We start from the raw sequence: 43,550 nt of genomic DNA, 5'->3' as shown, positions 1-43,550 counted from the left end.
CCGCTGCCAGCCCCATCGACATCAGCGCCGTCAGGTCACAACCGAGAGCGTCCTGTAACGATGCCGCGCGGCAACGGAACTGGCGGGCATACTTGGTGTCCTCGACGGTCGTCAACGCAACTTCGACGCCGCGATCGCCGATCACTACCGCCGCAACGATCTGCAGATCATGGCCAGCCGGGAGTGGCGGGTGTTCACCGAGGAGGTCGTGCATCCGGACAGCTCGACGCACATCTACCGCTCGACGAAGTTCCCGTTGTTCGACGACGGCGGGGACGTCGTCGGCACCGGCGGGGTGTCGATGGACGTGACCGAGCTGGCCACGGCGCGTGCCGCGCACGCGGCGGCCGAGCAGCGGTGGCGGGCCCTGGTCGAGCAGTCACCCGCCGCGGTCGTCGTCATCGACGTCGACGGCAGGCTCTCCTACGTCAACGGGGAGGCGGTCACGTTGCTCGGCGCGGAGTCCGCCGAACAGATCACGTCACTACCCGGGCTGGACTTCGTGCCGGACCGCCTCCGCTCGGCCGCACAGGCCATGCTGGATGAGATCACCTCCGGCGGAAGCCTGGCGCGCGCCCAGCGCGGTGCACTGCTGCGCATGGACGGCACCGAACTCGCAGTGGAGTTCAACTGCACGGTGATCGATCATGCCGGCGAGTACAGCGTGCAACTGGAGCTGCGCGATGTGTCCGCGATCGCGGCGGCGCACGCCGCGCTCAAACACTCGGCCTCCACCGACCCGTTGACCGGCGCGCTCAACCGGCGTGCGTGGGACGCGCAGGTCGCGGCGAAGATCACCGTCATCGGCGACGCGCCGATGACGGTGGCGGTCATCGATCTGGACAACTTCAAGGCGTTCAACGACTCCCGCGGGCACACCGTCGGGGACGCGCTGCTGCAGCACTTCGCGACCGCGGCGACGGCGTCCATCCGCAGCGGTGACATCTTCGCGCGCTGGGGCGGTGAGGAATTCATCGTCGCGCTGCCCGACGCCACGCCCGAGGAGGCCGAGAAGATCCTGCACCGGCTGCGCCACTGTGTGCCCTTCGGTCAGACCTGCTCGATCGGTTACACCGTCCACACACCCCCGGACACGTTGAGCGACACCGTCGCCCGCGCCGACAAGGCGCTCTATGAAGCGAAAAGGCGTGGCAGGAACCAGCTCTGGCGCCTGTAGGGGCGCCTGAGTGTCGCCGGCCAGAAGGTTGTCGACGACGCGGGACGGGTTGAGCCGCTTTGTGGACTGAGCGCAACCGATCTATTTTCACAGAATGGTGAATCTGGATCGTCGCGTTGCGCGGCCGAACGCCGCAATCGCCTTCGCCGATTCGGACAGCGATGGCGTGCCGGTGGTTCTGACCCACGGTGCGGGCGTCGATCATTCGATGTTCGACGCGCAGGCTGCCGATCTTGTCCGCCAGGGCTTCCGTGTCATCGTGTGGGATCTCCGGGGGCACGGGCAGTCGTGGCTCGCGGACGGGGTGCGGTTCGCCGCGTCGGACGCGCTCGCGGACCTTGATGCGCTGCTCGTCGAGTGCGATGCCACCGCGCCGGTGCTGGTGGGTCATTCGCTGGGCGGGAATCTCGTGCAGGCCTTCGCGCGAGAGCACCCGGACCGCGTCGGCGCCGTGGTCGTTCTCGACTCGACCTGGAACACCGGCCCGCTGTCGGCACTCGAACGATTCGCGCTCCGAATTGCCGCTCCCGCCCTGTCTCTGATCCCGGCGGGGCGGCTACCCCGCCTGATGGCGCGTGCCTCGGCGGTGACGCCGGACGCGGTCGCCCGGACGGAGGCTCTTTTTGCTCGGATGCCGAAGTCGAGGTTCCTGGACGTGTGGCGGGCGACAGTGTCGTTCGTCGATCCCGATCCACGTCATCGCTTCCCGGTGCCGCTCGCGCTCATACGCGGCGCCGAGGACCGCACCGGCAACATCGCCACCGCGATGCCCCGTTGGGCCGCTGCGGAAGGTGCCGCCGAGTACGTCATCCCGGGCGCAGGGCACATCGTCACCTGGGACGCTCCAGAGCTGACATCGCGCACCCTCATCGAGATCCTCGAGAACTGGAGGAACGCGCTGCGCACGCAGTCACCGTCGTGAGCCGCAGCAACATCCTGCCCTGGTAGGTCTACGTGGCGGTGCGCAGGTCCTTGCGGAGAATTTTGCCCGACGCGGATTTCGGTATCGCGGCGATGAACTCGACCTGCCGGACCTTCTTGTAGGGGGCGACCTGGCCGGCGACGAACTCGATGACCTCGTCGGCGCTGAGTTCCGCACCGGCCTGCTTGACCACGAACGCCTTGGGCACCTCTTCGCCCTCGTCGTCGTGTACCCCGATCACCGCGGCGTCGGCGATGCCGGGGTGGGTCAGCAGCACCGCTTCCAGCTCGGCGGGCGGCACCTGGTAGCCCTTGTACTTGATCAGCTCCTTGAGCCGGTCGACGATGTACACCAGGCCGCGGGAATCGACCTGGGCCAGGTCACCGGTGTGCAGCCAGCCGTCGTCGTCGATGGTCGAGCGGGTCGCCTCCTCGTTGTTGAGGTAACCGGCCATCACGTTCGGGCCCTTGAACCAGAGTTCCCCGGTCCTGCTGCGACCTTCTGCCGGGACCTCGATCTCGTCACCGGTCTCGGGGTCGACGAGCTTGGAGGCCCCGTTGGAGACCGTCCATCCCACCGAACTCAGCGGCGCGTCCTCGTGCATGTCGACCAGGCCGCCGTCGAACGGGGTGATGTGGCTGACCGGGCTGAGCTCGCTCATGCCGTACCCCTGGACCACCTTGCAGCCCAGGCGTTCCGCGACGGCGTGACCGAGGTCGGCATCCAGCGGCGCGGCCCCCGACATCACCACCTTCAGCGAGGACAGGTCGTGCTCGTCGACCAGCGGGTGCTTGGCCAGCGCCACCGCCACCGGGGGCGCGATGAACGCGATCGTGCACCTGTGTTCGGCGATGTTGCCGAGGAACTCGCCCAGGTCGAAGCTCGGCATGATGACCAGCCGGGCGCGGGCGTGCAGAGCGGCGTTGAGCAGCACCGTCATCCCGTAGATGTGGAAGAACGGCAGCACCGCCAGCACCACGTCGTCGGGCACCATGCCGTGCAGCGGACGGATCTGCGCGACGTTGGCGACCAGATTGCGGTGCGTCAGCATCACACCTTTGGGATTGCCCGTCGTCCCGGAGCTGTACGGCAGCACCGCCAGATGTGACGACGGCGCGAAATTCACCTGCGGCGCAGGCGTTCCCGAAGCCAGCAGGTCGGCCGCGTTGGGGTGGCCGGAGCTGTCCCGGCCGGCGCCGTCGAGCACCACGAGGTCCTCGTCGGACAGGCCGGCCGCCGCGGCGCCGTCCTCGGCCTGCGAAAGCAGCGGCGTCACGGTGATGAGCATCCTGGCCTTGGAGTCGGTCAACTGCTTGGCGATGTCCTTGGCGGTGAACAACGCGTTGACCGTCGTCGCCGTCGCGCCGGCGCGCAGGATGCCGTGGAAGGCCACGGCGAACGCCGAACTGTTGGGCGCGAGCAGGCCGACGACGTCGCCGACGCCGATTCCGCGTGCGGACAGCGCGCCGGCGAACGAGTCGATCCGGGCGATCATCTCGCGGTAGCTGGTCTGTCTGCCGGTCTTCGCGTCGATCAGTGCGACGCGGTCGAGGTGCGGGTCGTCCGGTCCGGAGAACCCGGAGAACAGGTAGTCGTAGACGCTGGCGGTCGGGATGTCGACTTCGGGGAAGGGGCTGGAGAACGTCATGGTGACTCCGATCGAACCATGCCGTGGACGCCTCCGGGCCGCCGTTGGTCCAGACGCGCGATCGATTTCCTGGACGCCGTCATCCGGAAGGACGCGTCGAGGAGCTCGGTGACCTCCACCCAGTCCACCTTCGCGGCGGTCAGGTCCAGCCCCAGCCAGCCGAACGGGCCGAGGTAGGCGGGGAAGAAGAACCGGCGGTCCTGCTCGAGCGCCCGGCGATCGCTGTCGTCGACCTTCACCAACACCGAATGCGGGTACTGCGTGTACTCGCCCTTCACCGCGCCCTTGACGCTTCCCCCGTAGATCGCGAACATCTTCGGCGCGCAGAACGTCGGCCGGCCCCACGAGACCTTCTCGAACGCTTCCGGGAAGCCGAGCGCGATGTCGCGGACCTCGGTCAGACCCATGTCGTCGTCGCCGAACATCACCGGATGTGGCATGCCTGCAGCCTAGTGGCGCGGTCGTGTCGGCGGGCTTCGATAGCCTGCCAGGGTGAGTCCCGAGGCGACCCCGGATCCTGAGGCAGTGCTGGCCGAGCAGGCCGACGACGCGCCCGCCGCCGACCTGCGCCGCGCATGGCAGGAGCTCGCCGACGAGGTCCGCGAGCACCAGTTCCGCTACTACGTGCGCGACGCCCCGGTCATCACCGACGCCGAGTTCGACGCGATGCTGCGCAGGCTGCAGGCCCTCGAAGACGCCCACCCCGAGCTGCGCACCCCGGACTCGCCGACCCAGTTGGTGGGCGGGGCCGGGTTCGCCACCGACTTCACCCCCGCCGAGCACCTGGAGCGCATGCTCAGCCTGGACAACGTGTTCACACCCGACGAACTCGCTGCGTGGGCCGCCCGGATCAAGACCGAGATCGGAGCCGACGCACAGTACCTGTGCGAGTTGAAGATCGACGGGGTCGCGCTGGCCCTGGTCTACCGCGACGGCCGGCTGGAGCGCGCGGCCACCCGCGGTGACGGACGCACCGGCGAGGACGTCACCCTCAACGCCCGCACCATCGCCGATGTCCCGGAAAAGCTCACCGGCACAGATGAATTCCCGCTGCCCAGGGTGCTGGAAGTGCGCGGCGAGGTGTTCTTCCGGGTGGCTGACTTCGAGGAACTCAACGCCGGTCTGGTCGCCGAGGGCAAGCCGCCGTTCGCCAACCCGCGCAACAGCGCGGCCGGCTCGCTGCGCCAGAAGAACCCGGCCGTCACCGCCCGGCGCCGGTTGCGGATGATCTGCCACGGCCTGGGCCACATCGAAGGCACCGCCGGTTTTCCGTTCAAGTCCCTGCACGAGGCCTACCGCGCGCTCAAGGCGTGGGGGCTGCCGGTGTCGTCGCACACCGCTCAGGTCAAAGGCCTCGACGCGGTCACCGAGCGCATCGCCTACTGGGGTGAGCACCGCCATGATGTCGAGCACGAGATCGACGGCCTGGTGGTCAAGGTCGACGACGTGGCGCTGCAGCGGCGGTTGGGGGCGACCTCCCGCGCGCCGCGCTGGGCGGTGGCCTACAAGTACCCGCCCGAGGAGGCGCAGACCAAGCTGCTCGACATCCGGGTCAACGTCGGCCGCACCGGCCGCGTGACCCCGTTCGCCTACATGGAACCGGTCAAGGTCGCCGGCTCCACGGTCGGGCTGGCCACGCTGCACAACGGCTCTGAGGTCAAACGCAAGGGCGTGCTGATCGGTGACACCGTGGTGATCCGCAAGGCCGGCGACGTGATCCCCGAGGTGCTCGGACCGGTCGTCGACCTGCGCGACGGCACCGAACGCGAATTCCAGATGCCCACCCACTGCCCGGAGTGCGGTACCGCCCTGGCCCCGGCCAAGGAGGGCGACGCCGACATCCGCTGCCCGAACTCGCGGACCTGCCCGGCGCAGCTGCGGGAGCGGGTGTTCCACGTCGCCGGCCGGGGCGCCTTCGACATCGAGGGCCTCGGTTACGAGGCGGCGATCGCGCTGCTGCAGGCGGGCGTGATCACCGACGAAGGCGACCTGTTCGACCTGACCGCCGAGGACCTGTTGCGCACCGAGCTGTTCACCACCAAGGCCGGTGAGGTCTCGGCCAACGGCAAGCGGCTGCTGGCGAATCTGGGCAAGGCCAGGTCCCAGCCGCTGTGGCGCGTGCTCGTCGCGCTCTCGATCCGCCACGTCGGGCCGACGGCGGCCCGGGCGTTGGCCACCGAGTTCGGCAGCCTGGACGCGATCGTCGCCGCGTCCGAGGAGCAGTTGGCCGCCACCGAGGGCGTGGGCCCGACGATCGCGGCGGCGGTCACCGAATGGTTCACCGTCGACTGGCACCGCGCGATCGTCGACAAGTGGCGCGCCGCCGGGGTCCGGATGGCCGACGAACGCGACGCCAGCATCGCGCGCACGCTGGAGGGGTTGTCGATCGTGGTCACCGGCTCCCTCGCGAACTACAGCCGTGACGAGGCCAAGGAGGCGATCATCGCCCGCGGCGGCAAGGCGGCCGGCTCGGTGTCGAAGAAGACCGCCTATGTGGTGGCCGGCGACTCACCGGGGTCCAAGTACGACAAGGCCGTCGAGCTCGGCGTCCCGGTGCTCGACGAGGACGGCTTCCGCCGGCTGCTGGAGCACGGGCCCGACGCTCCCGTCGGATGACGATCAAGCGGCGAGGGACGAGCCGCGTTGAGGAGTCCGACAGTCGGGACGCCGTCAGCTGATGATCGTCGTGACGATCCCGGCCAGATAGCCCAGCCGGGCCACCTCGCTCGGGCGGAACGCGGGACCGCCGGGGCGGCCGAGCATGATCGCGGTCCGCGGGTCGGCCAGCGGCGCGGCGGCCAGCGTGGTGTCCATGTCCCGCCACACCTCGGGCACCCACTCGGCGGTGGCGTCCAGCGCCACGGCCCGCTCCAGCGGCAACCACGGCGTCTCCGCGGCCTGGGTCTCGGGTGCCCCGGGGCTGCCGACCACGCGCTCGGAACCCGACTCGGTCAGCTGCACGACCGTGCACCAGCCGACCCGCAACACCCGCGGCGCCTCGTCGACGAGCACCTGCAGCCTCTTGAGCCTGCCGTCGGCGGCGGCCACGTGGTCGATCAGCTCCAGCTCGCGATGCGCTTCCAGCAGGCCGGTGTGCGGACGGATGGTGTCCACGTACACGCCGTTGAGGTTCTCGGCGGCGGTGATGAGCATGTCGGGCATCGCTCCGGCGGGCAGTTCGACCACGAGGTCGTCGATCGCGTATCCCGCGGCGCGTTCCACCACGTCGAGGGACAGGATGTCGGCGCCCACCGACCCGAGGGCCACGGCCAGGGAACCGAGGCTGCCCGGCCGGTCCTCCAGCTGGACCCGCAGCAGATACGAAGGCACGGCCAACACTGTGTCACGGACGGGCCGGGCCGGGCGACTCGGGCGACTGACGCTCGTCGGCTCGGCCGGCGCCGGGCGCCGGGTCGGTTGAACTAGGCTTCGTGGTCGTGTCACAGATCTCCCGAGACGAGGTTGCGCACCTGGCGCGTCTCGCGCGACTCGCCCTGACCGACAGTGAGCTCGACGGCTTCGCCGGTCAGCTCGACGCCATCCTCGGCCACGTCAGTCAGATCCAGGCCGTCGACGTCACAGGTGTCGAAGCCACCGACAATCCGCTGAAGGATGTGAACGTGTTCCGGCCCGACGACCCGCAACCGAGCCTGTCCCAGGACGACGCGCTGGCCGCCGCGCCCACCGCCGTCGACGGCCGGTTCGCCGTGCCGCGGATTCTGGGAGAGCCCGAATGACCGAGCTGATCAAGCTCGACGCCGCCACCCTCGGCGAGAAGATCGCCGCCAGGGAGGTGTCCTCCACCGAGGTGACCCAGGCCTGCCTGGACCAGATCGCGGCCACCGACGACCGGTACCACGCGTTCCTGCACGTCGCCGGCGACCGGGCGCTGGAGGCCGCGGCGGTTGTCGACAAGGCGGTCGCGGCCGGCGACGACCTCGCGTCGCCGCTGGCCGGTGTGCCACTGGCGCTCAAGGACGTCTTCACCACCACGGACATGCCGACCACCTGCGGCTCGAAGATCCTCGAGGGCTGGACCTCGCCGTACGACGCGACGGTCACCGCGAAGCTGCGGGCGGCCGGTATCCCGATCCTCGGCAAGACCAACATGGACGAGTTCGCGATGGGGTCGTCGACCGAGAACTCGGCGTACGGCCCCACCCGCAACCCGTGGGACGTCGACCGCGTCCCCGGCGGATCGGGCGGTGGCAGTGCCGCGGCGCTGGCCGCGTTCCAGGCCCCGCTGGCGATCGGCACCGACACCGGCGGCTCGATCCGCCAGCCCGCCGCGCTGACCGCGACCGTCGGCGTCAAACCGACCTACGGCACGGTGTCCCGGTACGGGCTGGTGGCGTGCGCGTCGTCGCTGGACCAGGGCGGGCCGTGCGGGCGCACCGTGCTCGACACCGCGCTGCTGCACCAGGTCATCGCCGGCCACGACCCACGGGACTCGACGTCGGTGGACGCCGCCGTCCCCGACGTCGTCGCCGCGGCGCGGGCCGGCGCCGCGGGCGACCTCACCGGGGTGCGCATCGGTGTGGTCAACCAGCTGCGCAGCGGCGAGGGCTACCAGCCCGGCGTGCTCGCGTCGTTCAACGCGGCCGTCGAGCAGCTGACCGCGCTCGGCGCCGAGGTCAGCGAGGTGGACTGCCCCCACTTCGACTACTCGTTGCCCGCCTATTACCTGATCCTGCCCTCAGAGGTGTCGTCGAACCTGGCGAAGTTCGACGGCATGCGGTACGGCCTGCGGGCCGGCGACGACGGCACCCACAGTGCCGAAGAGGTCATGGCGCTGACCCGCGCGGCCGGCTTCGGCCCGGAGGTCAAGCGCCGCATCATGATCGGCACGTACGCGTTGTCGGCCGGCTACTACGACGCCTACTACAACCAGGCGCAGAAGGTGCGCACGCTGATCGCCCGCGACCTCGACGAGGCGTACAAGAAGGTCGACGTGCTGGTGTCGCCCGCGACGCCCACCACGGCGTTCCCGCTCGGCGAGAAGGTCGACGATCCGTTGTCGATGTACCTGTTCGACCTGTGCACGCTGCCGCTGAACCTGGCCGGTCACTGCGGGATGTCGGTGCCGTCGGGGCTCTCGGCCGACGACAATCTGCCCGTCGGTCTGCAGATCATGGCGCCGGCACTGGCCGATGACCGGCTCTATCGGGTGGGTGCGGCCTACGAAACCGCGAGAGGACCGCTGCCGACCGCGCTGTAAGCGGGTTAGATGGAGTCATGCGTATCGGAGTGCTGACCGGCGGTGGTGACTGTCCCGGGCTCAACGCCGTGATCAGGGCGGTGGTGCGCACGGCGGATGTGCGGTACGGCTCGTCGGTGGTCGGCTTCCAGGACGGCTGGCGCGGCCTGCTGGAGGACCGGCGGATCCAGCTGCGCAACGACGACCGTAACGACCGGTTGCTCGCCAAGGGCGGCACCATGCTCGGCACCGCGCGGGTGAACCCCGACAAGTTGCGCGCCGGTCTGGACCAGATCAAGCAGACGCTGGAAGACAACGGAATCGATGTGCTGATCCCGATCGGGGGAGAGGGCACGCTGACCGCCGCGCACTGGCTGTCCGAGGAGAACGTCCCCGTCGTCGGGGTGCCGAAGACGATCGACAACGACATCGACTGCACGGACGTCACGTTCGGCCACGACACCGCGCTGACCGTCGCGACGGAGGCCATCGACCGGTTGCACAGCACCGCCGAGTCGCATCAGCGGGTGATGCTGGTCGAGGTGATGGGCCGCCACGCCGGCTGGATCGCGCTCAACGCCGGGCTGGCCTCGGGCGCGCACATGACGCTGATCCCCGAGCAGCCGTTCGACGTCGAAGAGGTGTGCCGGCTGGTCAAGCAGCGCTTCGTGCGCGGCGACTCGCACTTCATCTGCGTGGTCGCCGAGGGTGCGAAGCCGGCCGAGGGCTCGATGCAGCTGCGCCAGGGCGGTATCGACGAGTTCGGCCACGAGAAGTTCACCGGCGTCGCACAACAGCTCGCGATCGAGGTGGAGAAGCGGATCAACAAGGACGTTCGCGTCACGGTGCTCGGGCACGTGCAGCGCGGCGGCACGCCCACCCCGTATGACCGCGTGCTCGCCACCCGGTTCGGCGTCAACGCCGCCGACGCCGCGCACGCCGGCGAGTACGGGATGATGGTGTCGCTGCGCGGCCAGGAGATCGGGCGGGTGCCGCTGGCCGACGCGGTCCGTCAGCTCAAGCTGGTGCCGCAGAGCCGCTACGACGACGCCGCGGAGTTCTTCGGCTGAGTTCGTCCGGCGAGCAGACATAAACCTGCACAAAACCCGGCCGAACGGTGCAGGTTTGTGTCTGCTCGCGGTGAAAAGGTGACCCACTAGGATCGGGGGCATGACTTCCGTGACCTCGGCCACCGCACCGCTGCTCGACTACGACGAGGTCATCGCCAAGTACGAGCCCGTGCTCGGCCTGGAGGTCCACGTCGAGCTGTCGACCGCGACGAAGATGTTCTGCGGATGCGCCAACAAGTTCGGCGCCGAACCCAACACCCAGGTGTGCCCGGTCTGCCTCGGACTGCCCGGCTCCCTGCCGGTGCTCAACCAGGCCGCCGTGGAGTCGGCAATCCGGATCGGTCTCGCGCTCAACTGCGACATCGCGCCGTGGGGCCGGTTCGCCCGGAAGAACTACTTCTACCCGGACCAGCCGAAGAACTACCAGATCTCGCAGTACGACGAACCGATCGCGGTCGACGGCCACCTCGACGTGCCGCTCGACGACGGCACCACGTGGCGTGTCGAGATCGAACGCGCCCACATGGAAGAGGACACCGGCAAGCTGACCCACCTGGGCAGCGACACCGGCCGCATCGCGGGGGCGACGACCTCGCTGGCCGACTACAACCGGTCCGGTGTCCCGCTGATCGAGATCGTCACCAAACCGCTCGAAGGCGCCGGTGAACGCGCCCCGGAGATCGCCCGGGCCTACGTCACCGCGCTGCGAGACCTGTTGCGCGCGTTGGGTGTCTCCGACGTGCGGATGGACCAGGGATCGATGCGCTGCGATTCCAACGTGTCGCTGAAGCCGATCGGGCGGTCCGAGTTCGGCACCCGCACCGAGACCAAGAACGTGAACTCGCTCAAGAGCGTCGAGGTCGCGGTCCGCTACGAGATGCGCCGACAGGCCGCGGTGCTGGAGAGCGGCGGCACCGTCGTGCAGGAGACCCGGCACTTCCACGAGGACGGCTACACCTCGCCCGGGCGCAGCAAGGAGACCGCGCAGGATTACCGCTACTTCCCCGAGCCCGACCTGGAGCCGGTGGCGCCCAGCGCCGAGCTGGTGGAGCGGTTGCGCGGCACGCTTCCCGAGCTTCCGTGGTTGGCGCGCAAGCGAATTCAGCAGGAATGGGGCATCTCCGACGAGGTGATGCGCGACCTGGTGAACATCGGTGCGCTGGACCTGATCGCCGCCACCGTCGACCACGGCGTCTCCAGCGACGCCGCCCGCGCGTGGTGGGGCAACTTCCTGGTGCAGAAAGCCAACGAACGGGGCGTCGAACTCGACGCGCTGCCCATCACGCCGGCCCAGGTCGCGGCGGTGGTCAGGCTCGTCGACGACGGCAAGTTGTCCAACAAGCTGGCCCGCCAGGTCGTCGAGGGTGTGCTGGCCGGGGAGGGCGAACCCGAACAGGTGATGAACGACCGCGGGCTGGCCGTGGTGCGCGACGACTCACTGATCCAGGCCGCGGTGGACGAGGCGCTGGCCGCCAACCCCGACATCGTCGAGAAGATCCGCGGCGGGAAGGTGCAGGCAGCCGGTGCGATCGTCGGTGCGGTGATGAAGGCGACCAAGGGGCAGGCCGACGCGGCGCGGGTGCGCGAACTCGTCATGGCCGCCTGCGGCTAGATGACACGCGTCCAGGACCTGGTCTTCCGCGTCCTGCAGCATCCGCTCCGGCTGCTGTCGCTGCGGTCGATCGTCATCCTGTCCCAGCTCGGTGTGATCATCCTGGTGCTCACGTTGGGCGTGTGGGTCTGGGTGGGTGTCACCAACGACCAGTACGACCAGCTGGACCGGCGTTTGGATTCGCTGTCCAGCCTCGGCGACGTCACCACCCTGTTGCGCAGCGCGCAGGACGGCGTCGGCCCGGAACCGACCGAGGGCGGCCTGGTGCGCACCGCGCGCACCGGTGGCACCACGGTGTCGATCCCGGCCGACATCGTGCTGCCCGAACTGCCCAGCGGGTACGCCGACGCGACGATCGACGGCGTCGAGTACCGGGTCCGCACCATCACCACCCCCGGCGCGTCGATCGCGCTCGGCGCGCCGCTGGCCGAAACGCAGGCCCGCATCGACTCGCTGCACTGGCGGGTGTTCTGGATCTGCTTCGGGGTGATCCTGAGCACGCTGGTGATCGGCTGGGTGATCGGGCTGATCATGGTCAACCCGTTCCGGTTGCTCGCCAAGCAGGCCCGCGCCATCAACGCGCAGTCCGCTCCCGACGAGGTGCAGGTGCGCGGCGTGTGGGAGGCGGTCGAGATCTCCGAGGCGGTGGAGGGCATGCTGGCCCGGATCGGCGACGAGCAGCAACGGACCCGGGCCGCGCTGGAGTCGGCGCGCGACTTCGCGTCGGTGGCCTCCCACGAACTGCGCACCCCGCTGACGGCGATGCGGACGAACCTCGAGGTGCTCTCGACGCTCGACCTCGGGGCCGAGCAGCGCGCCGAGGTCATCGGGGACGTGATCCGTACCCAGTCCCGGATCGAGGCCACCCTGACCGCGTTGGAGCGGCTCGCCCAGGGGGAGCTGACGACCGCGGACGACTTCGTCCCGGTCGACGTCGCCGAACTGCTCGACCGCGCCGCCCACGACGCGATGCGCAACTATCCCGGGCTCGAGGTGTCGCTGGCCTCGTCGACCACGGTGCTGATGCTCGGTGTGCCGGCCGGGCTTCGCCTGGTGATCGACAACGCCATCGCCAACGCCGTCAAACACGGTGGCGCCACCCAGATCCGGCTCAGTGTGGTCAGCTCGCAGTCGGGGGTGGAGATCGCCGTCGACGACAACGGGTCCGGGGTTCCGGAGGAGGAACGCGCCGCGGTGTTCGAGCGGTTCCACCGGGGCACCACCGCGTCCCGCTCGGGCTCCGGCCTCGGCCTGGCGCTCGTCGCGCAGCAGGCCGAGATCCACGGTGGCACAGCCTCATTGGAGGTCAGCCCGCAAGGCGGAACCCGGCTGATGCTGCGCTTGCCCGGTTAGGTGTTGTCGGCGTTGGTGCGCGGGAACCCGCCGCCCTGCGGGAAGAGCGGGAACACCACGTCGTCGAGCTGCATCGCATCGCCGGAGGTCTTGTTGACCGTGGCGCCCCACACGTTGCCGTCCGGGGACACCTGCAGCGCCCAGGCGTGACCGTGCTGGTCCTGGCGGACCACCTCGGGATCCCCGGTCACCGCCCCGGTTTCGGGCGCCATGCGCACCGCGACGGTCTGCTTGGTGTTGACGAGGTTGACCAGCACGGTGCCGTCGAGCGCGGCGCAGCCGGCCACACCGGGACGGTCCGGCCACGTCCACACCGTCGAGACCTTGGAGTCCTTGGTGATGCGCTGCAGCCGGTCGGCCGTCGGGGTCCGGTCGGTGACGTAGAGCGATTCGTCGGCGGGATCGATGCACACGCCTCCGCCCGGTCCCAGCCCGGACAGCGCGGTCGTGGTCGGGGCCTGGTCGACGGTGGTGGGCTGCTCGATGCGGAGCAGCTTGCCCGCCATCGAACCCGGATCAGCGGCCAGCGCCGGGTTCCCGGCGTCGCCGGTCTGCACCACCAGCGTGGTCGGGCTGGTGAAGATCAGCGAACCGGTGTTGCCGGTCGCGCCCTTGGGGATGCCGGTCAGGATCGGCTTGGGCGGGTCGCCCTCGACGATGCGCACCACCCGGTTGTCGGTGGGCGTGCTGATGTAGGCGTACATCAGCCGGTCCTGGGTGAACGTCGGCGACATCACGATGTCCATCAGGCCGCCGTCGCCGGCCGGGTCGACGGGGATCACCATCTTGGAGATCGGTTCGGCGCGGACGGACACCTGCTTGACCGCGCCGGTGGTGCGTTCGGCGACCAGCGCGGACTGGCTGTCGGGCAGCATGATCAGCCCGCTGGTGCTCTCCAGGCAGCCCTGCATGACGCCGGGGGCCGGACACTCCTTCGGGAACGGCTTGGCCGGCAGCGGAGGCGGTGGCGGCGGCGTCGACGTCGGACCGGGGGCCAGTTGCGGCTCGGTCGTGAACGGCTGGGACTGGGCGGAGTCGAACCGGGCGCAGCCGGCACCGGCAAGCAGCGCCGCGCTCAGCAGCACGACGAAAGGCCACGACGACCGACGCTCGCTCATGCAGGCCAGGTTACGGATCGCCGGGCCGGGTCCGCCACGCGCTCCGGCTGCGACCTGGGGCGGGCGAAAGAAACACGTGCTCAACGCGCCGCGCCAATCCCCGGTTGAGAGCCGGACAGCACTTACCCTGGCTGACGTGACGAGCCCCCATGACCCAGGCCCCTGGCAGCGGCCCGACGCTTCGGCTGGGCGGCCCGCCTCGGCGAGCCTGGTGGACCCTGAAGACGACCTCCCGTCGGCGAACTACGGCGGCGACTTCGAAACCACCGCCATTCCCCGCTACGACGCGGCCAAACCGGCTGGTCAGCAGCCGTTCGCGATGCTCAACGACCCGGAACCGCTGCCGTACGTGCAGCCGGCCGGCGGCCTGGCGCCCGGTGCCTACGGGGGGACGGCCGCGCCCACCGAGGTCGGTGTCGTCGACGCGGACCGGCGCGACGACCGCAGAGGCACCCAGGATCTCGGGTTGCTCCTGCTGCGCGTCGCGGTGGGTGTCCTGCTCATCGGACACGGGCTGCAGAAGGTGTTCGGCTGGTGGGGCGGGCCCGGCCTGGACGGCTTCCGCGACTCACTGAGCGACGCCGGGTTCCGGCACGCCGACATCCTCACCTATGTCGCCGCCGGCGGTCAGATCGCCGCGGGCGTGCTGCTGGTGATCGGGCTGTTCACCCCGATCGCCGCGGCCGGAGCGCTGGGCTACCTCGTCACCTCGGTCCTGGCCGAGGCGACGCTCGCGCACCAGGAGGCCCGGCTCTCGGCGTTCCTGACCGACGGCCACGAATACCAGCTCGTGCTGGTCTGCGCCGTCGCGGCGATCATCCTGGTCGGCCCCGGCCGCTACGGCCTGGACGCGGGCCGCGGCTGGGCGCGCCGTCCGTTCATCGGATCGTTCGCCGCGCTGCTGCTCGGTGTGGGTGCCGGCGTCGCGATCTGGGTGCTCCTCAACGGGACGAACCCGCTGGCCTGAGGGTCCTACTCGTACGGGTTGGGCACCCGTCCGCCGCTGGCCGCGGTCAACAGCGGCAGCGTCGAGAACGTCACGGCCGGCAGCGACAGCTCGGTGCCGTCGCGCTTGTGCGCCACCGCCCACGCGGTGCGTCCGAACCGCAGACCGTCGATCTCGTCCCAGCGGACGGTGTGGCTGCGCAGCATGGTGCGCGCGGTGACGGTGTCGCGGCCGGCGACCGTGCGGTAGCGCATCACCACGGTCGACAGGATCGCCGGGATCAGCAACAGCAGGATGAACCACGGCGGGCCGGCGAACACCACGGCGAGCATGGCCACGGTCAGGAAGCCGATCGCCACATGGGCCATCGGTGAGATTCTGATGACGACGGGGGCCGACTCCGAGGACGAAGGAGTGCGCATGCCGCCATCATCGCACCGTGCAGCGATTTGACCTTCGGCCGGTTCGGCGGCTACCGTCGTCTGCTATGCAGACCTTGCTCGTAGTAATTGGCTTGCGCGTTGATGCCGCGCTGGCCCTGATTCGGGCATAGCAAAACAGCATCGACGCGCAACCCTCGTGCAGCCGCTGGGCTGACGGGGGTTTTTTGTTGCCGCAGCACCGATTTGAGAAGATCAGCCGACCGAGAAGAACCAGAGGACACCGTGAGCGCACCGACAAAGCGACCGCCCGAGCAGTCGGCGACCCCGACGATCGGGTCTGCGGCTGCCGCGAAGCACAACTCCGCGACAGCCCCGGCATCGCCGAAAAAGATTGCCCCCCAACAGCTCACCGGAGCCCAAGCGGTCATCCGGTCGCTCGAGGAACTCGGAGTCGAGGTCATCTTCGGCATCCCGGGTGGTGCCGTGCTGCCGGTCTACGACCCGCTGTTCGACTCCCAGAAGCTGCGCCACGTCCTGGTGCGGCACGAGCAGGGCGGCGGGCACGCGGCCAGCGGCTACGCGCACGCCACCGGCCGGGTCGGGGTGTGCATGGCGACCTCCGGTCCCGGTGCGACCAACCTCGTGACGCCGCTGGCCGACGCGTACATGGACTCGATCCCGATGGTGGCGATCACCGGTCAGGTCGGACGTGGCCTGATCGGCACCGACGCGTTCCAGGAAGCCGACATCTCGGGCATCACGATGCCGGTCACCAAGCACAACTTCCTGGTGCGCGACGGTGACGACATCGCGCGCGTCATCGCCGAGGCGTTCCACATCGCCTCCACCGGACGGCCCGGACCGGTGCTGGTCGACATCCCCAAGGACATCCTGCAGGGCGAGTGCACCTTCGCGTGGCCGCCGCAGTTCGAGCTGCCCGGCTACAAGCCGAACACCAAACCGCACAACCGCCAGATCCGCGAGGCGGCCAAGCTCATCGCCGAGGCACGCAAGCCGGTGCTCTACGTCGGCGGCGGGGTGATCCGGGGCGAGGCCAGTGAGCAGCTGCTGGACCTGGCCGAGCTCACCGGCATCCCGGTCGTGACCACGCTGATGGCGCGCGGCGCGTTCCCGGACAGCCATCCGCAGAACATGGGTATGCCGGGAATGCACGGCACCGTCGCCGCGGTGGCCGCGCTGCAGCGCAGCGATCTGCTGATCGCGCTGGGCACCCGGTTCGACGACCGCGTGACGGGCAAGCTGGACTCGTTCGCGCCCGAGGCCAAGGTGATCCACGCCGACATCGACCCGGCCGAGATCGGCAAGAACCGCCACGCCGACGTGCCGATCGTGGGCGACGTCAAGGCCGTCATCACCGATCTGATCGAGGTGCTGCGCCGCGACGGCACCACCGCGTCGACCCTTCTGGACAACTGGTGGGAGTACCTGCGCGGGATCCAGTCGACCTACCCGCTGAGCTACGGCCCGCAGAGCGACGGCAGCCTGTCGCCGGAGTTCGTGATCGAGACGCTGGGCAAGATGGCCGGCTCGGACGCCGTCTACGTGGCCGGCGTGGGGCAGCACCAGATGTGGGCGGCGCAGTTCATCTCCTACGAGAACCCGAAGACCTGGATCAACTCCGGTGGTCTGGGCACCATGGGCTTCGCGGTGCCGGCGGCGATGGGCGCCAAGATGGGCCGTCCGGAGGCCGAGGTGTGGGCGATCGACGGCGACGGCTGCTTCCAGATGACCAATCAGGAGCTGGCGACGTGCGCCATCGAGGGGGTGCCGATCAAGGTCGCGCTGATCAACAACGGCAACCTCGGCATGGTGCGGCAGTGGCAGACGCTGTTCTACGAGGAGCGGTACAGCCAGACCGATCTGGCCACCCACACCCGCCGCATCCCGGACTTCGTCAAGCTGTCCGAGGCGCTGGGATGCGTCGGATTGCGTTGCGAGCGTGAGGAAGACGTTGCCGACGTGATCGCTCAGGCGCGCGCCATCAACGACCGTCCGGTGGTGATCGAGTTCGTCGTCGGCGCCGACGCCCAGGTCTGGCCGATGGTCGCCGCAGGCACCAGCAATGATGAGATCCAGGCCGCGCGCGGAATCCGGCCGCTGTTCGACAACGAAGAGGGGCACGCATGATGAGCGCTTGCGCGAAGAACATCGGGGCGGGCATGAGCGCTTGCGCGAAGAACGGAGCACGCCGATGAGCACCACCCACACGCTGTCGGTGCTCGTCGAGGACAAGCCCGGCGTGCTGGCCCGCGTGGCGTCGCTGTTCTCCCGCCGCGGCTACAACATCCAGTCGCTGGCCGTCGGGGGGACCGAACACAAGGACCTCTCCCGGATGACCATCGTGGTCGACGTGGAGGAATCACCACTGGAGCAGATCACCAAGCAGCTCAACAAGCTGGTCAACGTGATCAAGATCGTCGAGCAGGACGAGGAGAACTCCGTCTCCCGCGAGCTCGCGCTGATCAAGGTCCGCACCGACGCCGCCACCCGCGGTCAGGTCATCGAGGCCGTCAACCTGTTCCGCGCCAAGGTCGTCGACGTCTCCAACGAGTCACTGACCGTCGAGGCCACCGGGACACCTGGAAAGATCGAAGCGCTGCTGAGGGTGCTCGAGCCTTACGGGATCCGGGAGATCGTCCAGTCCGGGGTGGTGTCGCTGTCCCGCGGCCCTCGCGGAATCAGCACCAAGTAAGTACCGAAAAGCACACAGAAGAAGGAAGTTTCACGAAGATGGCAGTTGAGATGTTCTACGACGACGACGCGGATCTGTCGATCATCCAGAACCGCAAGGTCGGCGTCATCGGCTACGGCAGCCAGGGCCACGCCCACTCGCTGAGCCTGCGCGACTCCGGCGTACAGGTGAAGGTCGGTCTGCGCGAGGGCTCCAAGTCGCGCGAGAAGGTCACCGAGCAGGGCCTCGAGGTGGACACCCCGGCCGAGGTCGCCAAGTGGGCCGACGTCATCATGCTGCTGGCGCCCGACACCGCCCAGGCCGAGATCTTCGCCAAGGAGATCGAGCCGCACCTCGAGGACGGCAACGCGCTGCTGTTCGGCCACGGCCTGAACATCCACTTCGGCCTGATCAAGCCGCCCGCCAACGTCACCGTCGGCATGGTCGCCCCGAAGGGCCCCGGCCACCTGGTGCGTCGCCAGTTCGTCGACGGCAAGGGTGTGCCCTGCCTGATCGCGGTCGACCAGGATCCCAAGGGTGAGGGCCAGGCGCTGTGCCTGTCGTATGCGAAGGCGATCGGCGGAGCGCGGGCCGGCGTCATCAAGACCGACTTCAAGGAAGAGACCGAGACCGACCTGTTCGGTGAGCAGGCCGTGCTCTGCGGCGGCACCGAGGAGCTGGTGAAGGCCGGCTTCGACATCATGGTCGAGGCGGGTTACGCGCCCGAGATGGCCTACTTCGAGGTGCTGCACGAGCTCAAGCTCATCGTCGACCTGATGTACGAGGGCGGCCTCGCCCGGATGAACTACTCGATCTCCGACACCGCGGAGTTCGGTGGTTACCTGTCCGGTCCGCGGGTGATCGACGACGCCACCAAGGACCGCATGCGCGCGATCCTCAAGGACATCCAGGACGGCACCTTCGTCAAGCGCCTGGTCGCGAACGTCGAGGGCGGCAACAAGGAGCTCGAGGCTCTGCGCAAGCAGAACGCCGAGCACCCCATCGAGGTCACCGGCAAGCAGCTGCGCGACCTGATGAGCTGGGTCGACCGCCCCATCACCGAAACGGCCTAGCTTTTCCGCGATTTGGGCGTAGTTGGTCAACGCAGGCTTGACCAACTACGCCCAAATCACGGGGTCGGTAGTCTCGGTGCTCATGACGGGCAGTGAGACACCGGCCTCGGCTCTGCTGGCCCGTGCCGGCGGGATCCGCGGGCTGGTGTACACCGCGTTGCCGGTGACGGTGTTCGCCGCGCTCAACGCGGTCGCCGGGCTGATGCCCGCACTGATCGCCGCGGTGGCCGCCGGCGCCGGCGTGCTGACGTGGCAGCTGGTGCGGCGGGAGTCGACCCGGCCCGCGCTGTTCGGCTTCGCCGGGATCGCCGCCGGGGCAGGGTTCGCGCTGGTCACCGGGCAGGCCAAGGACTTCTACCTGCCCGGCATCTGGATGTACCTGGCGTTGGCGCTGGTGTTCACCGGGTCGGTGGTCGTCGGCCGCCCGCTGATCGGCGTCGTGTGGGCGTGGATGACCGGCCGCGACGACACCTGGCGGCGCACCCGCCGCGTCCGCAGGGCGTTCGACCTGGTCACACTGATGATGGCCGCGGTGTCGGCCACGCGGTTCGCGGTGCAGTTCCATCTCTACGACACCGACCAGGAAGGCATGCTGGCGGTGGCGCGCATCGCCATGGGGTGGCGGATATTCCTGGTGACCTCGACGTTGATCTATCTGGCCGTCCGGACGGCGATGCGGACGCTGCCCAAGGGCGGCGAACCCGCCTGAACGTGCTAACCCAGCCGGTCGGCGACGCCGACCACGCGCCGGGCCAGGTGGTCGAGCGCGGCCAACGTCGCGTCGTCGAGCTCATCACGGTTCTCGGGGCCGGTGATGTGGCCCACGCCGTACGGATTTCCGTCGGCGAACTTGACCCCGTCGGTGTAGCCGGGCGGCACGATGATCCCGCCGAAGTGCATCAGCGTGATGTAGAGGGTGATCAGCGTGGTCTCCTGGCCGCCGTGGGCGGTCTGTGACGACGTGAAGCCGGCGTAGACCTTGTCGGCGAGCTTGCCCTGGGCCCACAGCCCGCCGAGCCGGTCGATGAAGGCGCGGAACTGCGAGGCGGTGTTGCCGAACCGGGTGGGCGAGCCGAAGATCACCGCGTCGGCCCACACGATGTCGTCGCCGGTGGCGGCCGGAAGATCTTTCGTCGCTTCGTAATTCGCCGCCCACGCCGGGTTGTTGGCGAACGTCTTCGGATCGCGGGTTTCGGCGATGTGTCGCAGCCGCACCTCGGCGCCGGCGGCTTCGGCGGTGGCCGCGACGCGATTGGCCATCGCGGTGCCGTGCCCGGTCGCCGAGTAGTAGATGACCGCGACTTTTGTCATCCCGTCACCCTACGCGCCGAATCACCGGGCCGGCGGGGCGAGCGAGGGCAGATCCTTGATGCCGAATTCGCGCCGCAGCACGGTGCGCGCGGCGTAGAAGCCGGCCATCCCGTGCACGCCGCTGCCGGGCGGGGTGGCCGACGAACACAGGTACGCCTTCGGTATCGGTGTCGACCATGGGTTCCAGCGCAGCGCCGGCCCGGTCAGCGCACCGATCATGTTGTTCCCGCCGACGCCGATGTCGCCACCGACCAGGTTGGCGTTGTGCTCGGACAGTCGCGCCGCGGGGACGCTGCGCACACCGACCACCACATCGCGGAAGCCGGGCGCGAACCGTTCGAACACCTCGGTGACCGCCTCGGCCATGTCGACGGTCGAACCCGAGGGCACGTGGGCGTAGGTCCACAGCGGCCGACGGCCGTGTGCGTCGATGCGGCCCGGGTCGGCCAGGTGGGGGAGCGAGGCCAGCACCATCGGCCGGCGCGGGTGCCTGCCCGCCCCGATCTCCTTCTCCGCCAACGCCATCGTGGCGCGGTCACCGCCCATGTGCAGCGTCGGTACGTCACGCAGGCGGTCGTCCCGCCACGGGATGTCGTCGGACAGCACGAAGTCGACTTTGGCCACCCCGGGTCCGTATCGGTACCGGCGCAACGTTTTCGCGTAGCCGGCGGGCAGCCGGTCGCCGTAGAGGTCCAGCAGCGCCGTCGGCGCCGTGTCGTAGAGCACGACTCCCGACGGCGGGCTGGTCACCTGCTCGCCGACGACCAGTTCGCCGCCGTGCGCGCGGAGGTCGGCGATCAGCGCGTCCGGGATCGCCTGTGACCCGCCGACGGGGATCGGCCAGCCGACCGCGTGGCCGAGGGTGGCCAGCATCAGGCCGGCGCCGGCGGAGACCAGCGACGGCATCCGCGAAATCGTATGCGCCGCAACGCCGGTGAACAGCGCGCGGGCGTCCTCGCCGGCCAGGGTGCCCCACGCGGGGCTGCCCTGCGCCAGCAGCCGGGGGGCGACCCGCAACGCCGCGGGCAGGCTCGGCGGTATCGAACGCTTGTCGCCCAGCAGCAACCCGACCACACCGTCGCAGTCGGCGGCCAACGGTCCGAGCAGCCGTCGCCACGACGCACCGTCGTCGAGCTCCGCGCAGGTGCGCGTGATGTCGCGGTAGCCGATGGCCGCCGGGCGGCCGGGCAGCGGATTGCCGTACGAGATCTCGGGTACCGCCAGCGTCACGCCCCGGGCGGGCAGATCGAACTCGGCGAAGAACGGCGACGCCAGCGCCAGCGGGTGCACGGCCGAGCAGATGTCGTGCGTCACACCGCCGAACTCCGGGTCCGGCAGCGTGCGCGCGCCGCCGCCGGGGGTCGGCTGCGCTTCGACCACCCGCACCGATATCCCGGCTCGTGCGCAGATCACGGCTGCGGCCAGTCCGTTGGGCCCACTCCCGACGACGGTCAATTCCACGACGCCATTAGAGCCCATTAGGCTGAGGACCCGTGAGTCTTCCTGTGGTACTGATCGCCGACAAGCTGGCCCAATCGACGGTGGAGGCCCTGGGCGACCAGGTCGAGGTCCGCTGGGTCGATGGGCCGGATCGGGAGAAGCTGCTGGCGGCGGTGGCCGACGCCGATGCGCTGCTGGTGCGCTCGGCGACGACGGTCGACGCCGAAGTCCTCGCCGCGGCGCCCAAACTGAAGATCGTCGCGCGCGCGGGTGTGGGCCTGGACAACGTCGACGTCGACGCCGCCACCGCCCGCGGGGTGCTGGTGGTCAACGCACCGACCTCCAACATCCACAGCGCCGCCGAGCACGCCCTGGCGCTGCTGCTGTCGGCCGCCCGGCAGATCCCCGCGGCCGACGCGACACTGCGTCAGCGCACCTGGAAGCGTTCGTCGTTCTCGGGCACCGAGATCTTCGGCAAGACGGTCGGTGTGGTCGGTCTCGGCCGCATCGGTCAGCTGGTGGCCCAGCGGCTCGCCGCTTTCGGTGCCCACATCACCGCCTACGACCCGTATGTGTCCCAGGCGCGCGCCGCCCAGCTGGGGATCGAGCTCCTCTCGCTCGACGAACTCCTCGGCCGCGCCGACTTCATCTCCGTGCATCTGCCCAAGACCAAGGAGACTGCCGGCCTGATCGGCGAGGAGGCGCTGGCCAAGACCAAGCCGGGCGTGATCATCGTCAACGCGGCCCGCGGTGGGCTGATCGACGAGGCCGCCCTCGCCGACGCGATCACCAGCGGCCACGTCCGCGGCGCGGGCCTGGACGTGTTCTCCACCGAGCCGTGCACCGACAGCCCGCTGTTCGAGCTGCCGCAGGTCGTGGTGACCCCGCACCTCGGGGCGTCCACCGCGGAGGCGCAGGACCGGGCCGGCACCGACGTCGCGGCGAGCGTGAAACTCGCGCTGGCGGGCGAGTTCGTTCCCGACGCGGTCAACGTCGGTGGCGGCGTCGTCGGCGAGGAGGTGGCGCCGTGGCTGGACCTGGCCCGCAAGCTCGGTCTGCTCGTCGGTGCCCTGTCCGCCGAGCTGCCCACCAACCTCTGCGTGCAGGTCCGCGGCGAGCTGGCCTCCGAAGACGTCGGGGTGCTGCGGCTCTCGGCGTTGCGCGGCCTGTTCTCCGCGGTCATCGAGGACCAGGTCACGTTCGTCAACGCCCCGGCGCTGGCCGCCGAGCGCGGTGTCGAGGCCTCGATCGACACCGAGAGCGAGAGCCCGAACCACCGCAGCGTCGTCGACGTCCGCGGGGTGGCCGCCGACGGTTCGACGGTCAATGTCTCGGGCACGCTGTCGGGGCCTCAGCTGGTCGAGAAGATCGTCCAGATCAACGGCCGCAACCTGGATCTGCGCGCCGAGGGCGTCAACCTGATCATCAACTACGACGACCAGCCCGGCGCGCTCGGCAAGATCGGCACTCTGCTCGGCGGTGCGGCGGTGAACATCCTGGCCGCACAGCTGAGCCAGGACGCCGACGGCAGCGGAGCGACGATCATGCTGCGACTCGACCGTGAAGTTCCCGAGGACGTCCTCGCCGCCATCGGCCGCGATGTGAACGCCGTGACGCTGGAAGTGGTGGACCTGACGTGAGCCCGTCGATGAAGTTGGCAGTGATCGCCGGTGACGGCATCGGACCGGAAGTCATCGGCGAGGCACTCAAGGTGCTCGACGCCGTGCTGCCCGGCGTGGAGAAGACCGAGTACGACCTCGGCGCGCGGCTCTACCACCGCACCGGCGAGGTCCTGCCGGACTCCGTGCTGGAGGAGCTGAAGGGCCACGACGCGATCCTGCTCGGCGCGATCGGCGATCCCTCGATGCCCAGCGGTGTGCTCGAACGCGGGCTGCTGCTGCGCATCCGGTTCGAACTCGACCACCACATCAACCTGCGGCCGGGCCGGCTCTACCCGGGGGTGCAGAGCCCGCTCGCCGGTGACCCGGAGATCGACTTCGTCGTGGTGCGGGAGGGCACCGAGGGCCCCTACACCGGCAACGGCGGCGCGATCCGCGTCGGGACGCCGCACGAGGTCGCCACCGAGGTCAGCGTGAACACCGCCTACGGCGTGCGCCGGGTGGTGCAGGACGCGTTCAAGCGGGCGCAGCAGCGCCGCAGGCATCTGACCCTGGTGCACAAGAACAACGTGCTGACCAACGCCGGATCGCTGTGGTGGCGCACGGTCCAGACGGTGGCCGCCGAGTTCCCGGAGGTCGAGGTCGCCTACCAGCACGTCGACGCCGCGACCATCCACATGGTCACCGACCCGGGCCGGTTCGACGTCATCGTCACCGACAACCTGTTCGGTGACATCATCACCGACCTCGCCGCGGCGGTGTGCGGTGGTATCGGGCTGGCCGCCAGCGGCAACATCGATGCCACGCTGACGAATCCGTCCATGTTCGAGCCGGTGCACGGCAGCGCGCCCGACATCGCGGGACAGGGCATCGCCGATCCGACGGCGGCCATCATGTCGGTCTCGCTTCTGCTGGCCCACATGGCCGAGATCGACGCCGCCACGCGGGTCGACCAGGCCGTCGCCGAACATCTGGCCACCCGGGGTGACGAGAGGCTGTCGACCACCCAGGTCGGCGAGCGGATCCTCGGAAAGCTGTAGACGCCTTACCGATCCGTCTTGACCGACAGCGGCACCGCCGGGATCGCCAGCAACGGGAACAGCGCACACACCGCGAACGCCACCGGGTAGCCGGCGACCGCGATCAGTCCGCCGAACAGTGGCGGAGCCACCCCCTGGGCGAACAGCTGGCTGGTGTTCTGTGTGCCCAGGGCCCGTCCGCTCCAGAACGGACCGGCGTACTCGGCGATCAACGTGAACGCCAAACCGTTGTCCGACACCGTGATCACCGACGCGGCGACCATCAACGCGATGCTCACCGGTGAGCCCATCCAGTCGGTGACGGCCAGCAGCGCCATCGCGGCCGCCGCGGCGGCGGCGATCATCCGGATCGGGCGCAACCGGGAGGCGATCACGTCGCCGGAGCGCTTGACGAACATGTCCGACCAGCGGCCTGCTCCGATCCGGCCGGCGGCGCCCAGGATCTGGGCCGCCATCACCAGCACGCCCGCGGATTCGGCAGACCAGCCCCGCTCGGAGATGAGCCACACCAGTGTGAACGTCCACACCATCACCTGCGGCACGACCAGCAGCACGGACGTCAGGTGGACGCGCCACAGCATCGGCGAGCCGCGATACGGGTTGGACAGGGCGCTGTGGTCGGCCTCGGCACGCGCGGGCCGGGGCGGGTCGATCACCGCGACGGCGCACAACACCGCCGCCACCGCGCACACGACGGCCGGAAACAGCAGGGCGGCCGAGACGCCCTCGGCTCCGGCGAGCCGGGGGATCACCAGCGCGCCGATACCGACTCCCAGCGGCTGGGCGGTCTGCCGGATACCCATCACGAGGCCGCGCCGCTCGGCGTCGAACCAGCCGACCACCAGCCGTCCGCTGGCGGTGTTGCTGCTCGCGGCCGCCATGCCGCCCAGGAACAGGAAAATTCCCGTCGTCACAAGGGAGTCCGCACCGGCCGCGGCGAACGCGGCCGCCGCGGTCAGCCCCGAGCCGAGCGTCAGCACCACCCGTTCACCCACGCGGTCCACGACGTAGCCCCAGGCGATCAGCGTCACCACCATCCCGAGGCTGGGCAGCGAGGACATCAGGCCCGCCGCCGCGAGATCGAGGCCGCGTTCGCCGTGCAGAGTGGGGATGAGGAACGCCACACCGTTGATGAACACGTTGGCGCACAGGGTGGCCAGCAGCCCGATCGCCAGCATCGACCAGCGTCTCATCGAGGTGATCGTGGTGGTGCCCATGGCGCCATGGTTCCACGCTGTCTCACGGTACTGAACTGTGATCCCAGAATGTGAAACACTGTGGGGTCCGTGCCGTGCCCGCGGCGGCCGATGCGCCGGGCACTAGGCTGGCGGCATGCGTCTCGGACGAATTGCCAGCCCCGATGGAGTCGCCTTCGTCGCGATCGAAGGTCCGCCCGAGGACCCGGGCGCTGCGATCGCCCGCGAGATCGCCGAGCACCCTTTCGGCACCCCGACCTTCACCGGCCGGCAGTGGCCGCTGGCCGATGTGCGCCTGCTGGCTCCGATCCTGGCCAGCAAGGTGGTGTGCATGGGGAAGAACTACGCTGCGCACATCGAGGAGATGGGTGGCGGCACGTTCGAGGACCCGATCATCTTCCTGAAACCGAACACCGCGATCATCGGGCCCTACACGCCCATCCAACTGCCCGCCGACGCCGATCCGGTGCACTTCGAGGGTGAGTTGGCGGCGGTGATCGGGCGCCCCTGCAAGGACGTTCCGGCCTCGCGCGCCGCCGAGAACATCCTGGGTTACACCATCGCCAACGATGTGTCGGCCCGCGATCAGCAGCGCAAGGACGGCCAGTGGATGCGCGCCAAGGGCCACGACACGTTCTGCCCGGTCGGTCCGTGGATCGTCACCGACCTGGACCCTTCCGATCTGGAGATCCGCACCGAGGTCAACGGCGAAGTCAAGCAACGCAGCCGGACGTCGTTGATGATCCACGACATCGGCGCGATCGTCGAGTGGATCTCGGCGGTGATGACCCTGCTCCCCGGTGATCTCATCCTGACCGGAACCCCGGCGGGGGTGGGCCCCCTCGAGCACGGCGACAACGTCAGCATCACCGTCGAGGGCATCGGAACCCTCACCAATCCCGTTGTGAGAAAAGGAAAATCGTGACGACCTCGGATACGGCGAGTGCGCAGGCAGCGGTTCGTGTCAGATTCTGTCCGTCGCCGACCGGGACGCCGCACGTCGGCCTGATCCGGACCGCGCTGTTCAACTGGGCCTACGCCCGACACACCGGTGGCACGTTCGTGTTCCGCATCGAGGACACCGACTCCGCCCGTGACAGCGAGGACAGCTACCAGGCGCTGCTGGACGCGCTGCGGTGGCTCGGGATGGACTGGGACGAGGGCCCCGAGATCGGCGGGCCGTACGCGCCCTACCGCCAGTCGCAGCGTCGCGAGATCTACCTCGACGTGATCGACCGCCTGCTGGCCGCCGGTGAGGCCTACGAGGCGTTCTCGACCGCAGAGGAGGTCGAGGCCCGCCACCTCGCGGCCGGCCGCAACCCGAAACTCGGTTACGACAACTACGACCGTGACCTGACCGACGAGCAGCGCGCGGCGTTCCGCGCCGAGGGCCGCCGGCCCGTCGTGCGGCTGAAGATGCCCGACACCGACCTCACCTGGAATGACCTCGTGCGCGGCGAGACGACCTTCCCCGCGGGGTCGGTACCGGATTTCGCGCTGACCCGGGGCACCGGAGAGCCGTTGTACACCTTGGTCAATCCGGTCGACGACGCGTTGATGAAAATCACACACGTCCTGCGCGGTGAGGATCTGCTGCCGTCGACGCCGCGTCAGCTCGCGCTCTACGCCGCGCTGATCCGCATCGGTGTGACGGATATGACACCGCAGTTCGCGCACCTGCCGTCGGTGCTCGGTGAAGGCAACAAGAAGCTGTCCAAGCGGGACCCGCAATCCAACCTGTTCCTGCACCGGGAGCGGGGTTTCATCCCCGAGGGTCTGCTGAATTACCTTGCCCTGCTGGGCTGGTCGATCGCCGACGACCGCGACATCTTCAGCCTCGCGGAGATGGTCGCCGCGTTCGACGTCGCCGACGTCAACTCGAATCCGGCCAGATTCGACCAGAAGAAGGCCGACGCGCTCAACGCCGAGCACATCCGGATGCTCGACGAAGCCGAGTTCGCCCGCCGGCTCGCCGCCTATTTCGCCGCCCACGGCCACCACACCGGGCTCGACGACGCCCGGTTCGCCGAGGCGGCCCGGCTGGTGCAGACCCGGATCGTGGTGCTCGGCGACGCGTGGGGACTGCTGAGGTTTCTCGACGACGGGTCGTTCGTCCTCGACGAGAAGTCGGCGGCCAAAGAGCTCAAGGCAGAGGCGGTGCCGGTGCTCGACGCGGCCCTGGAGGTGCTTGAGGGCATCGCGTCGTGGGACGTGGCGACCATCGAGGAGGCGCTCAAGGGCGCGCTGATCGAACGGCTCGAGCTCAAACCCCGCAAGGCCTTCGGCCCGGTCCGCGTGGCCGCGACGGGCTCGTCGGTGAGCCCGCCGCTGTTCGAGTCGCTGGAGCTTCTCGGCCGTGACCGCAGCTTGGCACGGTTGCGGGCGGGGCGGGACCACGCCGCGGCGACCGCGACGGTGGAGGCGTGAAAAACCACCCCGAAATCTTTGGTAGTCTGCTCGTCGGTCCGCACAGAAGGCGCGTCACGGTGACACCGAGGCGTGTCGGACCGAAAAAGGGCTTGTGACCAGCGGTTACAAGCAGCCAATGGGGTATGGTGTAATTGGCAACACAGCTGATTCTGGTTCAGCCATTCTAGGTTCGAGTCCTGGTACCCCAGCCAAAGCCACTGATTAGGTCTGCATTCTCACCTGAGCTATGCTTTCCAACCGGCACTAGTTCTAGCCCCCGTCGTCTAGCGGCCTAGGACGCCGCCCTCTCACGGCGGTAGCGTGGGTTCGAATCCCATCGGGGGTACAAGTACTTCTCTGCGCACCTGCCCGCGGTCCCGCGGGCAGGATGCCGGCTACAGCCGGCGCGTCAACGCATCCGCGGCGGCCACCAGGTCCGCCGCCCAGCGGGCGCCCGGGCGCCTTCCCATCCTGTCGATCGGTCCGGAGACCGAGACCGCGGCGATGACGCCGCCGCGGCCGTCGCGGACCGGTGCCGAGACGCTGGCGACCCCCGGCTCGCGTTCCGCGGCACTCTGCGCCCATCCCCGCTTGCGCACCTCGGCCAGCGTGCGGTCGGTGAACTTGGCCGAGGGCAGCACCGCCTGCTGGGTGGCCGTGTCGGCGAAGGCGAGCAGCACCTTGGCGCCCGAACCCGCCGTCATCGGCAACCGCGTGCCGACGGGCACGGTGTCGCGGAGGCCGGCGGGCGGCTCCAGCGCCGCGATGCAGATCCGGGTGGTGCCCTCCCGGCGATACAACTGCACGCTCTCCCCGGTCAATTCGCGCAGCCGCGGCAGGACCACCGCACCGGCCGCCAGCAGCGGATCCTTGACGTGCCCGGCGAGTTCGACGAGGGCGGGGCCCAGCCGCCACTGCCCGTCGCCGTCGCGAGCGAGCAGCCGGTGTACCTCCAGCCCGACGGCGAGTCGGTGCGCGGTCGCCCGCGGCAGGTCGGTGCGCTCGCAGAGATCGGCGAGTCCGCAGGGAGACTCGGCCACCGCGTGAAGCACGGTGACCGCTTTGTCCAACACGCCGATGCCGCTATTCTGTCTCACAAGGAGATACTAGCTTCCCAGATTGTGAGACAGTCAAGATGGCCATCGCGAATCAGCCCCGCACGCTCGCCGAGAAGGTGTGGAGTGACCATGTCGTCGTTCCCGGAACCGGTGAAGGTGCCGCGCGCCAGCCGGACCTCATCTACATCGACCTGCACATCCTCCATGAGGTCACCAGCCCCCAGGCCTTCGACGGATTGCGGCTCGCCGGGCGCACGGTGCGCCGCCCCGATCTGACGATCGCCACCGAGGACCACAACGTGCCGACCATCGACATCGACAAGCCGATCGCCGATCCGATCTCGCGCACTCAGGTCGAGACCCTGCGCCGCAACTGCGCGGAGTTCGGGATCCGACTGCATCCGATGGGCGATGTCGAACAGGGCATCGTGCACATCATCGGTCCGCAGCTGGGGCTGACCCAGCCGGGCACGACCGTGGTCTGTGGTGACAGCCACACCTCGACGCACGGCGCGTTCGGCGCGCTGGCGATGGGCATCGGCACCTCCGAGGTCGAGCATGTGCTTGCCACCCAGACACTTCCGCTGCGGCCGTTCAAGACGATGGCGGTCAACGTCGACGGTGAGCTGCCGCCCGGGGTCAGCGCCAAAGACATCATCCTGGCCGTGATCGCCAAGATCGGCACCGGCGGTGGCCAGGGCCACGTGATCGAATACCGCGGCAGCGCCATCGAATCGCTGTCGATGGAAGGCCGGATGACGATCTGCAACATGAGTATCGAGGCCGGGGCCCGGGCCGGCATGATCGCGCCCGACGAGACGACTTTCGAGTTCCTGCGCGGTCGCCCGCACGCTCCGCAGGGCGCCGCGTGGGACGCTGCGGTGGAGGCGTGGACCCAGCTGCGTACCGACGAGGGCGCCCAGTTCGACACCGAGATCTACCTCGACGCCTCGACGCTGAGCCCGTTCGTCACCTGGGGGACCAATCCCGGCCAGGGCGTGCCGCTGAGCGACGCGGTTCCCGACCCCGAGATGATCTTCGACGAGGGCGAGCGGCAGGCGGCCGAAAAGGCCTTGGCATACATGGACCTTCGCCCGGGTACCCCGATGCGGGACATCTCGGTCGACGCGGTGTTCGTCGGTTCGTGCACCAACGGGCGGATCGAGGATCTGCGCGTGGTCGCCGACGTCCTGCGTGGCCGCAAGGTGGCCGACGGTGTCCGGATGCTCGTCGTGCCGGGGTCCATGCGGGTGCGCGCGCAGGCCGAGTCCGAGGGTCTGGGCGAGATTTTCACCGCCGCAGGGGCGGAGTGGCGGCAGGCGGGCTGCTCGATGTGCCTCGGGATGAACCCCGACCAGCTCGCGCCGGGGGAGCGGTGCGCCTCGACGTCGAACCGGAATTTCGAGGGCAGGCAAGGCAAGGGCGGGCGCACCCACCTCGTCTCGCCTGCGGTGGCCGCCGCCACCGCGATCCGCGGCACGCTGTCTTCCCCCGCCGACCTCGCCGGCGAATAAGCCCACTGAGACCCAGGAGATTGTCATGGAAGCTTTCCGCACCCACACCGGGATCGGCGTCCCGCTGCGCCGCTCGAACGTCGACACCGACCAGATCATCCCCGCCGTCTACCTGAAGCGGGTGACCCGAACGGGATTCGAGGACGGTCTTTTCGCCGCCTGGCGCTCCGACCCGTCCTTCGTCCTGAATCTGCCGCCGTTCGACAAAGGCTCGGTTCTGGTCGCCGGCCCGGATTTCGGAACCGGTTCGTCGCGCGAACATGCGGTCTGGGCGCTGATGGACTTCGGATTCCGGGTGGTGATCTCGTCCCGATTCGCCGACATCTTCCGGGGCAACTCCGGCAAGGCGGGGCTGCTGGCGGCGGAAGTGTCCCAGGATGACGTCGAATTGTTGTGGAAGCTCATCGAGCAGCATCCTGGGACGGAAATCACTGTGAATCTTCAAGATCGAACCATTACCGCCGGAACCATGATGGTGCCGTTCAACATTGACGATTACACCGCCTGGCGGCTGCTCGAAGGGCTCGACGATATAGGCCTTACGCTGCGCAAACTCGAGGAAATCGAGGATTATGAGCAGCGCAGGCCGGAGTGGAAACCGCGCACTCTTCCGGCGTGACCGGGCGGCCGAAAGGCTGAAATCCCGCGCCTGAGCCCCCCTTTTCGCGGGCTCCGTCAGGAGAGTAAGGGGGCCAAGCGGATTGAAAAAAGTTCGCTGAGCGTGCCTGAAATTGCGCGTGGCTCTTGGAAATCAGCAGGCAATGGGTTTACCGTGTCCACTAGTCGGCCCAGAAAGGGCCACTGGTTTCGGAGGTTTTGCATGAACAAAGCAGAGCTCATCGACGTACTCACGGAGAAATTGGGCTCGGATCGTCGGCAAGCGACTGCGGCGGTGGAGAACGTCGTCGACACCATCGTGCGCGCCGTGCACAAGGGTGAGAGCGTCACCATCACGGGCTTCGGTGTTTTCGAGCAGCGTCGTCGCGCCGCGCGGGTGGCGCGCAATCCCCGCACCGGCGAGACCGTGAAGGTAAAGCCCACCTCGGTTCCGGCGTTCCGTCCCGGCGCTCAGTTCAAGGCTGTTGTCTCTGGCGCACAGAAGCTTCCGGCCGAGGGTCCGGCGGTCAAGCGCGGTGTGACCGCGACGAGCACCGCCCGCAAGGCTGCGAAGAAGGCGCCGGCCAAGAAGGCGGCACCGGCCAAGAAGGCCGCGGCCGCCAAGAAGGCCGCACCGGCCAAGAAGGCCACCGCGGCCAAGAAGGCTCCGGCCAAGAAGGCCGCAGCCGCCAAGAAGGCTCCGGCCAAGAAGGCCACCGCGGCCAAGAAGGCTCCGGCCAAGAAGGCCACCGCCGCCAAGAAGGCCGCACCGGCCAAGAAGGCTCCGGCCAAGAAGGCCGCGACCAAGGCTCCGGCCAAGAAGGCCACGGCCGCCAAGAAGGCGCCCGCCAAGAAGGCTCCGGCCAAGCGCGGACGCAAGTAGTCACGTTCACACGGATACGCCGCGGATCTGGAAGATCCGCGGCGTATCTGTGCGTGTCGCTACGACGACATTGAATTCAATTGCGGCGTCACTTCTTCGGGGGCAACGGGCTGCTGATGTGATCGGCGGCGACCAGACGGCCGTCCGACAGCGACATCACCCACGTGCTGCCCTTGCGGTTGCGGGACTTGTCCGGCCGTACCCCGTCGCGTTCGCACCACCAGGAGATGAGGTCGGGGATCACCTTTCCCTGGGTGCAGATCACCGGTGTGGCCGACTTCTCGGCGATCTCGAGGATACGGTGCCGGGCGGCCTTGCGGTCCTCCGCATAGGCCTCCTCGGTCAGTGCCGGCTCGTCGTGGATCACCAGGCCGAGCTCCTCGGCCAGCGGATCGAGCGTCTGGTGGCACCGCACCCGGTCGGCGGCGAACAACTCGTCGGCGCCGAACGCCAGTAGTTGTCCGACCAGGGATTCGGCCTGGGCGCGGCCCCTCTTGTCCAGCGGGCGCTTTCGGTCGTCACCGCGATAGCGCTTCTTGTCGCCTGCGGTGCCGTGCCGGACGATCAGCACCGTCTGGGTGTCGGCGGGGTGCTTGAGGAAATGGCGGACCACCTTGCGGTCGTGCGGGTAACTCAGCAGCGACATCGCGTCCTCGGCGGAGAGCCACCGCAGTTCGTCGACTTCGTCGTTGGGGTGAAAGTCGCCGCCCAGGCAGCGTGCCGCCCAGTACCGGACCTTCTTGGTGCCGTGCTCGACCGGATAGGTGACGGTGGGCAGACGCCGCCCGAGGCGGGCGCGGTAGCCGGTCTCTTCGGCGATCTCGCGCACGGCGGTGAGCGGTTCGGTCTCACCCGGGTCGACCTTGCCCTTGGGTAGGGACCAGTCGTCGTACCGCGGACGATGGACGATCGCGAGCTCCGATGTGCCGGTGCATTCCCGGGGGCGCCACAGCACCGCGCCGGCGGCCAGGATCGGTGACTTCTTCACCACTGCATCCCGTTTGTGCTCCTTCGGCACCTCAACTCCTGCGTGTCATTCACCGGCCCGGAAAAGGGAACCTACGGTTGCCTGTGCAGTTCCGTCATCGACCGCTGGTGGTCACGCACGGTGTGGCCTTCCTGCGGCGAGGCCGTCCAGTGCCCGTCGGGGCCGAGCTCCCAGCACCGGGTGCTCGGGTCGACGGCCGATTCGAAGATGTCGTTCAACTGGGCGGTCAATCGTGGATCTTTAACCTGCGCCATCACTTCCACACGCCGGTCGAGATTACGATGCATCATGTCCGCGCTTCCGATCCAGTATTCGTCGATGGCGCGGAAGTGAATGATCCGTGAATGCTCGAGGAACCGGCCGAGGATCGACCGCACCGTGATGTTCTCCGAGAAGCCCGGTGCGCCGGGACGCAGCGCGCAGATGCCACGGACGACGACCTCGACACGCACACCGGCCTGTGACGCGCGATACAGCGCGTCGATGACCTGCTCGTCGACCAAAGCATTGGCCTTCAAGCGGATCCGGCCCTCGGCGCCGTCCTTGGTGGCGGCGATCTCGCGCTCGATGCGCTCGATGATGCCTTTGCGCACGCCGTACGGCGCCACCAGCAGGTTGCGGTAGGACTCCTTGCGCGAGTAGCCGGTCAGTGAGTTGAACAGGTCGGTCAGGTCGGCGCCGATGTCCGGTGCGGCGGTCAGCAGGCCGATGTCCTCGTACAACCGCGCGGTCTTCGGGTTGTAGTTACCGGTGCCCACATGGCAGTAGCGCCGGATCGTCGACCCCTCACGGCGTACCACCAGACACGTCTTGCAGTGTGTCTTCAGGCCGATCAGGCCGTACACCACGTGCACACCGGCCTGTTCGAGTGCGCGCGCCCACTTGATGTTCGCCTGTTCGTCGAACCGGGCCTTGATCTCCACCAGCGCCACCACCTGCTTGCCGGCCTCGGCGGCGTCGATGAGCGCGTTGACGATCGGGGAGTCGCCTGAGGTGCGGTACAGCGTCTGCTTGATCGCGAGCACATTGGGATCGGCTGCCGCCTGCTCGATGAACCGTTGCACGGTGGTGGAAAACGAGTCGTACGGATGGTGCACCAGCACATCGCCGTCGCGCAGCGCCGAGAAGATGCTCTTGGGTGTCTCGCGTTCACCGAACGCCGACGGGGTGGCGGGCACGAACGGCGGATCCTTGAGCGCGGGCCGGTCCACCCCGTAGATCTGCCACAGCGAGGACAGATCCAGCAGCCCGGGCACTTCGACCACATCTCCGGGTGCGACGTCGAGTTCACGCAGCAGCAGCTCCAGCATGCTCTCGGTCATGTCGTCGGAGACCTCGAGGCGGACCGGGGATCCGAAGCGGCGGCGGGCCAACTCCCGCTCCAGCGCCTGCAGCAGATCCTCGTCGCGGTCTTCCTCCACCTCGAAGTCCGCGTTGCGGGTGATCCGGAACGCGTGGTGCTCCACGATCTCCAGCCCGGGGAACAACACCGGCAGGAATGCGGCGATCAGCTCCTCCATCGGGAGGAAACGCACCGTGCCCGGCGTGTCCTCCCGGCAGGCCAGCTCGACGAAGCGGTCGACGTTGTCGGGCACCTTGATTCGGGCGAAATGCTGTCCACCGTCGTCGGGATGTCTGACGGTGATCGCGAGATTGAGGCTCAACCCACTCACGAACGGGAACGGGTGCGCCGGATCGACGGCCAGTGGGGTCAGCACCGGGAACACCTGTTCGTGGAAATAGGTGGAGAGCCTGCCGCGTTCGGCCTCGTCGAGTTCGGCCCAGGTGACGATGACGATGCCCTCCCGGGCCAGCGCGGGCCGCACCGAGCCCAGGAAGACGTGCGCATGCCGGCTGGCGATCTGCTGGGTGCGTTCGCTGATGCGGCGCAGCTGTTCACGCGGTGACAGGCCGTCCGCCGACCGCACCGACAGCCCCATCTCGTCACGGCGTTTCAGCCCGGCCACGCGCACCATGTAGAACTCGTCGAGATTGGACGCGAAGATCGCCAGGAACTTGGCGCGTTCCAGCAACGGCAACGACGGATCTGCCGCGAGGGCGAGCACGCGGGCGTTGAAATCCAGCCAGCTCAGTTCTCGGTTCAGGTAGCGGTCTTCGGGAAGGGGGTTCTCGACCGGGGAAGAGGTCGCCGCAGGCGGCGCCACGGGTGCCGAATCCGGCGGTATCGCGACCGGCGACGGCGGGACCGTCTCCGATGCCTCGGAGGGCTCCGCCTGGTCCTGCCGAGTCTGGGCTTCGGTCATATCTGTCGATGATTCCCTATACCCGGGTGCCTCTGCCACCGAGATGGGTCACGGATTCACGACGCGGCCGATGGCCAGCGCTGTCGCCGGACCGACGCCGAGCTCACGTGCGGCGAGCAGATCCTCGGGGGTGTCGATGTCCGAGCGCAGGCCGGGCCACGACCCGGCCAGTTCGACCGCTCCGGAACGGCGATGACGCCGTGCGGAGTCGGGTCCGAAACGCGGGTCGAGCGCGACGCCGAAGGCGAACAGTGCCGAGGTGCCCGTACCGTGCCGGTCGGCGACGAAACTGCGCGGGTGCGCCCGGGCCGCGTCGATCGCCTCGACGAGCTCGCGGGTCTGGACCGCAGGCAGATCACCTTGCAGGACAACGACATTCGGAGTCTCTCGCCGGATGACGGCTTCGGCCGACGACAATGCGTTGTTCAGCGGGTCCCGATGGCCCGCCGGTGTCGGGTCGGCCAGCACCCGGGCGCCCAGCTGCCGGGCGGCGTCGGCGGCATCGCGGTCGGGGGTGACGATGAGCACCGACCGCAGCGCCGGCACGGCCATCGCCGCGCTGACGGTGTCGACGAGCATGGCCAGCACGACGTCCTCGCGGGCCGCCGCCGAAAACATCGGCGCCAGCCGTGTCTTGGCCGCCGTGAGCCGCTTGACCGCGATCACCAGACCGACGTCGGCGTGGTCGTTGTTCATGCCGCTCACGAGCGCCATCCTGCCAGTCGCTTATTCCCGGTTAATCTGAAGCCGTGGTAGAGGCGGCGGTGATGGGGGCCGGGGCATGGGGAACGGCCCTGGCGAAAGTGTTGGCCGATGCCGGCAACAACGTGATGTTGTGGGCGCGCCGGGCCGAACTGGCCGACGAGATCAACCGGACCCATCGCAATCCCGGTTATCTCGACGCCGCGCTGCCCGAATCGATCAAGGCGACCAGCGATCCCGCCGAAGCGCTCGCCGGCGCGTGTACGGTGCTGCTGGCCGTCCCGTCGCAGACCCTGCGGAGCAACCTCGAACTGTGGAAAGACCATCTCGAGGCCGACGCCTCGCTGGTCAGCCTGGCCAAGGGCATCGAACTGGACACGCTGATGCGGATGAGTCAGGTCATCGCGCAGGTGACCGGAGCCGACCCGGCGCGGATCGCGGTGGTCACCGGGCCGAACCTGGCCAGTGAGATCGCCGACGAGCAGCCTGCGGCCACCGTCGTCGCGTGCAGCGACTCCGGCCGGGCGGTGGCCCTGCAACGGGCCCTGGCCACCGGGTATTTCCGGCCTTACACCAACGCCGACGTCATCGGCGCCGAGGTCGGCGGCGCCTGCAAGAACGTCATCGCGCTGGCCTGCGGGATGGCGGCGGGAGTCGGGCTCGGTGAGAACACCGCCGCGGCCATCATCACCCGCGGGCTGGCCGAGATCATGCGGCTCGGAATCGCGTTGGGCGCCAAGCCCGCGACACTGGCCGGGCTTGCCGGGATCGGTGATCTGGTCGCCACCTGTACCTCCCCGCACTCGCGGAACCGGTCCTTCGGGGAGCGGCTCGGCAAGGGCGGCACCATCGCGGCCGCGCGGGAGGCGACCGGCGGCCATGTCGCCGAGGGCGTCACCTCGTGCCGGTCGGTGCTGGCGCTGGCGTCCAGCTACGACGTCGAGATGCCGCTGACCGAAGCCGTCCACCGGGTCTGCCACAAGGGGTTGTCCGTCGACGACGCGGTGGCCCTGTTGCTCGGGCGCACCACCAAGCCGGAGTGAGGGCAGATGGCCGGCACCTACGGAGACTCCACCCGGAGCGTCAAAGCTGTTGGGGGAGAACATGTTCCGGGAAGGCCGGTGGCGCCTCCGCCGGTGCCGGCGGCGGCCTACCACCTCACCGCCGACGAAGACGACTCCCTTGACAGCTACGGCCGGAAGTCCAACCCGACGTGGCGGCAACTGGAATCGGCGCTCGCTCAGCTCGAAGGCGCCGCCGGCGCGCTGACCTTCGGTTCCGGAATGGCGGCGCTGACGGCGGTGCTGCGGATCGTCGCCGAGCCGGGTCACACCCTCGTGGTGCCCGCCGACGGCTACTACCAGGTGCGCGCCTACGCCGACGAGTACCTCGCGCCGCGCGGCGTCACCGTCGTCCCGGCGCGGTGTGCCGAGATGTGCGAGGCCGCCCGCGGGGCGGATGTGGTGCTGGCCGAGACTCCGTCGAATCCCGGCCTCGACGTCGTCGACCTGCACCGGTTGGCGATGATCTGCCGGTCACGTCGGGCCTTGCTCGTCGTGGACAACACCACAGCCACCCCGTTCGGTCAGCAGCCGCTGTCTCTCGGCGCCGATCTGGTGGTGGCCAGCGCCACCAAGGCCCTCGCCGGCCACCACGACGTGCTTGCCGGCTACGTCGCGGGCAGCCACCCCGAACTCTTGGAGCGGATCGGGCGGGAGCGGCTGCACGCCGGACCGATCCTCGGCGCGTTCGAGGCGTGGCTCGTGCTGCGCAGCCTCGGCAGCGCCGGGTTGCGGTTCGACAGGCAGTGCCAGAACGCGGCGGCACTGGCGCTGATGCTGCGTTCCCACCCGGCCGTACGTTCGGTGCGGTATCCCGGCCTGCCCGAAGATCCTTCCCACGCCGTCGCGTCGGCCCAGATGCGGCGGTTCGGCGGAATCGTCGCCGTCGAACTGGCCGACGCCGAGGCGGTGCACGAGCTGGTCCGCAGAAGCGCGCTGCTGGTCGCGTCCACGAGTTTCGGCGGGATCCACACCTCCGTCGACCGCCGGGCCCGCTGGGGCGACCCGGTCTCCGAGGGCTTCGCCCGGATCTCGCTGGGCATCGAGGACACCGACGATGTGGTCGACGATGTCCGTCAGGCACTCGGAGCCGCATGAGACCGCCGGGCCGGTAGCCTCTCTAGGTTGTGACTGCCCGCATCCGAGTCGCCGTCGTCTACGGCGGACGCAGCTCCGAGCACGCGATCTCGTGTGTTTCCGCAGGCAGCATCCTGCGTAACCTCGACCCGCAACGGTTCGAGGCGGTTCCCGTCGGCATCACACCGGAAGGGTCGTGGGTGCTCACCGACGGGCGGCCCGAGACCCTGGCGATCACCGACGGTGCGCTGCCCAACGTCGACGCCTCGGCCGGCACCGAACTGGCGCTGGCCGCCGATCCGGGCCGACGCGGTCACCTGGTCTCTCTGGGGGAGGCCGCCGGAGACCTGCTGGCCGCGGTCGACGTGGTGTTCCCGGTGCTGCACGGGCCCTACGGCGAGGACGGCACCATCCAGGGGCTGCTCGAGCTCGCCGGAGTTCCGTACGTGGGTGCCGGGGTGCTGGCGAGCGCGGCCGGCATGGACAAGGAATTCACCAAGAAACTGCTCGTGGTCGCCGGTCTGCCGGTCGGCGACCACGTCGTCCTGCGCCCGCGTGCGGCCACCGTGTCGCTGGAAGACCGTGAGCGGCTGGGGCTGCCCGTGTTCGTCAAGCCGGCCCGCGGTGGCTCGTCGATCGGCGTGAGCCGCGTCACGGCCTGGGATCAGCTGGACGCCGCGGTCGAGGTGGCCCGGCGGCACGACCCCAAGGTCATCGTCGAAGCGGCCGTGCCCGGCCGTGAACTGGAGTGCGGGGTGCTGGAGTTCCCGGACGGCCGCGTCGAGGCCAGCACCGTCGGGGAGATCCGGGTGGCCGGGGTGCGCGGCAGGGAAGACGGCTTCTACGACTTCGAGACGAAGTACCTCGACGACGCCGCCGAGCTGGACGTTCCGGCGAAGGTCGACGACAGCGTCGCCGACGAGATCCGCGCCCTGTCGATCGCGGCGTTCAACGCCGTCGACTGCCAGGGCTTGGCCCGGGTGGACTTCTTCCTGACCGACCACGGACCGGTGATCAACGAGATCAACACGATGCCGGGCTTCACCACGATCTCGATGTATCCGCGGATGTGGGCGGCCAGCGGCGTCGACTACCCGACCCTGCTGGCGACGATGGTCGAGACCGCCGTGGCCCGCGGCACCGGTCTGCGTTAGCGGGGCGGTACCGCGACAGGCGCCGGATCCGGTGGGCGGGTCGCCAGACTGTCCGTGATCGACTGCGAGAGAACCTGGATCGGCGTCGGACCCGACTCCGCCGGCAGTGTCAACGCCACGTAGACGGGCCGGTCCACGGCGAACCAGGTGCTCCGCGAATCGGGAGCCTCCGCGGTGTCCTGGACCCGGAACCACTGGACCGCGTCCACCACCTGCACCGGCGCGCCGGTCACGAACTCGGCAGGCCTGTCCAGACCACACCGCAGGATCAGCGCTTCGCCGCCGTGCTCAGGCCGCCACGCGGCCGTCCCGGGCGGCGCAGGCTCCAGCACGGGGGCGCGGCGGTAGTCGCCGAGTTCGTCGGGCAGCACTTCGAGTAGGGCCGCGCACTCCGGACCCCGGGCCTGCGGGGCGGGCAGTGCCGTGATGGCGACGGGCTGCTGCGTCGGTGAGCGCTGCAGCACCGCGACCGTGACGATCACCGCGACGACCGCGCCGACGGCGATGATCAGCGCGGCGATCAGCGCCGCCCTCGGCGGACCGTCGGTGGTCTGGCTGCTCACGGCCCAAACTCTAGGGCTGCGCTCCACCGGCGATCGGACAGGTCAGCGTCCGGGTGATCCCGGCGACCTGCTGCACGCTGGGCACGATCGTCGACTTCAACTCGTCCAGCGACGCCGCGCCGACCCGCACCACCACGTCGTACGGGCCGGTCACGTACTCCGAGGACAACACACCGGTGAGCCCGGCGAGCTGTTTGGCGATCACTTCGGCGCGGCCGACCTCGGTCTGGATGAGAACGAAAGCCTCGACCACTGGCGAAATCCCTTCGATGGCTGCATAGACTCCACGCCGCAGGGACCAAACGTACCGCAGGTCCGTCCAGCGTTCAGGACGGCGAGAGGATCACGATGACGCACGAAGACGCCCACGACACGCTGTCGGGGTCGGGCGAATTCGCCGTCATCGACCGCCTGGTGGCGGGTCGGCGCCAGCCGCCGTTCGTCACACTCGGCCCGGGCGACGACGCGGCGGTGGTCGCCGCAGCCGACGGCCGGGCCGTGGTGTGCACCGACATGCTCGTCGAGCACCGGCATTTCCGGCTCGACTGGTCCTCCCCTCATGACGTCGGGCGAAAAGCCATTGCGCAGAACGCGGCTGACATCGAGGCGATGGGTGGCCGGACCACCGCGTTCGTCGTCGGATTCGGCGCACCCGGCGACACCCGCACCGTGAGCGCGGTGGAGTTGGCCGACGGAATGTGGCATGAGGCCGGGGCGTTGGGGGCGGGCATCGTCGGCGGAGATGTCGTCGCGGCCCCGCAGTGGGTGATCTCGGTGGCGGCGCTGGGTGACCTCGGCGGACGGGACCCGGTGCGCCGCGACGGGGCCAGGCCCGGCGACACCGTGGCCGTGGCCGGCGATCTCGGGCGCTCTCAGGCCGGATTCATGCTGTGGCACAAGGGAATCGATCGGCATGTCGCGCTCCGTCGACGCCACCTGGTGCCCGAGCCGCCCTACGGGCAAGGGGAGATCGCATCCCGGGTGGGCGCCACCGCGATGACCGACGTCTCCGACGGTCTGCTGGCCGATCTCGGGCACATCGCGTCCGCGTCGAAGGTGCACATCGATCTCGCGACCGGCGCGTTGCGCGCCGACCTCGACGCGCTGGCCGGGGCGGCGGCCGACACCGGCGCTGACGCGCTGCAGTGGGTGCTCGGGGGTGGGGAGGATCACGCGTTGGTGGCGACGTTCCCCGGCGCCGTACCGCCGGGCTGGCGCGTGATCGGCACCGTCTCGGCGGCCTCCCCCGGCGCGCCGGGCGTGACGGTTGACGGCGCGCCGTGGCGTGGAGACCCGGGCTGGCAGTCCTTCTGAGGACGCCCGCTATGTTGGCCTCTCGTGACAGCACGTCCTCTGCGGGAGTTGGTCGACGACGGTTGGGCCGAGGCGCTGGCCCCGGTCGAAGCCCAGGTGGCACAGATGGGGGAGTTCCTGCGCGCGGAACTCGCCGCCGGACACCGGTATCTGCCGTCCGGTGAGAACGTGCTGCGGGCGTTCACCTACCCGCTGGAGAAGGTGCGGGTGCTGATCGTCGGGCAGGATCCGTACCCGACCCCGGGTCACGCCGTCGGGTTGAGCTTCTCGGTCGCGCCGGACGTGCGGCCGCTGCCGCGCAGCCTCGACAACATCTTCAAGGAGTATCAGGCCGACCTCGGCCATCCGGCACCGGCGTGCGGCGACCTGACGCCGTGGTGCGAACAGGGCGTCATGCTGCTCAACAGGGTGCTGACGGTGCGACCGGGCACGCCGGCGTCACATCGGGGCAAGGGGTGGGAAGCGGTCACCGAGTGCGCCATCCGTGCGCTGGTGGCCCGCCGCCGGCCGTTGGTGGCCGTGCTGTGGGGCAGGGACGCCGCGACGCTGCGCCCGATGCTGGGTGACACCGCGGTCATCGAGTCCCCGCATCCGTCGCCGCTGTCGGCGTCGCGCGGATTCTTCGGGTCGAGACCGTTCAGCCGCGCCAACGACCTGCTCGGGCGGATGGGCGCCGAGCCGGTCGACTGGCGGCTGCCGTAGTGACGGTGTGCGGTCCCGTGGTCAGGGAGCCGGGCTCGTCGTGATCTCCGGCATCTCGGGCGACGGGATGTCGATGTTCGGGGACGGAATCTCGATCGTGTTCTCGCCCTCGGTCGGTGTCGTCGTCTCGGTGGTCGTCATCTCGGTGGTCGTCTCCGTGGGCGACATCTCGCCGTCGGATGCGTCGTCACCCCCGCAGCCGACCAGGAGCCAGCCGGCGGCGAGTGCTCCGGAAACTGCGACAAGGATCGAACGGGACAGTCCAGCGCGGCTCATCGTCGAGACCATTCCTTCCTGGCAGGGCCCGGTGCCCGGCCACGGAATGGGCCGTACCCGACAGCCCCATCTCTAAACCGGGGACCGTCGGCGCAGGTACTGCGAGAATCTAGCCGCGCGCGACCTTGCCGGCCTTCAGGCACGACGTGCACACGTTGACACGGTGCTTGTTCCCGCCCGGACCCGACACGGCGCGCACGGACTGGATGTTCGGGTTCCACCGACGGCTGGTCCGGCGATGGGAGTGCGACACCGACTTGCCGAAGCCGGGGCCCTTCCCGCAGATCTCGCACACGGCAGCCATGTTGAAACTCCTCGAATCGGTACTCAGGGGTCTTAGGTCGGGGTCTGGATTCCTCCGGCCACCTCGGGGGCGGCGCGACCCGACAACCTGATCAGGATACCGGCCGTCGCGGGGATCACCAAAACCCGGCACACGCGGCGTGCACAGGGCTCATCCTGCACGCTTCGTGCTGTCCCCGCCACTGGCTAGGCTGACGCCGACGTCGGAAGCAGTGTGGAGGTGGGATGTCGGCTCGGCGCCTCGATGCGTCCGCCCTGCGGCGCTGGGCCCATGCTGCCGTCGCCGACCTCATCAGCCACACCGACGAGATCAACCGGCTCAACGTCTTCCCGGTCGCCGACGCCGACACCGGCACGAACATGCTGTTCACCATGCGCGCCGCGTGGGCGCAGGCCGAGACCGTCGTCCACGCCGACGTCACCGCCGTCGCCGCGGCGCTGGCCGACGGCGCGTTGCGGGGCGCCCGCGGCAACTCAGGGGTCATCCTTTCGCAGATCCTGCGGGCCCTCGCCGAGGTCACCGCGGCCGCCGCCGAGGAGCGCAACGGCGTGCTGACCGAGATCAGCGGCGCCCTGCTGAGCACGTCGCTGCGCCACGCCATGACCCTGGTCGTCGCGTCGATGGGGGAAGCCGTACCGGGCACGATCGTCTCGGTGCTGCACGATGCCGCCGAGGCCGCCGAGGACGCGGCGTCGGCGCAGGCCAACTGCGAGGTCGTCCGGTCCAGCGCGGCACCGGCGGCGTGTGCGCACGCGCCGACGACCTGCTGAGCACGTCGCTGCGCCACGCCATGACCCTGGTCGTCGCGTCGATGGGGGAAGCCGTACCGGGCACGATCGTCTCGGTGCTGCACGATGCCGCCGAGGCCGCCGAGGACGCGGCGTCGG

General features: G+C 69.3%; 41 protein-coding genes, 2 tRNA genes and 1 pseudogene. 28 read left to right on the top strand and 16 right to left on the bottom strand.

Going from position 1 to position 43,550, the window contains the following annotated elements; all coding sequences use genetic code 11:
* Positions 1-79: 79 nt before the first annotated feature.
* Entirely contained in the window at positions 80-1,177 is a 1,098-nt protein-coding gene (locus ASJ79_RS06690) for a diguanylate cyclase domain-containing protein (protein ID WP_369803616.1), read from the top strand.
* A 94-nt stretch (positions 1,178-1,271) separates the two neighbouring features.
* Positions 1,272-2,099 (top strand): alpha/beta fold hydrolase, encoded by an 828-nt coding sequence (locus tag ASJ79_RS06685; protein ID WP_067953946.1) that lies wholly within the window; start codon positions 1,272-1,274, stop codon positions 2,097-2,099.
* A 28-nt stretch (positions 2,100-2,127) separates the two neighbouring features.
* Here the strand turns inward: ASJ79_RS06685 and ASJ79_RS06680 are convergent, their stop codons facing one another.
* Both ASJ79_RS06680 and ASJ79_RS06675 read right to left on the bottom strand, forming a co-directional pair.
* Positions 2,128-3,747 (bottom strand): 4-coumarate--CoA ligase family protein, encoded by a 1,620-nt coding sequence (locus ASJ79_RS06680; RefSeq protein ID WP_067953945.1) that lies wholly within the window; start codon positions 3,745-3,747, stop codon positions 2,128-2,130.
* Entirely contained in the window at positions 3,744-4,187 is a 444-nt protein-coding gene (locus ASJ79_RS06675) for an MmcQ/YjbR family DNA-binding protein (RefSeq protein WP_067953944.1), read from the bottom strand. The genes ASJ79_RS06680 and ASJ79_RS06675 overlap by 4 nt, the downstream gene beginning before the upstream one ends.
* Before the next feature lie 88 nt (positions 4,188-4,275).
* On the opposite strand from ASJ79_RS06675, the gene ligA reads away from it, so the two are divergent.
* Entirely contained in the window at positions 4,276-6,363 is a 2,088-nt protein-coding gene (gene ligA / locus ASJ79_RS06670; RefSeq protein ID WP_197420106.1) for an NAD-dependent DNA ligase LigA, read from the top strand.
* 54 nt (positions 6,364-6,417) lie between these two features.
* Here ligA and ASJ79_RS06665 read toward each other — a convergent pair whose 3' ends face one another.
* Positions 6,418-7,077 carry an amino acid-binding protein gene (locus ASJ79_RS06665; RefSeq protein ID WP_197420104.1) on the bottom strand — a complete coding sequence of 220 codons (660 nt, stop codon included), beginning with the start codon at positions 7,075-7,077 and terminating at the stop codon, positions 6,418-6,420.
* Between the two features lie 107 nt (positions 7,078-7,184).
* Between ASJ79_RS06665 and gatC the strand changes: the two genes are divergently transcribed.
* The 5 genes from gatC to ASJ79_RS06640 all read left to right on the top strand — a co-directional run bounded on the left by gatC (position 7,185) and on the right by ASJ79_RS06640 (position 12,979).
* Positions 7,185-7,484 (top strand): Asp-tRNA(Asn)/Glu-tRNA(Gln) amidotransferase subunit GatC, encoded by a 300-nt coding sequence (gatC, locus tag ASJ79_RS06660; protein WP_067953949.1) that lies wholly within the window; start codon positions 7,185-7,187, stop codon positions 7,482-7,484.
* Positions 7,481-8,965, top strand: a complete 1,485-nt coding sequence (gene gatA, locus ASJ79_RS06655; RefSeq protein WP_067953941.1) for an Asp-tRNA(Asn)/Glu-tRNA(Gln) amidotransferase subunit GatA — start codon at positions 7,481-7,483, stop codon at positions 8,963-8,965. The genes gatC and gatA overlap by 4 nt, the downstream gene beginning before the upstream one ends.
* 17 nt (positions 8,966-8,982) lie before the next feature.
* Positions 8,983-10,014 carry an ATP-dependent 6-phosphofructokinase gene (locus tag ASJ79_RS06650; RefSeq protein WP_067953940.1) on the top strand — a complete coding sequence of 344 codons (1,032 nt, stop codon included), beginning with the start codon at positions 8,983-8,985 and terminating at the stop codon, positions 10,012-10,014.
* Positions 10,015-10,114: 100 nt separating this feature from the next.
* A complete protein-coding gene (gene gatB / locus ASJ79_RS06645) occupies positions 10,115-11,626 on the top strand; it encodes an Asp-tRNA(Asn)/Glu-tRNA(Gln) amidotransferase subunit GatB (protein WP_067953939.1) in 1,512 nt (503 codons plus the stop codon).
* Positions 11,627-12,979, top strand: a complete 1,353-nt coding sequence (locus ASJ79_RS06640; RefSeq protein ID WP_067953938.1) for a sensor histidine kinase KdpD — start codon at positions 11,627-11,629, stop codon at positions 12,977-12,979. It begins immediately after the preceding gene.
* Here the strand turns inward: ASJ79_RS06640 and ASJ79_RS06635 are convergent.
* Positions 12,976-14,097, bottom strand: coding sequence for a sorbosone dehydrogenase family protein (locus ASJ79_RS06635; protein WP_067953937.1), 1,122 nt, complete (start codon positions 14,095-14,097; stop codon positions 12,976-12,978). The genes ASJ79_RS06640 and ASJ79_RS06635 overlap by 4 nt on opposite strands.
* A gap of 136 nt (positions 14,098-14,233) precedes the next feature.
* Here ASJ79_RS06635 and ASJ79_RS06630 point away from each other — a divergent pair, with 136 nt between their 5' ends.
* Positions 14,234-15,064 (top strand): DoxX family protein, encoded by an 831-nt coding sequence (locus ASJ79_RS06630; protein ID WP_197420103.1) that lies wholly within the window; start codon positions 14,234-14,236, stop codon positions 15,062-15,064.
* 5 nt (positions 15,065-15,069) lie between these two features.
* Here ASJ79_RS06630 and ASJ79_RS06625 read toward each other — a convergent pair whose 3' ends face one another.
* A complete protein-coding gene (locus tag ASJ79_RS06625) occupies positions 15,070-15,465 on the bottom strand; it encodes a PH domain-containing protein (protein ID WP_067953935.1) in 396 nt (131 codons plus the stop codon).
* A gap of 291 nt (positions 15,466-15,756) precedes the next feature.
* Between ASJ79_RS06625 and ASJ79_RS06620 the strand changes: the two genes are divergently transcribed.
* From ASJ79_RS06620 to ASJ79_RS06605, 4 genes are all read left to right on the top strand, one after another.
* Positions 15,757-17,574, top strand: a complete 1,818-nt coding sequence (locus tag ASJ79_RS06620; protein ID WP_231750752.1) for an acetolactate synthase large subunit — start codon at positions 15,757-15,759, stop codon at positions 17,572-17,574.
* Between the two features lie 64 nt (positions 17,575-17,638).
* On the top strand, positions 17,639-18,139 hold the full coding sequence (gene ilvN / locus ASJ79_RS06615) for an acetolactate synthase small subunit (RefSeq protein WP_067953933.1): 501 nt from the start codon (positions 17,639-17,641) through the stop codon (positions 18,137-18,139).
* Between the two features lie 50 nt (positions 18,140-18,189).
* The gene (gene ilvC / locus ASJ79_RS06610; RefSeq protein WP_197420105.1) at positions 18,190-19,191 is read left to right on the top strand and encodes a ketol-acid reductoisomerase; all 1,002 of its coding nucleotides are present in this window, start codon (positions 18,190-18,192) and stop codon (positions 19,189-19,191) included.
* An 82-nt stretch (positions 19,192-19,273) separates the two neighbouring features.
* The gene (locus tag ASJ79_RS06605; protein WP_067953948.1) at positions 19,274-19,900 is read left to right on the top strand and encodes a DUF3159 domain-containing protein; all 627 of its coding nucleotides are present in this window, start codon (positions 19,274-19,276) and stop codon (positions 19,898-19,900) included.
* A 5-nt stretch (positions 19,901-19,905) separates the two neighbouring features.
* On the opposite strand, the gene wrbA is transcribed toward ASJ79_RS06605, so the two are convergent.
* Both wrbA and ASJ79_RS06595 read right to left on the bottom strand, forming a co-directional pair.
* Complete coding sequence (gene wrbA / locus ASJ79_RS06600; protein ID WP_067953931.1) at positions 19,906-20,502, bottom strand: NAD(P)H:quinone oxidoreductase; 597 nt, start codon at positions 20,500-20,502, stop codon at positions 19,906-19,908.
* Between the two features lie 21 nt (positions 20,503-20,523).
* Complete coding sequence (locus ASJ79_RS06595; protein WP_197420102.1) at positions 20,524-21,963, bottom strand: NAD(P)/FAD-dependent oxidoreductase; 1,440 nt, start codon at positions 21,961-21,963, stop codon at positions 20,524-20,526.
* Positions 21,964-21,995: 32 nt separating this feature from the next.
* Between ASJ79_RS06595 and serA the strand changes: the two genes are divergently transcribed.
* Positions 21,996-23,582: a phosphoglycerate dehydrogenase gene (gene serA, locus ASJ79_RS06590; protein WP_067953929.1), complete on the top strand. Its 1,587-nt coding sequence runs from the start codon at positions 21,996-21,998 to the stop codon at positions 23,580-23,582.
* A gap of 8 nt (positions 23,583-23,590) precedes the next feature.
* Positions 23,591-24,601 (top strand): 3-isopropylmalate dehydrogenase, encoded by a 1,011-nt coding sequence (locus ASJ79_RS06585; protein ID WP_067953928.1) that lies wholly within the window; start codon positions 23,591-23,593, stop codon positions 24,599-24,601.
* Between the two features lie 5 nt (positions 24,602-24,606).
* Here ASJ79_RS06585 and ASJ79_RS06580 read toward each other — a convergent pair whose 3' ends face one another.
* Positions 24,607-25,818 (bottom strand): MFS transporter, encoded by a 1,212-nt coding sequence (locus ASJ79_RS06580; protein ID WP_067953927.1) that lies wholly within the window; start codon positions 25,816-25,818, stop codon positions 24,607-24,609.
* Between the two features lie 115 nt (positions 25,819-25,933).
* Here ASJ79_RS06580 and ASJ79_RS06575 point away from each other — a divergent pair, with 115 nt between their 5' ends.
* The 4 genes from ASJ79_RS06575 (at position 25,934) to ASJ79_RS06560 (ending at position 28,552) form a co-directional block, all read left to right on the top strand.
* The gene (locus ASJ79_RS06575; RefSeq protein ID WP_067953926.1) at positions 25,934-26,722 is read left to right on the top strand and encodes a fumarylacetoacetate hydrolase family protein; all 789 of its coding nucleotides are present in this window, start codon (positions 25,934-25,936) and stop codon (positions 26,720-26,722) included.
* Positions 26,719-28,224, top strand: coding sequence for a glutamate--tRNA ligase (gltX, locus tag ASJ79_RS06570; protein ID WP_067953925.1), 1,506 nt, complete (start codon positions 26,719-26,721; stop codon positions 28,222-28,224). The genes ASJ79_RS06575 and gltX overlap by 4 nt, the downstream gene beginning before the upstream one ends.
* A 119-nt stretch (positions 28,225-28,343) precedes the next feature.
* Positions 28,344-28,418, top strand: a tRNA-Gln gene (locus tag ASJ79_RS06565).
* Between the two features lie 61 nt (positions 28,419-28,479).
* Positions 28,480-28,552, top strand: a tRNA-Glu gene (locus ASJ79_RS06560).
* 49 nt (positions 28,553-28,601) lie between these two features.
* Here ASJ79_RS06560 and ASJ79_RS06555 read toward each other — a convergent pair.
* On the bottom strand, positions 28,602-29,303 hold the full coding sequence (locus ASJ79_RS06555; protein WP_067953924.1) for an IclR family transcriptional regulator: 702 nt from the start codon (positions 29,301-29,303) through the stop codon (positions 28,602-28,604).
* Between the two features lie 38 nt (positions 29,304-29,341).
* Between ASJ79_RS06555 and leuC the strand changes: the two genes are divergently transcribed.
* From leuC to ASJ79_RS06540, 3 genes are all read left to right on the top strand, one after another.
* Positions 29,342-30,778 (top strand): 3-isopropylmalate dehydratase large subunit, encoded by a 1,437-nt coding sequence (leuC, locus tag ASJ79_RS06550; protein WP_067953923.1) that lies wholly within the window; start codon positions 29,342-29,344, stop codon positions 30,776-30,778.
* A 25-nt stretch (positions 30,779-30,803) separates the two neighbouring features.
* Positions 30,804-31,397: a 3-isopropylmalate dehydratase small subunit gene (leuD, locus tag ASJ79_RS06545; RefSeq protein ID WP_067953922.1), complete on the top strand. Its 594-nt coding sequence runs from the start codon at positions 30,804-30,806 to the stop codon at positions 31,395-31,397.
* Positions 31,398-31,598: 201 nt separating this feature from the next.
* On the top strand, positions 31,599-32,258 hold the full coding sequence (locus tag ASJ79_RS06540; protein WP_067953921.1) for an HU family DNA-binding protein: 660 nt from the start codon (positions 31,599-31,601) through the stop codon (positions 32,256-32,258).
* Positions 32,259-32,346: 88 nt separating this feature from the next.
* On the opposite strand, the gene ASJ79_RS06535 is transcribed toward ASJ79_RS06540, so the two are convergent.
* From ASJ79_RS06535 to cofC, 3 genes are read right to left on the bottom strand one after another with little or no spacing between them, the layout of a single operon-like run.
* The gene (locus ASJ79_RS06535; RefSeq protein ID WP_067953920.1) at positions 32,347-33,276 is read right to left on the bottom strand and encodes an NUDIX hydrolase; all 930 of its coding nucleotides are present in this window, start codon (positions 33,274-33,276) and stop codon (positions 32,347-32,349) included.
* Between the two features lie 41 nt (positions 33,277-33,317).
* Positions 33,318-35,510 (bottom strand): RNA degradosome polyphosphate kinase, encoded by a 2,193-nt coding sequence (locus ASJ79_RS06530; RefSeq protein WP_067953919.1) that lies wholly within the window; start codon positions 35,508-35,510, stop codon positions 33,318-33,320.
* Between the two features lie 48 nt (positions 35,511-35,558).
* Positions 35,559-36,224 carry a 2-phospho-L-lactate guanylyltransferase gene (gene cofC, locus ASJ79_RS06525; RefSeq protein ID WP_231750749.1) on the bottom strand — a complete coding sequence of 222 codons (666 nt, stop codon included), beginning with the start codon at positions 36,222-36,224 and terminating at the stop codon, positions 35,559-35,561.
* A gap of 53 nt (positions 36,225-36,277) precedes the next feature.
* Between cofC and ASJ79_RS06520 the strand changes: the two genes are divergently transcribed.
* Genes ASJ79_RS06520 through ASJ79_RS06510 form a run of 3 tightly spaced genes read left to right on the top strand, consistent with a single transcriptional unit; the run spans position 36,278 to position 39,504 of the window.
* The gene (locus ASJ79_RS06520; protein WP_067953918.1) at positions 36,278-37,255 is read left to right on the top strand and encodes an NAD(P)H-dependent glycerol-3-phosphate dehydrogenase; all 978 of its coding nucleotides are present in this window, start codon (positions 36,278-36,280) and stop codon (positions 37,253-37,255) included.
* A 6-nt stretch (positions 37,256-37,261) separates the two neighbouring features.
* Positions 37,262-38,371 (top strand): cystathionine gamma-lyase, encoded by a 1,110-nt coding sequence (locus ASJ79_RS06515; protein ID WP_067953917.1) that lies wholly within the window; start codon positions 37,262-37,264, stop codon positions 38,369-38,371.
* A 29-nt stretch (positions 38,372-38,400) separates the two neighbouring features.
* A complete protein-coding gene (locus ASJ79_RS06510; RefSeq protein WP_067953916.1) occupies positions 38,401-39,504 on the top strand; it encodes a D-alanine--D-alanine ligase family protein in 1,104 nt (367 codons plus the stop codon).
* Here the strand turns inward: ASJ79_RS06510 and ASJ79_RS06505 are convergent.
* Together ASJ79_RS06505 and ASJ79_RS06500 are read right to left on the bottom strand one after the other, a co-directional pair.
* A complete protein-coding gene (locus tag ASJ79_RS06505) occupies positions 39,501-40,067 on the bottom strand; it encodes a DUF3515 domain-containing protein (protein ID WP_067953915.1) in 567 nt (188 codons plus the stop codon). The genes ASJ79_RS06510 and ASJ79_RS06505 overlap by 4 nt on opposite strands.
* A gap of 10 nt (positions 40,068-40,077) precedes the next feature.
* Positions 40,078-40,320: an Lrp/AsnC ligand binding domain-containing protein gene (locus ASJ79_RS06500; RefSeq protein WP_067953914.1), complete on the bottom strand. Its 243-nt coding sequence runs from the start codon at positions 40,318-40,320 to the stop codon at positions 40,078-40,080.
* 95 nt (positions 40,321-40,415) lie between these two features.
* Between ASJ79_RS06500 and ASJ79_RS06495 the strand changes: the two genes are divergently transcribed.
* Both ASJ79_RS06495 and ASJ79_RS06490 read left to right on the top strand, forming a co-directional pair.
* Positions 40,416-41,381, top strand: a complete 966-nt coding sequence (locus tag ASJ79_RS06495) for a thiamine-phosphate kinase (protein WP_067953913.1) — start codon at positions 40,416-40,418, stop codon at positions 41,379-41,381.
* Between the two features lie 24 nt (positions 41,382-41,405).
* Entirely contained in the window at positions 41,406-42,083 is a 678-nt protein-coding gene (locus ASJ79_RS06490) for a uracil-DNA glycosylase (RefSeq protein WP_067953912.1), read from the top strand.
* Positions 42,084-42,104: 21 nt separating this feature from the next.
* Here ASJ79_RS06490 and ASJ79_RS06485 read toward each other — a convergent pair whose 3' ends face one another.
* Positions 42,105-42,359, bottom strand: a complete 255-nt coding sequence (locus ASJ79_RS06485) for a hypothetical protein (protein ID WP_156448305.1) — start codon at positions 42,357-42,359, stop codon at positions 42,105-42,107.
* A 109-nt stretch (positions 42,360-42,468) separates the two neighbouring features.
* Positions 42,469-42,663: a 50S ribosomal protein L28 gene (gene rpmB, locus ASJ79_RS06480; RefSeq protein WP_003928664.1), complete on the bottom strand. Its 195-nt coding sequence runs from the start codon at positions 42,661-42,663 to the stop codon at positions 42,469-42,471.
* Between the two features lie 224 nt (positions 42,664-42,887).
* On the opposite strand from rpmB, the pseudogene ASJ79_RS06475 reads away from it, so the two are divergent.
* Positions 42,888-43,412: pseudogene (locus ASJ79_RS06475) on the top strand (DAK2 domain-containing protein); the annotation flags it as partial.
* Positions 43,413-43,550: the final 138 nt, after the last annotated feature.

The organism is Mycobacterium sp. NAZ190054, assembly GCF_001545925.1.
In the GTDB taxonomy this organism is placed as follows: Bacteria; Actinomycetota; Actinomycetes; order Mycobacteriales; family Mycobacteriaceae; genus Mycobacterium.
Note: the sequence above shows the minus strand (reverse complement) of the source record. Positions and strands in the feature narration are given on the sequence as shown.

Bases quoted from the DNA above. Each gene is read 5' to 3' on its own strand.
- ASJ79_RS06685 (WP_067953946.1), top strand. From the start codon at position 1,272: ATGGTGAATCTGGATCGTCGCGTTGCGCGGCCGAACGCCGCAATCGCC.
- ASJ79_RS06680 (WP_067953945.1), bottom strand. From the start codon at position 3,747: ATGACGTTCTCCAGCCCCTTCCCCGAAGTCGACATCCCGACCGCCAGC.
- ASJ79_RS06675 (WP_067953944.1), bottom strand. From the start codon at position 4,187: ATGCCACATCCGGTGATGTTCGGCGACGACGACATGGGTCTGACCGAG.
- gatA (WP_067953941.1), top strand. From the start codon at position 7,481: ATGACCGAGCTGATCAAGCTCGACGCCGCCACCCTCGGCGAGAAGATC.
- ASJ79_RS06650 (WP_067953940.1), top strand. From the start codon at position 8,983: ATGCGTATCGGAGTGCTGACCGGCGGTGGTGACTGTCCCGGGCTCAAC.
- gatB (WP_067953939.1), top strand. From the start codon at position 10,115: ATGACTTCCGTGACCTCGGCCACCGCACCGCTGCTCGACTACGACGAG.
- ASJ79_RS06640 (WP_067953938.1), top strand. From the start codon at position 11,627: ATGACACGCGTCCAGGACCTGGTCTTCCGCGTCCTGCAGCATCCGCTC.
- ASJ79_RS06635 (WP_067953937.1), bottom strand. From the start codon at position 14,097: ATGAGCGAGCGTCGGTCGTCGTGGCCTTTCGTCGTGCTGCTGAGCGCG.
- ASJ79_RS06625 (WP_067953935.1), bottom strand. From the start codon at position 15,465: ATGCGCACTCCTTCGTCCTCGGAGTCGGCCCCCGTCGTCATCAGAATC.
- ilvN (WP_067953933.1), top strand. From the start codon at position 17,639: ATGAGCACCACCCACACGCTGTCGGTGCTCGTCGAGGACAAGCCCGGC.
- ilvC (WP_197420105.1), top strand. From the start codon at position 18,190: ATGTTCTACGACGACGACGCGGATCTGTCGATCATCCAGAACCGCAAG.
- ASJ79_RS06605 (WP_067953948.1), top strand. From the start codon at position 19,274: ATGACGGGCAGTGAGACACCGGCCTCGGCTCTGCTGGCCCGTGCCGGC.
- wrbA (WP_067953931.1), bottom strand. From the start codon at position 20,502: ATGACAAAAGTCGCGGTCATCTACTACTCGGCGACCGGGCACGGCACC.
- ASJ79_RS06585 (WP_067953928.1), top strand. From the start codon at position 23,591: ATGAAGTTGGCAGTGATCGCCGGTGACGGCATCGGACCGGAAGTCATC.
- ASJ79_RS06580 (WP_067953927.1), bottom strand. From the start codon at position 25,818: ATGGGCACCACCACGATCACCTCGATGAGACGCTGGTCGATGCTGGCG.
- ASJ79_RS06575 (WP_067953926.1), top strand. From the start codon at position 25,934: ATGCGTCTCGGACGAATTGCCAGCCCCGATGGAGTCGCCTTCGTCGCG.
- leuC (WP_067953923.1), top strand. From the start codon at position 29,342: ATGGCCATCGCGAATCAGCCCCGCACGCTCGCCGAGAAGGTGTGGAGT.
- leuD (WP_067953922.1), top strand. From the start codon at position 30,804: ATGGAAGCTTTCCGCACCCACACCGGGATCGGCGTCCCGCTGCGCCGC.
- ASJ79_RS06540 (WP_067953921.1), top strand. From the start codon at position 31,599: ATGAACAAAGCAGAGCTCATCGACGTACTCACGGAGAAATTGGGCTCG.
- ASJ79_RS06530 (WP_067953919.1), bottom strand. From the start codon at position 35,510: ATGACCGAAGCCCAGACTCGGCAGGACCAGGCGGAGCCCTCCGAGGCA.
- cofC (WP_231750749.1), bottom strand. From the start codon at position 36,224: ATGGCGCTCGTGAGCGGCATGAACAACGACCACGCCGACGTCGGTCTG.
- ASJ79_RS06520 (WP_067953918.1), top strand. From the start codon at position 36,278: ATGGGGGCCGGGGCATGGGGAACGGCCCTGGCGAAAGTGTTGGCCGAT.
- ASJ79_RS06515 (WP_067953917.1), top strand. From the start codon at position 37,262: ATGGCCGGCACCTACGGAGACTCCACCCGGAGCGTCAAAGCTGTTGGG.
- ASJ79_RS06495 (WP_067953913.1), top strand. From the start codon at position 40,416: ATGACGCACGAAGACGCCCACGACACGCTGTCGGGGTCGGGCGAATTC.
- ASJ79_RS06485 (WP_156448305.1), bottom strand. From the start codon at position 42,359: ATGAGCCGCGCTGGACTGTCCCGTTCGATCCTTGTCGCAGTTTCCGGA.
- rpmB (WP_003928664.1), bottom strand. From the start codon at position 42,663: ATGGCTGCCGTGTGCGAGATCTGCGGGAAGGGCCCCGGCTTCGGCAAG.